The 47,765-nt window shown below is 69.9% G+C and carries 44 protein-coding genes; 27 read left to right on the top strand and 17 right to left on the bottom strand.

All coding sequences use genetic code 11. The annotated features are described in order from the left end of the window. The 8 genes from AAHM41_RS12180 to AAHM41_RS12215 all read left to right on the top strand — a co-directional run. A partial coding sequence (locus AAHM41_RS12180) for a hypothetical protein (protein ID WP_342236807.1) occupies positions 1 to 1,201 on the top strand: 1,201 nt, incomplete at its 5' end. Between the two features lie 116 nt (positions 1,202 to 1,317). After that, positions 1,318 to 2,976, top strand: coding sequence for an NAD+ synthase (locus AAHM41_RS12185; RefSeq protein ID WP_342236808.1), 1,659 nt, complete (start codon positions 1,318 to 1,320; stop codon positions 2,974 to 2,976). A 16-nt stretch (positions 2,977 to 2,992) separates the two neighbouring features. Further along, entirely contained in the window at positions 2,993 to 3,490 is a 498-nt protein-coding gene (locus AAHM41_RS12190; RefSeq protein WP_342236809.1) for a hypothetical protein, read from the top strand. A gap of 127 nt (positions 3,491 to 3,617) precedes the next feature. Next, the gene (locus tag AAHM41_RS12195) at positions 3,618 to 4,025 is read left to right on the top strand and encodes a cupin domain-containing protein (protein ID WP_342236810.1); all 408 of its coding nucleotides are present in this window, start codon (positions 3,618 to 3,620) and stop codon (positions 4,023 to 4,025) included. A 220-nt stretch (positions 4,026 to 4,245) separates the two neighbouring features. After that, positions 4,246 to 5,061 carry a mechanosensitive ion channel family protein gene (locus tag AAHM41_RS12200; protein ID WP_342236811.1) on the top strand — a complete coding sequence of 272 codons (816 nt, stop codon included), beginning with the start codon at positions 4,246 to 4,248 and terminating at the stop codon, positions 5,059 to 5,061. 30 nt (positions 5,062 to 5,091) lie between these two features. After that, the gene (gene argS, locus AAHM41_RS12205) at positions 5,092 to 6,858 is read left to right on the top strand and encodes an arginine--tRNA ligase (RefSeq protein ID WP_342236812.1); all 1,767 of its coding nucleotides are present in this window, start codon (positions 5,092 to 5,094) and stop codon (positions 6,856 to 6,858) included. A 127-nt stretch (positions 6,859 to 6,985) separates the two neighbouring features. Further along, positions 6,986 to 9,211, top strand: a complete 2,226-nt coding sequence (locus AAHM41_RS12210) for a DUF3141 domain-containing protein (RefSeq protein WP_342236813.1) — start codon at positions 6,986 to 6,988, stop codon at positions 9,209 to 9,211. A gap of 10 nt (positions 9,212 to 9,221) precedes the next feature. Then, on the top strand, positions 9,222 to 9,914 hold the full coding sequence (locus tag AAHM41_RS12215) for a hypothetical protein (protein WP_342236814.1): 693 nt from the start codon (positions 9,222 to 9,224) through the stop codon (positions 9,912 to 9,914). A gap of 61 nt (positions 9,915 to 9,975) precedes the next feature. On the opposite strand, the gene AAHM41_RS12220 is transcribed toward AAHM41_RS12215, so the two are convergent. The 3 genes from AAHM41_RS12220 to AAHM41_RS12230 all read right to left on the bottom strand — a co-directional run bounded on the left by AAHM41_RS12220 (position 9,976) and on the right by AAHM41_RS12230 (position 11,979). After that, positions 9,976 to 10,437 (bottom strand): thiamine phosphate synthase, encoded by a 462-nt coding sequence (locus AAHM41_RS12220; RefSeq protein ID WP_342236815.1) that lies wholly within the window; start codon positions 10,435 to 10,437, stop codon positions 9,976 to 9,978. 54 nt (positions 10,438 to 10,491) lie between these two features. Continuing rightward, positions 10,492 to 11,421 (bottom strand): class I fructose-bisphosphate aldolase, encoded by a 930-nt coding sequence (locus AAHM41_RS12225; protein WP_342236816.1) that lies wholly within the window; start codon positions 11,419 to 11,421, stop codon positions 10,492 to 10,494. Positions 11,422 to 11,541: 120 nt separating this feature from the next. Beyond that, positions 11,542 to 11,979, bottom strand: coding sequence for an Lrp/AsnC family transcriptional regulator (locus AAHM41_RS12230; protein ID WP_342236817.1), 438 nt, complete (start codon positions 11,977 to 11,979; stop codon positions 11,542 to 11,544). 126 nt (positions 11,980 to 12,105) lie between these two features. Between AAHM41_RS12230 and rocF the strand changes: the two genes are divergently transcribed. Continuing rightward, positions 12,106 to 13,092, top strand: coding sequence for an arginase (rocF, locus tag AAHM41_RS12235; protein ID WP_342236818.1), 987 nt, complete (start codon positions 12,106 to 12,108; stop codon positions 13,090 to 13,092). Between the two features lie 21 nt (positions 13,093 to 13,113). Beyond that, entirely contained in the window at positions 13,114 to 14,325 is a 1,212-nt protein-coding gene (gene rocD, locus AAHM41_RS12240; RefSeq protein WP_342236819.1) for an ornithine--oxo-acid transaminase, read from the top strand. A gap of 6 nt (positions 14,326 to 14,331) precedes the next feature. Here the strand turns inward: rocD and AAHM41_RS12245 are convergent, their stop codons facing one another. The 4 genes from AAHM41_RS12245 to AAHM41_RS12260 form a co-directional block, all read right to left on the bottom strand. Further along, positions 14,332 to 17,208 carry a hypothetical protein gene (locus tag AAHM41_RS12245; protein WP_342236820.1) on the bottom strand — a complete coding sequence of 959 codons (2,877 nt, stop codon included), beginning with the start codon at positions 17,206 to 17,208 and terminating at the stop codon, positions 14,332 to 14,334. A 234-nt stretch (positions 17,209 to 17,442) separates the two neighbouring features. Further along, the gene (locus AAHM41_RS12250) at positions 17,443 to 17,931 is read right to left on the bottom strand and encodes an OmpA family protein (RefSeq protein ID WP_342236821.1); all 489 of its coding nucleotides are present in this window, start codon (positions 17,929 to 17,931) and stop codon (positions 17,443 to 17,445) included. Next, positions 17,915 to 19,195 (bottom strand): diguanylate cyclase domain-containing protein, encoded by a 1,281-nt coding sequence (locus tag AAHM41_RS12255; protein ID WP_342236822.1) that lies wholly within the window; start codon positions 19,193 to 19,195, stop codon positions 17,915 to 17,917. The genes AAHM41_RS12250 and AAHM41_RS12255 overlap by 17 nt, the downstream gene beginning before the upstream one ends. After that, complete coding sequence (locus AAHM41_RS12260; protein WP_342236823.1) at positions 19,192 to 19,737, bottom strand: YfiR family protein; 546 nt, start codon at positions 19,735 to 19,737, stop codon at positions 19,192 to 19,194. Before AAHM41_RS12260 ends, AAHM41_RS12255 begins: the two co-directional genes overlap by 4 nt. A 257-nt stretch (positions 19,738 to 19,994) precedes the next feature. Between AAHM41_RS12260 and AAHM41_RS12265 the strand changes: the two genes are divergently transcribed. Further along, complete coding sequence (locus tag AAHM41_RS12265) at positions 19,995 to 20,786, top strand: ferritin-like domain-containing protein (protein WP_342236824.1); 792 nt, start codon at positions 19,995 to 19,997, stop codon at positions 20,784 to 20,786. Positions 20,787 to 20,816: 30 nt separating this feature from the next. Here the strand turns inward: AAHM41_RS12265 and AAHM41_RS12270 are convergent, their stop codons facing one another. The 3 genes from AAHM41_RS12270 to AAHM41_RS12280 all read right to left on the bottom strand — a co-directional run bounded on the left by AAHM41_RS12270 (position 20,817) and on the right by AAHM41_RS12280 (position 23,338). Further along, a complete protein-coding gene (locus tag AAHM41_RS12270; protein ID WP_342236825.1) occupies positions 20,817 to 21,884 on the bottom strand; it encodes a hypothetical protein in 1,068 nt (355 codons plus the stop codon). A gap of 135 nt (positions 21,885 to 22,019) precedes the next feature. Then, complete coding sequence (locus tag AAHM41_RS12275) at positions 22,020 to 22,388, bottom strand: cupin domain-containing protein (protein ID WP_342236826.1); 369 nt, start codon at positions 22,386 to 22,388, stop codon at positions 22,020 to 22,022. A gap of 38 nt (positions 22,389 to 22,426) precedes the next feature. Continuing rightward, entirely contained in the window at positions 22,427 to 23,338 is a 912-nt protein-coding gene (locus AAHM41_RS12280; protein WP_342236827.1) for a LysR family transcriptional regulator, read from the bottom strand. A 130-nt stretch (positions 23,339 to 23,468) separates the two neighbouring features. Between AAHM41_RS12280 and AAHM41_RS12285 the strand changes: the two genes are divergently transcribed. Next, a complete protein-coding gene (locus AAHM41_RS12285; RefSeq protein WP_342236828.1) occupies positions 23,469 to 24,245 on the top strand; it encodes a dioxygenase family protein in 777 nt (258 codons plus the stop codon). A gap of 166 nt (positions 24,246 to 24,411) precedes the next feature. On the opposite strand, the gene AAHM41_RS12290 is transcribed toward AAHM41_RS12285, so the two are convergent. After that, entirely contained in the window at positions 24,412 to 25,116 is a 705-nt protein-coding gene (locus tag AAHM41_RS12290; protein WP_342236829.1) for a glutathione S-transferase family protein, read from the bottom strand. A gap of 96 nt (positions 25,117 to 25,212) precedes the next feature. Between AAHM41_RS12290 and AAHM41_RS12295 the strand changes: the two genes are divergently transcribed. Continuing rightward, positions 25,213 to 26,130 carry a LysR family transcriptional regulator gene (locus tag AAHM41_RS12295; RefSeq protein WP_342236830.1) on the top strand — a complete coding sequence of 306 codons (918 nt, stop codon included), beginning with the start codon at positions 25,213 to 25,215 and terminating at the stop codon, positions 26,128 to 26,130. Between the two features lie 79 nt (positions 26,131 to 26,209). Continuing rightward, entirely contained in the window at positions 26,210 to 26,464 is a 255-nt protein-coding gene (locus tag AAHM41_RS12300; protein WP_342236831.1) for a hypothetical protein, read from the top strand. 26 nt (positions 26,465 to 26,490) lie between these two features. Here AAHM41_RS12300 and AAHM41_RS12305 read toward each other — a convergent pair whose 3' ends face one another. Next, a complete protein-coding gene (locus tag AAHM41_RS12305; protein WP_342236832.1) occupies positions 26,491 to 26,955 on the bottom strand; it encodes a peroxiredoxin in 465 nt (154 codons plus the stop codon). A gap of 33 nt (positions 26,956 to 26,988) precedes the next feature. Next, positions 26,989 to 30,021, bottom strand: a complete 3,033-nt coding sequence (locus AAHM41_RS12310) for a bifunctional [glutamine synthetase] adenylyltransferase/[glutamine synthetase]-adenylyl-L-tyrosine phosphorylase (RefSeq protein WP_446719445.1) — start codon at positions 30,019 to 30,021, stop codon at positions 26,989 to 26,991. A 44-nt stretch (positions 30,022 to 30,065) separates the two neighbouring features. On the opposite strand from AAHM41_RS12310, the gene AAHM41_RS12315 reads away from it, so the two are divergent. Next, positions 30,066 to 33,275: a YhdP family protein gene (locus tag AAHM41_RS12315; RefSeq protein WP_342236834.1), complete on the top strand. Its 3,210-nt coding sequence runs from the start codon at positions 30,066 to 30,068 to the stop codon at positions 33,273 to 33,275. A gap of 4 nt (positions 33,276 to 33,279) precedes the next feature. On the opposite strand, the gene ggt is transcribed toward AAHM41_RS12315, so the two are convergent. Both ggt and tyrS read right to left on the bottom strand, forming a co-directional pair. Then, positions 33,280 to 35,049 (bottom strand): gamma-glutamyltransferase, encoded by a 1,770-nt coding sequence (gene ggt, locus AAHM41_RS12320; RefSeq protein ID WP_342236835.1) that lies wholly within the window; start codon positions 35,047 to 35,049, stop codon positions 33,280 to 33,282. Positions 35,050 to 35,169: 120 nt separating this feature from the next. Next, complete coding sequence (tyrS, locus tag AAHM41_RS12325; protein WP_342236836.1) at positions 35,170 to 36,414, bottom strand: tyrosine--tRNA ligase; 1,245 nt, start codon at positions 36,412 to 36,414, stop codon at positions 35,170 to 35,172. 138 nt (positions 36,415 to 36,552) lie between these two features. Between tyrS and AAHM41_RS12330 the strand changes: the two genes are divergently transcribed. Beyond that, positions 36,553 to 36,858 (top strand): type II toxin-antitoxin system Phd/YefM family antitoxin, encoded by a 306-nt coding sequence (locus AAHM41_RS12330; protein ID WP_342236837.1) that lies wholly within the window; start codon positions 36,553 to 36,555, stop codon positions 36,856 to 36,858. Beyond that, on the top strand, positions 36,845 to 37,261 hold the full coding sequence (locus AAHM41_RS12335) for a type II toxin-antitoxin system VapC family toxin (protein WP_342236838.1): 417 nt from the start codon (positions 36,845 to 36,847) through the stop codon (positions 37,259 to 37,261). Before AAHM41_RS12330 ends, AAHM41_RS12335 begins: the two co-directional genes overlap by 14 nt. Positions 37,262 to 37,288: 27 nt before the next feature. On the opposite strand, the gene AAHM41_RS12340 is transcribed toward AAHM41_RS12335, so the two are convergent. Both AAHM41_RS12340 and AAHM41_RS12345 read right to left on the bottom strand, forming a co-directional pair. Further along, positions 37,289 to 38,140: a class I SAM-dependent methyltransferase gene (locus AAHM41_RS12340; protein ID WP_342236839.1), complete on the bottom strand. Its 852-nt coding sequence runs from the start codon at positions 38,138 to 38,140 to the stop codon at positions 37,289 to 37,291. A gap of 35 nt (positions 38,141 to 38,175) precedes the next feature. Continuing rightward, positions 38,176 to 38,838 carry an alpha/beta hydrolase gene (locus AAHM41_RS12345; protein WP_342236840.1) on the bottom strand — a complete coding sequence of 221 codons (663 nt, stop codon included), beginning with the start codon at positions 38,836 to 38,838 and terminating at the stop codon, positions 38,176 to 38,178. 381 nt (positions 38,839 to 39,219) lie between these two features. On the opposite strand from AAHM41_RS12345, the gene AAHM41_RS12350 reads away from it, so the two are divergent. From AAHM41_RS12350 to AAHM41_RS12395, 10 genes are all read left to right on the top strand, one after another. Then, complete coding sequence (locus tag AAHM41_RS12350; RefSeq protein WP_342236841.1) at positions 39,220 to 39,687, top strand: Rrf2 family transcriptional regulator; 468 nt, start codon at positions 39,220 to 39,222, stop codon at positions 39,685 to 39,687. Positions 39,688 to 39,695: 8 nt separating this feature from the next. Next, the gene (locus tag AAHM41_RS12355; protein ID WP_342236842.1) at positions 39,696 to 40,793 is read left to right on the top strand and encodes a cysteine desulfurase family protein; all 1,098 of its coding nucleotides are present in this window, start codon (positions 39,696 to 39,698) and stop codon (positions 40,791 to 40,793) included. An 83-nt stretch (positions 40,794 to 40,876) separates the two neighbouring features. Continuing rightward, complete coding sequence (locus AAHM41_RS12360; protein WP_342236843.1) at positions 40,877 to 41,203, top strand: ferredoxin family 2Fe-2S iron-sulfur cluster binding protein; 327 nt, start codon at positions 40,877 to 40,879, stop codon at positions 41,201 to 41,203. 235 nt (positions 41,204 to 41,438) lie between these two features. Then, the gene (sufB, locus tag AAHM41_RS12365; RefSeq protein WP_342236844.1) at positions 41,439 to 42,893 is read left to right on the top strand and encodes a Fe-S cluster assembly protein SufB; all 1,455 of its coding nucleotides are present in this window, start codon (positions 41,439 to 41,441) and stop codon (positions 42,891 to 42,893) included. A 71-nt stretch (positions 42,894 to 42,964) separates the two neighbouring features. Then, complete coding sequence (gene sufC / locus AAHM41_RS12370) at positions 42,965 to 43,714, top strand: Fe-S cluster assembly ATPase SufC (RefSeq protein ID WP_342236845.1); 750 nt, start codon at positions 42,965 to 42,967, stop codon at positions 43,712 to 43,714. Positions 43,715 to 43,724: 10 nt separating this feature from the next. Further along, positions 43,725 to 45,056, top strand: a complete 1,332-nt coding sequence (sufD, locus tag AAHM41_RS12375; protein WP_342236846.1) for a Fe-S cluster assembly protein SufD — start codon at positions 43,725 to 43,727, stop codon at positions 45,054 to 45,056. Then, on the top strand, positions 45,056 to 46,324 hold the full coding sequence (locus AAHM41_RS12380) for a cysteine desulfurase (protein WP_342236847.1): 1,269 nt from the start codon (positions 45,056 to 45,058) through the stop codon (positions 46,322 to 46,324). The genes sufD and AAHM41_RS12380 overlap by 1 nt, the downstream gene beginning before the upstream one ends. A gap of 2 nt (positions 46,325 to 46,326) precedes the next feature. After that, complete coding sequence (locus AAHM41_RS12385) at positions 46,327 to 46,770, top strand: SufE family protein (RefSeq protein ID WP_342236848.1); 444 nt, start codon at positions 46,327 to 46,329, stop codon at positions 46,768 to 46,770. Then, positions 46,767 to 47,195, top strand: coding sequence for an iron-sulfur cluster assembly protein (locus AAHM41_RS12390; RefSeq protein ID WP_342236849.1), 429 nt, complete (start codon positions 46,767 to 46,769; stop codon positions 47,193 to 47,195). Before AAHM41_RS12385 ends, AAHM41_RS12390 begins: the two co-directional genes overlap by 4 nt. A gap of 92 nt (positions 47,196 to 47,287) precedes the next feature. Further along, positions 47,288 to 47,668, top strand: a complete 381-nt coding sequence (locus AAHM41_RS12395) for a HesB/IscA family protein (protein ID WP_342236850.1) — start codon at positions 47,288 to 47,290, stop codon at positions 47,666 to 47,668. Positions 47,669 to 47,765: the final 97 nt, after the last annotated feature.

Genomic DNA, 47,765 nt, shown 5'->3' on the forward strand with positions numbered 1-47,765 from the left:
CCCCCCCCCCCCCCCCCCCCCCCCCCCCCCCCCCCCCCCCGGGGGGGGGCCCCCCCCCCCCCCCCCCCCCCCCAACTCCGGCTACACCCTGGCCACGGATTGGGACGACCTCTCCCCCGGCCAGCGCCTGGAGATGGGCCTCGGCATCGCCCTCTGGGGCGGTCTGACCCTGGCGGTCGGCCGGTCCGGCCGGGCATCGGCGGCCGACCGGCTGCGGGTGGAAGGCACAGACGGCGCCGAAGCGAGCACCGGTCCGGCCGACGGGCCTCAGGTTCCGCTCAACCCGACGCCACCGCTGCCGCAGCGGCCGACCTGGAAGACCAAGGCGGCCGAGGAGTTGAATGTCGGCATCTCCGATCTCCACTTCGTCCAGATCCAGCGCGTGAACCGGAACGGCGAAGGCGTGCTCGCGGACGGCTCGACCGTGTCGCCGCAGGAGCAGGTGATCCGGATGGACAATGACGGGCGTCGGAACGAGCCGATCGTCCTTCCCATGTCCGACGCCGCGGCCGAGAACCGGCGCTTTGCCCAGAGCCTCGCCGACACCGCCCAGGCTCCGGTCTATCTGCAGCGCGAGGCCGGCGGCTGGACGGCGCTCCGGCCCGGCAAGTCGGCGCAGGATTGGTCGGTCGAAGTGGAGGGGCGGATGCTCTACCGGGTCGAGCCGGACGGCACCCGGCACCGGATCGACTCGATCGAGGACCATCTCGGGCCGCGGCTCGGGGCCGGCCTGTCCAAGACCGCCTTCTCCTTCGGCGACAAGGCAATCGTCCTTCTCCGGGACGGGGATCCCGTTCCCGGCTACAAGGAGATCGAGATGCTCAAGCGGCTGGCGGAGGAGGGGCTCCCGGTCGCGCAGCCGCTCGGGCTGGTCCAGGTGGGCGGCCGTCCCGCGCTGCTGTTCGACCGCTATGTCGCCAACAGCAAGGACATGATGAACCGTCCCGGCGGCGACGAGGTCGTCGACACCTCCCGCCTGAACGAGAACAGCCTTTCCAGCCTGCAGCGGATCAAGGCGACGATGCTGGCGCGGAAGATTGACATCAAGGATCTCCAGTTCCTGGTGAAGGAGGATGGCAGCTTCGTCGTCGCCGACCCGCAGGAGATCTATTTCGGCTATGAACCGTCGCGGAAACGCATCGCTGTCATCGACTGGTTCATCGACGCCGCCGAGGCGAAGCTCCGCGGCCAGGGTGGATGAAGCGTCGGCAACAGCCCGCTTGATTTTCTCAAATTGAGAATTAATTTTGAGGCAGCACCTTCAAGCCGGCGTGGACGGCTGCTAGGGTGCCCCGACCGTCATCCGTGGACCCCGTCATGACCGATCGTCTCGTCATCGCCCTCGCCCAACTGAACCCGACGCTCGGCGACGTGCGCGGCAACATCGACAAGCTGCGCCGGGCCCGCGATGAGGCGCGCGCCGCCGGCGCCGATCTCATGCTGGCCAGCGAGCTGGCGGTCAGCGGCTACCCGCCGGAGGACCTGGTGCTGAAGCCGTTCTTCCTCGACGCGGTGGAGGAGGGGGTGCGCGAGCTCGCGGCCGAGACCACCGAGGGCCCGGCGCTGCTGATCGGCACGCCCTGGCGCGACAACGGCCGCCTCCACAACGCCGTGCTGCTGCTCGACGGCGGCAAGGTCGCGGCGTCGCGGTTCAAGCACGACCTGCCGAATTACGGCGTGTTCGACGAGAAGCGGGTCTTTGCCCCCGGCCCGATGCCGGGGCCGATCCCGTTCCGCGGGGTGCGCCTCGGCGTGCCGATCTGCGAGGACATCTGGACCCCCGACGTGGTCGAGTGCCTGCAGGAGACCGGCGCCGAGCTGTTGCTGGTGCCGAACGGCAGCCCCTACGAGGCCGGCAAGGCCGATCAGCGGCTGCAGATCGTCTTGAACCGGGTGACCGAGAGCGGCCTGGCCCTGGCCTATCTCAACCAGGTCGGCGGCCAGGACGAGCTGGTGTTCGACGGCGCCTCCTTCGTCATTGGCCGGAACGGGGCGCTGCGCCGCCAACTGCCCTCCTTCCGCGAGCATGTCGCCATCACCGAATGGGTCCGCGGCGAGGATGGCTGGGACTGCGTCGAGGGCGAGCGCATCGCCCCGCCCGACGGCGTCGAGGCGATCTACGGCGCGATGATGCTCGGCCTCAGGGATTACGTGAACAAGAACGGCTTTCCCGGTGTTCTGATTGGGCTTTCTGGCGGCATCGATTCCGCGATCTCGGCCGCGGTGGCGGTCGACGCACTGGGCGCCGACCGGGTCCATTGCGTGATGCTGCCCTCGCCCTACACCAGCCGCGACAGCCTGGAGGATGCCGAGGCCTGCGCCCAGGCGCTCGGCGTCCGTCTCGACAGCATCTCGATCGAGCCGGCGATGCAGGCCTTCGGCATCATGCTGGCGCCGCTGTTCGAGGGCACGACCCCCGACATCACCGAGGAGAACCTCCAGTCCCGCGCCCGCGGCGTCACCCTGATGGCGCTGTCGAACAAGTTCGGCAAGATGGTGCTGACCACCGGCAACAAATCCGAGATGTCCGTGGGTTACGCCACGCTGTACGGCGACATGTGCGGCGGCTATTCGGTGCTGAAGGACGTCTACAAGACCACGGTCTACGAGCTGTCGCGCTGGCGCAACCAGATCCATCCCGAGGGCGCCATGGGCCCGGTCGGACGGGTGATCCCGGAGCGGATCATCACCAAGGCGCCGACCGCCGAGCTGAAGCCGAACCAGACCGACCAGGACAGCCTGCCGCCCTATGACACGCTGGACGACATCTTGAACTGCCTGGTGGAGGAGGAGCGCAGCGTCGACGAGATCGTCGCCCGCGGCCACGACCGGGCCACGGTGGCGCGGGTCTGGCGCCTGCTCGACCGCGCCGAATACAAGCGCCGCCAGGCTCCGCCGGGCGTGAAGCTGACCCGCCGCAACTTCGGCCGCGACCGCCGCTACCCGATCACCAACTCGACGCTGCGGCTGATCTGAGGGATGGAGGTCGGCCATGAGGGATGCCGCTGCGTCTCCGTCGGACCAAGCTCATGCATTGCTCGACCATCCGGAGACCTATCCCGGCCTGGTGCAGCACCGGGACGCCCGCCGGCTGCTGCGTTTGTGGCGCTACCCGTCCTTCGAGCCGTATTGCTCCTGGGTGGTGATCGAGGCCCGCTCGGGCCTGTTTCTCCGCCGCGTGGTCTGGGATCAGCGCCGACAGGACCTAGAGCCCGCCACTTACGGCAGCGAGACGGTCTTGCGACAGGCCGAGATTGCAGAGGTGCTGGCCGAACTGGCTGCGATCAGGCTCGCGCCGTTTCCGACGATGAGGATCCTGGGGCTCGACGGCACCGGCTGCGGCGTCGAGCAGGGCGAAGGCTTCGGGTCCGCCAGGCTCGAATGGTGGGATCTCCGCCATCCTGAAGATTGGGCTCCGCTTCACCGATGGCACGAGCGGACGGCCGCCCGCTTCGACACGCTGCTGCCGGCCCGATCCATGGCAGGGTGAGTCCCGGCTGCTGCAAAAAGCATCGGCCTCGTCACATCGTCCCGTGCCGTCTCGTCTTGGGGATGAGGCGCTGCCCAACCGGCCGTCCGGGCCGGGTGCCGGCGCTGTCGATCCGAACGGCACGATCATGAAGCGCTTTCTCGCCGCACTGGCCGTCGCGATCCTCTGCGCCGGCGCGGCCTCGGCCGACGACAACGCGGCCAAGGTGACCCTGGTCTACGAGCAGGCCCTGCCGAACGTCCCCGGCAAGAGCATCCGCGGCGGGCTGGTGGAGTACGCGCCCGGCGGCTCCTCGCCCGCGCACACCCATCCCAGTTACGCCTTCATCTATGCCACCGTGCTGCAGGGGGCGATCCGCAGCCAGGTCAATGACGGGCCGGTGGTCACCTACAAGGCCGGGGAGAACTTCTCCGAGATGCCGGGCGACCGCCACGCCGTCAGTGCCAATGCCAGCACGACCGAGCCCGCCAAGCTGCTCGCCGTCTTCATCGTCGACACAAACGAGACGGTGCTGACCACCCCCATCCACAAGTGACCTGGGCGCCGCGGGCCGGCAGCGCCAAGCCCACGGCGCGGGCCGCGTGCCCGCTCCATACCTTCAGCCTCGCCAAACCCCCACCGTCATCGCGAGCCCCGCAGGGCGTGACGATCCGGCCTGCCGCCGACGGTTCGGGATCGATCCCCGCCGCGGCGTGTTAGCGAAGTGACGCCGCCCGCCGCAGGCGGTCTTCGCCGACACCGCATCCGGACCGCCGATGATCAATTTCGACAATCTGTGGGCGCTGTTCGCCTTCTACGGCCTCAACGCGCTCTACGCCTTCGTGCTGCTGGGCCTGGGCTGGTGGCTGGCGCGCTTCATCGAGCGCTGGCTGCTGCGCCTCGCCGGCCGCAGCCGCCATGTCGACCCGACCATCGCCGATTTCCTGGCGTCGCTGATGCGCTACCTGGTGCTCGCGGTCGTCGTCATCGCCGTGCTGCAGATCTTCGGCATCCAGACCACCAGCCTGGTGGCGGTGCTGGGCGCCGCCTCGCTGGCCATCGGCCTGGCGCTGCAGGGCACCCTGTCCAACCTGGCGGCCGGCGTCATGCTGCTGATCTTCCGGCCGTTCAAGATCGGCGACGCGGTCGAGGTCGCGGGCAAGGCCGGCACCGTCCGGTCGCTGTCGCTGTTCATGACCGAGCTGGTGACCCCGGCCAATGTCCAGGTCCTGCTGCCGAACGGCTCGGTCTGGGGCGCCGCCATCGTCAACAATTCGACCTATCCCGGCCTGGCGAAGATGGAGCTGAGCTTTCCGGCGCCGGCCGGCCCGGCGGGCGAGGACCTGGCCCGCGACATCGTCGCCGCGCTGAAGGCCGATCCGCGCCTGGCGCCGGGGGTGGAGCCAGCGGTCGCCGTGTCGAAGCTGGTCGACCTGTCCAAGCCCGGCGCCGGGGTGGTCGAGCTGACGGTCACGGCCCCCGTGGCCACCGCCGATGTCGGCGCCGTTAAGACGGCACTGATGCAGCGGATCAACCAGAGCATGGGGCGCCTGACCGCCGGCGGCCTTGCCTCGGACGCGCCCGCCTCCTAAAAACCGCGGGCAACCGGAAGATCTGCCCGCATGTCCTCGCTCGCCTCGAAGCTGACCGAAACCGTCGCCGCCGCCTTCGCCGCGGAAGGGCTGCCGCCCGAACTCGGCCTCGTCGCCGTCTCGAACCGGCCGGATCTCGGCCAGTTCCAGTGCAACGGCGCGCTCGCCGCGGCGAAGCAGGCCCGCGCCAACCCGCGCGAGATCGCGCAGCGCATCGCCGACCGGCTGGCGGCGGACCCGGATTTCGACCGCGTGTCGCTGGCCGGCCCCGGCTTCATCAACCTGTCGCTGACCGACGTTGCCATCGCCACCCATGCCGACGCCCAGGCGCAGGACGAGCGGCTCGGCGTGCCGCGGACCGATCCGCCGCGCCGGGTGGTGCTGGACTATGGCGGGCCGAACGTCGCCAAGCCGATGCATGTCGGCCACCTGCGCGCGTCGATCATCGGCGACAGCCTGCGCCGGCTGTTCCTGTTCGCCGGCGACGAGGCGATCGGCGACGTGCATATGGGCGACTGGGGCACGCCGATGGGCATGGTGATCAGCGAGATCGCCCGCCGCCAGCCGCAGCTTCCCTATTTCGACCCGGACTTCACCGGCCCCTATCCGGCGGACAGCCCGGTGACGATGGAGGACCTCGAGGTCCTGTATCCGGCCGCGGCCCAGGCCTCGAAGGCCGATTCGGCGCGGATGGAGGAGAGCCGCCGGGCGACCGCGGAGCTGCAGGCCGGCCGGCCCGGCTACCGCGCGCTGTGGCAGCATTTCTTCGACGTCTCGGTCGCCGGGATGCAGCGCGAATTCGACGCGCTGGGCGTGCATTTCGACCTGTGGAAGGGCGAGGCCGCGGTCCACGACCTGATCGAGCCGATGGTCGAGGATCTCAAGGCCAAGGGACTGTCCGAGGTGGATGACGGCGCCGTCATCGTCCGCGTCGCCGCGGAGGGCGACAAGACCGAGATGCCGCCGCTGATCCTGGTCAAGTCGGACGGCGCGGTGATGTACGGCACCACCGACCTCGCCACCATCGTCGACCGGGTGCGTTCGCTCGACCCGGATCTGATGCTCTATGTCGTCGACCAGCGCCAGGCGCTGCATTTCGAGCAGGTGTTCCGCGCCGCCCGCAAGGCCGGGCTGAACGGCAAGGCGGGGCTGGAGCATCTCGGCTTCGGCACCATGAACGGGCCGGACGGCAAGCCCTTCAAGACCCGCGCCGGCGGCGTGATGAAGCTGTACGACCTGCTCGGCACCGCCACCGAGACCGCGCTGGCGCGGCTGGAGGAGGCGGGGCTGGCCAAGGAGTATCCGGAGGAGGAGCGGCGTGAGATCGCCCGCCGGGTCGGCATCGCCGCGGTGAAATTCGCCGACCTGTCGAACCACCGGATCTCGAACTACGTCTTCGACCTCGACCGCATGCTGCGCTTCGAGGGCAAGACCGGGCCGTACCTGCAATATGCGGCGGTGCGCATCAAGTCGATGCTGCGCCGGGCCGAGGCCGAGGGCATCGCGCCGGGCACCATCCTGCCGGCCGCGAACGAGGCCGACCGGGCGCTGATGCTGCAGCTGGCGCAGCTGCCCGACGCCATCCGCGGCGCCACTGACAAGCGGGCGCCGAACGAACTGTGCGACTTCGCCTACGCCCTGGCCCAGGAGTTCAGCCGCTTCTACAACGCCTGCCATGTGCTGAGCGAGCCGGACCCGGCGCGCCGCGCCTCCTGGCTCGGCCTGGCGGCGCTCACCCTGCGGCAGCTGGAGCGGGTGCTCGATTTGCTCGGAATCGAAATTCCGGACCGTATGTAAACGAACAGAACTGGTATATCATCCGACCAAAGGCGGAACGACGGCACAGGCCTCGCGGTTTAGCATGAGGGCAGAAAGCCCCTGCCGCGGGCAGTCGTCCGCAGCCGAAGGAAGAGGACGGGTGATCATGACGGGTACTGCCGACCAGAGCGCCGCGCTCAGCGCCGCCTGGGCTGAGCCTTGGGCGTCTGCCGTCGAATACTGGGTCGATGCGGCGCAGCGCAGCGTGCTGTTCTGGGATGTGATGCGCCAGCGCGGCAACCAGTATCTCGCCCATGCGGCCGATCCGACGCCGCATGTGCTGTCCTATGAGTTCGAGCTGATCCTCGACGGCCGCACGCTGGAGCGGCCCTGCAACTACATGCTGGTTCGGATCGTGCCGCCCGAGGGCGTGACGGTCGACCCGGACAAGCGCCCCTTCGTCATCGTCGACCCGCGCGCCGGCCACGGCCCGGGCATCGGCGGCATGAAGCCGGAAAGCCAGATCGGCCGTGCCTTGCGCGCCGGCCATCCCTGCTACTTCATCGGCTTCCTGCCGGTGCCGGTGGCCGGCCAGACGCTGGAGGATATCGGCCGGGCGCAGGCCGAGTTCCTGCGCATCGTCGCCGAGCGCCACCCGAAGGCCGAGGGCAAGCCCTGCGTCATGGGCAACTGCCAGGCCGGCTGGGCGCTGGCGATGCTGGCCGCGGTCAAGCCCGGCATCGTCGGGCCGATGATCCTGGCCGGCGCGCCGCTGTCCTACTGGGACGGGCCGCGCGGCAAGAACCCGATGCGCTATCTCGGCGGCCTCGCCGGCGGCGGCTGGCCGGCGGCATTCAGTGCCGACCTCGGCAACGGCCGCTATGACGGCGCCCATCTGGTGCAGAACTTCGAGAGCCTGAACCCGTCCAACACGCTGTGGTCCAAGCAGTACAACCTGTACAGCAAGATCGACACCGAGGTGGCGCGCTATCTCAGCTTCGAGAAGTGGTGGGGCGGCTACGTCCAGCTCAACGCCAACGAGATCGAGACCATCACCGAGGACTTGTTCGTCGGCGACAAGCTGGTGGCCGGGCAGCTCGAGGTCTCCGACGGCCGAAAGATCGACCTGCGCAACATCACCTCGCCGATCGTGGTGTTCTGCTCGCAGGGCGACAACATCACCCCGCCGCAGCAGGCGCTGGGCTGGATCCTCGACCTGTACGACTCGACCGACGACATCGTCGCCAACGGCCAGACCATCATCTACGCCATCCATGACGACATCGGCCATCTCGGCATCTTCGTCTCCGGCCGCGTCGCGGCGAAGGAGCACAACGAGTTCATCCAGAACATCGACCTGATCGACACGCTGGCGCCCGGCCTCTACGAGGCGGTGATCATCGAGAAGCAGGCCGACGACCCGAATGCCGCGCTGATCCGCGGCGACCATGTGGTGCGGTTCGAGGCGCGCAGCATCAACGACCTGCGCGCGCTCGGCATCAACACGGCCGACGAGGACAAGGCCTTCGCCACCGCGGCGCGGGTGTCCGAGATCAACCGCGCGCTCTACACCACCGTGGCGCGGCCCTGGGTGCAGGCGACGGCGAGCGAGCCGGCGGCGGAGCTGGGGCGGCGGCTGAACCCGCTGCGGCTGCAGTATTCGTTGTTCTCGAACCGCAACCCGGCGGTGCTGCCGCTGGCGATGGCGGCCGAGCAGGTGCGCGAGCACCGCCGCCCGGCGGCAGCGGACAACCCGTTCCTGGCATTCCAGGACCTGGTGTCGAGCCAGATCGTCACCGCGCTGGACGGCTGGCGCGACCTGCGCGACCGCTGGATCGAGAGCAGCTTCTACGCGATCTACGGCAACCCGGTGCTGCAGGCGATGCTCGGCATCGGCGACGACACCCTGGCCGACCGCCGGCCGCCGCGCCGGAACGAGCCGGAGGAGGAGCGTGAGGCGCTGCGCGGCAAGGTCGCCGAGGGCGACATCCACGCCGCCGTGCTGCGCGCCATCCTGTACGTGATCTGGCCGATGCGGGCGGTGGACGAGCGCGGTTTCGCCACGCTGCGGCAGTTCTATGCCGACCGGCTGCCGGGGCACTGGACCTCGCTGGCCGAGTTCAAGGCGGCGATGCGCGAGCAGTACCTGATCCTGCGCTGGCTGCCGGAGGAGGCGATGACCGCCCTGCCGGGCCTGCTGCCGGACGATGCCGAGACCCGAGACGGCGCCTTCGCCGTGATCGAATCGGCGGCCTCCGCCGCCGGCCCGGTGACCGGCGAGGTCAAGCTGCGCCTCGACCGGATGCGCGAGGTCTTCGCCGCCGCGGCCCCTGCCAAGTCCGCCCCGGTCCGCCGTGGCCGCACCGGCCGGCCGCTGAAGGTGGTGAAGTAACCCCAAGGCGATGGCCGGCCCGGCGGGCGATCTGGATCGGCGGTTCCGGCGCCAGCGCCGGGTCATCCTGATCGCCGGCCTCTGCCTCTCGGCGGTTTGGGCGACGATGGGCGTCTGGGTGTTCGCGCGCTTCGGCTTCGCCGAGGACGGGCCCCATCTCAACGACATCGGCGACTTCCTGGCCGGGATGTTCGCGCCGCTGGCCTTCATTTGGCTCGTGGTCGGCTATTTCCTGCAGGGGGCGGAGCTGGCGCTGAACACCCGCGCCCTGGCCTTGCAGGTGCAGGAAATGCAGGAATCGGTGCGGCAGCAGAGCCAGCAGGCTGCGGCGATGGTGCGCAGCGAGGCGCATTCGCGCCGCGACGTTGTGATGCGCGTGATCGACTTCCACCTCGACCTGCTGTCGTCCTATGCCTGCGACCTGTGGCGCTTGGCCAGCGACGTCGGGCCGGACACCCCAACCGTCGTCTGGGACCGCTACAGCAAGGGTGACAGGGACGTGTTCTTCGTCAACCTGGCGGGCGTGCTGCGCGGGGTGGAGCGGGAGCGGATCCTGGCCGCGGCGGCCCGGCATCTATCCCGGGGCGAACGCCGATCTGCACCGGCTCAGCGACGAATGCATCCGGATCTACGACGCCTTCGTCGCCGAGTTGGCGCGAGTGGACGAGACCGGCGTGCTGCGCGACATCTACGCCGCCGGTGACATGAGGGAGCTGCGCGAGCTGGTCGGAGCCTATCGGCGGCCGGCCGGGTGAGGGGCCTCGTCAGCCCGGGCCCCGGATCGCCGCGGCGGCCGTCTGCGGGTCGGTCCAGCCCTCGGCCGCCACGCGCCGGAAATCGGCCTCGGGGACGGCGGCGACGCAGGGCACCTCCATCATCTCGGTCCACCAGGACACGATCTCGGCTTCGGCGTCGAAGCCGATGAAATCGGCGCCGGCCTCGCCGGCCTCCATCGCCTCGTGCCGGCTGGTGCCGACCGTGACGCCGACGATCGCCTGGGCGCCGACGGCCTTGCGCGCCGCGGCGTAGCCGCCGGGGCCGACCACGACGCCGTCGCAGCCCGACCGGGCCGCCAGCGCCGCGTCGTCGCGCAGCAGGAAGGCGACGCCGCGCTCCTGGGCGATGCCGCGCAGCCGCTCGATCGCGGCCTTGGCCGCGGCCGGGTCGGCGGGCACCGCCATCTCGACGCAGGCGACGTCGCCGGCGCCGAGGGCGGCCGCGAACACCGCCGGATCGAGCTCCGGCGGGATCGCGATGTAGATGCGGGAGTCGTTCAGGGTCTATTCCTTGCCCTGGAAGATGCGGACCAGGGTGTCCAGCAGCTCGAGCGCCTCGTCCCGCGGCCGGCGGAAGCAGTTGCGGCCGATGATCGAGCCGTTGCCGCCACCATCGCGGATGGCGCGGGCGTCGTCCAGCACCGAGGCGGTGTCCTTGGCCGCGCCGCCCGAGAACACGACGATGCGGCGGCCGGCGAAGCAGGAGCGCATGACCTCGGCGACGCGCTCGGCCTGGGTGCCGATCGCGATCTTGGCGCTGTCGAACTCCTTCTTCGCCTCCTTCTGCTCGATGAAGTCGCTCGGCAGCTTGACCTTGATGACATGGGCGCCGAGCTGGCTGGCCAGATGCGCGGCATAGGCCACCACGTCGATTGCGGTCTCGCCGTCCTTGGTGATGTTTCCGCCGCGCGGATAGGACCACAGCACGGTCGGCAGGCCGACCGCCTTGGCCTCGCGGATCAACTCGGCGATCTCCTCCATCTGCTCCAGCCCCTGGTCCGAGCCGGGATAGATGGTGAAGCCGATGGCGGTGCAGCCCAGCCGCAGCGCGTCCTCGACCGAGCCGAAGATCGCCTGGTCGGCGTCTTCCTTCAGGCGCGACAGGCTGTTGGAGTGGTTCAGCTTCAGGATGGTCGGCACCTGGCCGTACAGCTTGCCAGTCGAGACCTCGAGCTGGCCGAGCGGCGCTGCATAGGCGTTCAGCCCGGCATCGATCGCCAGCTGGTGATGGTAGAACGGGTCGTAGCCACCGGGGTTGACGGCGAAGCTGCGGGCCGGCCCGTGCTCGATCCCCTGGTCAACCGGCAGGATGATCATCTTGCCGGTGCCGCCGAGCCGGCCGTTCATCAGGAGCTGCGCGAGCTTGGCCTTCACCGCCGGGTTTTCGCTGTCATAGTTCGACAGGATCTTCTGCACGCGCGGGCTGATTCTCATCGTCCGTCTTCCTCGAGGCGGTGGATCGGTCGGCTGCAATCCCTAGCCGAGTGGGTCGGCTTGTTCAACGCCGCCGGCGCACAAATGTTTCGTGATAAATGTAGGACGAATCCGCCGGCGTCAGGCGGCTTCGGTCCGTGTGCGGATCGAGGACAGCATCAGGCTGGTCTCGGTCTGCGAGATGCCCTGGACCTGCCGGATCCGGCGCAGCGTCTGGTCGAAGGCCTCCAGCGTCCCGGTCTCGATCTCCGCCAAGATGTCCCAGCGGCCATTGGTCGAATGCAGCGCCCGCACCTCCGGAAAGCCTCGCAGCCGCTGCATCACCCGGTCGGCGGCCTGGCCCTCGACCTCGATCATGGTGATGGCGCGGATCGGGTTCGGCTGGCTGCCGGCCTTGACCACGATGGTGAAGCCCTGGATCACGCCGGTGTCGACCAGCCGGTCGATCCGCGCCCGCACCGTGGCGCGGGAGACGCCGAGCGCCGGCGCCAGGGACGAGACCGGGGTGCGGGCATCGGCCCGCAGCAGCGACAGCAGCTTGTGGTCGAGATCGTCCATTCTGATCAATACACCTTGCCAATTTGCTCGATCCACTGAGCAAAATAGCCAAGATGCCGGCTTTATGTCACCCCCTCGCGGGCGGATAATCGGATCTCACACCCCCGCCGACAGGGATGGCAGGACATGGACGGAACGCAGACCGATCGCGGACAGGATCGCCCCTCGCGCATCGCCCTGGTGGGCGCGCCGGTCGAGGTCGGGGCCGGGCATCGCGGCGCCGTGATGGGCCCGGCCGGGCTGCGCACCGCCGGCCTGCTGCCGAGCCTGCAGGGCCTCGGCTTCGAGGTCGAGGACCAGGGCGACCTGGCCCCGGCCCGGCCGCTGCCCGCCGTCGCCGAGACGCCGCAGATGCGCTTCCTGCCGGAGATCGCGGGCTGGGCCCGGGTGCTCAGCGACCGCGCCTATGACCTGATGGGGCAGGGTGTGCTGCCGATCTTCCTCGGCGGCGACCACAGCCTGTCGATGGGCACGGTCAACGGTGTGCTGCGCCATTGCCGCGAGGCCGGGCGCGAGCTGTTCGTGCTGTGGCTCGACGCCCATGCCGACTTCAACACCCCGGCGACCACGCCCTCCGGCAATATGCACGGCATGTCGGCCGCCCTCCTGTGCGGCGAGCCGGGGCTGGACGACGTGTTCGGGGCCGAGCCGCGCGAGCGGTTGAACCCGCAGAACCTGACCATCCTCGGCGCCCGCTCGATCGACCGCGAGGAGCGGGCGCTGCTGCGCCGCCGTGGCGTCGAGGTGTTCGACATGCGCCTGGTCGACGAATACGGCGTCTCGGTGCTGATGCGCCGGATCCTCGACAAGGTCGCCGCCCTCAACGGCGTGCTGCATGTCAGCCTCGACGTCGACTTCCTCGACCCGTCGATCGCGCCCGGCGTTGGCACCACCGTGCCGGGCGGGGCGACCTACCGCGAGGCGCATCTGATCATGGAAATGCTGTACGACAGCGGCCTGGTCGGGTCGCTCGACGTGGTCGAGCTGAACCCCTTCCTCGACGACCGCGGCAAGAGCGCCCTGCTGCTGGTCGACCTGGTCTCCAGCCTGTTCGGCCGGCAGATCATCGAGCGGGTCGGGGCGGTCGAGCGCGCCGCCTCGGGCGCGCTGTAGGACGGGAACAGGAGCAGGACCATGGCCACATCGGCGACCACTCTCATCGAGACCGAAGCCCGCCTCGGCGCGCACAACTACAAGCCGCTCGACGTCGTGCTGTCGCGCGGCGAGGGCGTCTGGGTCTGGGATGTCGACGGCAACCGCTATCTCGACTGCCTGTCGGCCTATTCCGCGGTCAACCAGGGCCATTGCCACCCGAAGATCCTGGCGGCGATGATCGAGCAGGCGCAGAAGCTGACCCTGACCTCGCGCGCCTTCCGCAACGACCAGCTGGCGCTGTTCTACGACGAGATCGCGGCGCTCACCGGCTCACACAAGGTGCTGCCGATGAACAGCGGCGCTGAAGCGGTGGAGTCCGCGGTCAAGGCGGTCCGGAAGTGGGGCTACGAGGTCAAGGGCGTGCCCGACGGCCAGGCCGAGATCATCGTCTGCGAGAACAACTTCCACGGCCGCACTTTGGGCATCGTCGGCTTCTCGACCGACCCGGATGCGCGCGGCGGTTTCGGGCCCTTCGCGCCCGGCTTCAAGGTCGTGCCCTTCGGCGATGCGGCCGCCTTCGAGGCCGCGATCACCCCGAACACCGTCGCCTTCCTGGTCGAGCCGATCCAGGGCGAGGCCGGGGTGATGATCCCGCCGGCCGGCTATTTCAAGACCGTGCGCGCGCTGTGCACCCGGCACAACGTCACCCTGATCCTGGACGAGATCCAGACCGGGCTCGGCCGCACCGGCAAGCTGCTGGCCGAGGCGCATGAGGGCATCGAGGCCGACGTCACCCTGGTCGGCAAGGCGCTGTCCGGCGGCTTCTACCCGGTCTCGGCGGTGCTCTCGAACTCCGAGGTGCTCGGCGTGCTCAAGCCCGGCCAGCACGGCAGCACCTTCGGCGGCAACCCGCTGGCCTGCGCGGTCGCCCGGGCCGCGCTGAAGGTGCTGGTCGAGGAGGGCATGATCGAGAACGCCGAGCGCCAGGGCGACTATTTCCAGGCGCAGCTGGCCGGGCTGCGCAGCAACCTGATCCGCGAGGTGCGGGGCCGCGGCCTGATGCTGGCGGTCGAGCTGCACCCGGAGGCCGGCGGCGCCCGCCGCTACTGCGAGGCGCTGCAGAAACGCGGCGTGCTGGCCAAGGACACCCATGGCGACACGATCCGCATCGCGCCGCCCTTGGTGATCACCCGCGACCAGGTCGACTGGGCGATGGAGCAGTTCGCCGCGGTGATGACCGGGACGGCCTGAGCAAGGTCAGTCGCGTGGCGTCGCGGACGGCCGGATCCAGTCGAACTGCTGCCAGGGCTGCCGGGTCTCGGAAGGGGCGGGGCTCTTCTCCGCCGGCTTCTTCTCCGGCTCGGCGGCGCTCAGCGGCTTCGGCAGCTTGAAGTCGTACTGTTCGGCGAACAGCACCACATCCTCGATGGTGTGGATCTGGTAGCGCTGGATGTTCGGGCCGTTGCGGGCGTTGGCGTCGTATGTGCCCATCGGGTATTCGCCCTTGTCGTTCGACTCGACCTGCAGGGCGTTGTCGATGAAGAAGTCGCGCTTGCGCACCGGCAGGTCGTAGAGCCAGTCGACCAGCTCCGGCAGCTCGTTCTCCTTGAAGCCCAGCCGCTTGCCCAGCGTCGGCAGCATCGCCAGGAAGGGCCGGCCCTCCTCGTCGCAATTGGCCAGGCTCTCGGGCTTGTCGACGTCGGGATAGGCCGACTTCAGCCAGGCGCCCAGCATCGGCTCGTAGTGGTTCGAGGCCTTGACCCGGGTGTATTGCGACTTGCCGACCACGGCGATCGCAGTCAGCAGCCACAGCGCGCCGCCGGTCTTGGGGCCGACCGATTTCAGGCTGCCGATGATCGCCGGCAGCCAGGACACGGCGTCGAGCGGGCGGCCATGCACCAGGGCCTCGGCGGTCGTCGCCAGGGTCAGCGGCATCAGGCTCTTGTCGAGGATCGGTCCCATGATCGGGGTCGGCTTGCCCAACGCCACCTTCCAGGTCTTCCAGGCGTTGCCGGCGAACCAGTAGCCCCAGGCGTTGTTGATGGTTTTCGGGTCGAGCGTCGGCGCGCCGGTGATCACGTCCAGCGTCTCCTGCGGCCGGATGAACTCGACGCCGCCGATGGCGGAGAAGATCGAGGTCAGCGGCGTCGCCGGCGCGCCCTGCAGCGCCCGGATGAAGTCGTCGCCGTTGCGGACGATGAACATGCCGGTCGGCTGCTTCGGGACCTCGGCGCCGTTCTCGGCGTCGGTGCCGAGCTGCTGGATCAGAGTCAGGGTCAGGTCGGGATCGGCCCGCAGCGCCCGCCGCGCCGCGTCGCCCTTGCCCAGCTTCTCGGCGATCGCCGACGCCGGATCGCCGGCCGGCAGCTTGTCCAGCTTGGCCAGGAGCTGATCGAGCTCCTTGTCGGGCAGGGTCTTGACCTGCTCGCGCTGGTCCTGCTGCACCATGCGGCCCCATTCGACCGCGGCCTTCGGGCTGAGGCGCACCGCCAGGTTGACGTCGCTGCCGTCCTTGTCGGCCTCCTTCACCAGCGTGTCGTAGGCGTCGTCCAGGGTGCCGCCGCCGGGCAGCCCGTCCAGCAGCTCGCGGGGGGCGTTCTCGAGGGCGCTGCGGGTCAGCACCAGTGAGGCGCCGGCCTGGTCCAGCTTGTCGACCAGCGGCTTCTGCTGCTCCAGCAGGCCCTGCAGCCCGGCCAGCTTCTGCTGGTCGTCGCTGCCGGCCGAGGCGACCTGGTTCGGGTACAGCACGTCGGATTTGAAGGTCTTGCCGGTCTCGCCGGCTCGGCTGACCTGCTCCTTCACCCCCTTGCCGGCCTGGTCCAGCAGCGTGCTGGCCGCGTCGGCATGGCCGTTCTTCTCGAGATGATAGGCGACCCGGATGGCCAGCGCCGGCGTGCGGCCGGCGGCGATGCTGTCCTTGAAGGCGCTGCCGAACTCCTGGACGAAGTCCGGCGAGATGGTGGCGCCGTTGCGCCCGGCCTTCTCGGCCATCGCCACCAGCTGGCTGGCGTAGCGGTCGACCACGGCCTCGCCGTCCTTGGTCCGGCCGGCGCGATCGGACAGCGCCGACAGCGTGTCGATCGTCTTGGCGCCGCGCTGGGCGGGCCCGTCCGGATAGTCCTGGATCACCGTGTCCAGCGCCGACCGGACCTTCGGGTTGCCCAGGATCTGCGCCGCCCATTCCGGCGACACGGTGTGGCCGGGCCGGTCGCGGGTGACCTCCTCCGCCTTGGTCAGCTCGGGTGCGATGGCGCTGCTGTATTCCGGCTTGGCGATGTCGCTGCCGACCACCGTCTTCTGGTGCTTCGCTGCCAGGTCGAGGATCGGCTTGGCCGGGTCCTCGGTCAGCAGCTGGGTCTGCGCGTTCTTGATCGCCGTCTCATAGCCGGGATCGGTCTTCGTTCCCTGCTTCGGGCCGCCCTGGATCAGCAGGTCGGCCAGGCCGTCGATCGCCGCCTTGGGGTCGGGGCTGCCTTTGGACAGCGCCGCCAGCTGCGTTTCGGTATCGGCCTGCACCTGGCTCCAGTCGCCGCTGTGTCGCGCCGCGGCGATCGAGGCGCGCAGCGGCTCGAACACCGTGTCGAGATCGGACTGGGCCGACAGCTTGGCGCGGGAGGCGATCTCGGTGAAGCCCGGCTGGCGCTTGCCCAGCCCGGCGACCGGCTGCTCATGCGCATCCAGCGCCGCCTTCAGCTTGGCCTTGTCCCAGGCGACCGGCAGCCCGGCCTCGATGAAGCCGGGCGCCAGCTGCAGCTCCGCTTTCTGGCGCAGCTCGCCCGCCGTCTCCGCGGCGACCCGCGAGCCCTTGTTCTGCGAGGCCTGCTCGACGGTCTCGATCGCGTCGGTGACCTCCTTGAACAGGGCCTTGTCGACCAGGACCAGGGTGTCGCCACGCTCGATCCAACCGGGATTCTTCGCCAGCTTCGGGTTCATCAGCGTCAGCTCGGCCAGGGAGAAGCCGTGGTCGCCTCCGACCTTGAGCGCCGACTCGCCGTTCTGGATGCTGTGGATGATGACGCCGCCGTCGAGGCGCTTGTCGGCCCGATCGACGCTGCGCTGGAAGTCGTCCGTCTTGGTGGTCGCCTGGACCGGCTTGACCTGCGGCCATCTGCGGTTGTCGAGCGGAGTGACCATCCAGACGCCTTTCCAATGATGCCGGCCAGCCTGGCCCATCGAGAAAGAAGAATCCACTCTCCCGCACCTGGAATTACAGATCGATTCGCCGCGTTCGACTGGCACCGGGGCGACATTGAAGCAGACGGACGCGACGCCAGGCTTCCAGGGACTGGAAGAGCGGTGACGAAGCGTTCGCTCTTACTGGGATTTTCGGCGAATGCAATATTTCTGCAACACTATCGCCGGCATGGATTATTGCTGATTCGAAACGATGATCGCGACGCGCCGGTTCTCCCGGCGGCCGGCGGCCGAGCGGTTGTCCTCGACCGGCGCGCTCTTGCCCATGCCGGCGACCTGCAGGTCCTGGGCGGGGATGCCGGCCGCGACCAGGGCTTCGGCCACGGCCTTGGCCCGGCGCTCGGACAACTGCTGGTTGTACTCCGCCGTGCCGTAATCGTCGGTGTGGCCCTCGACCCGCAGCCGGTGGATGCCGACCGACAGCAGGGCCCGTGCCAGCTGGGCGATGGATTCGCGCTGGCCGGGGGCGAGCATCGCCTCGTCGGTGCCGAACAGCAGCTTGCTCGAGATGCCGAACTCCCAGCCGCTGTCGGTCAGCTCGAAGCCCTGCTGTTTCAGCAGCGCGATCTGCGCCGGCGTCAGCCCGGACTGGCAGCCGGCCAGAGCGGTGAGAAGGGCGGCAAGGGCCAGCCCGGTGGCGGTGCGCCTAGTGACGAGATGCAAGATGGGTCCCCAGTTGCTCGAATGGGTCCGGCCCGGCAGCGAGCTGCCGGCCGCCGGGCCGCAGGCGTTTGGCGAGATACATGGCGGCATCGGCCTGGCGCAGCAGCGCCGCGCCGTCCCAGGCATGGTCGGGGAACACGGCGATGCCGATGCTGACCGAAGCGGTGACGGCACCGCCCGACGGCAGCCGGACCGGCTGCCGCAGGCTGGCCAGGATGTCGTCGGCGACCTGCAGCGCATCGGCGATCTCGGCGACCGGGGCCAGCAGCACCGCGAACTCGTCGCCGCCCAGCCGTGCCACCAGATCGGTCTGGCGCAGCCGGTCCCGCACCCGGGCGGCAACGGCGGCCAGCACCGCATCGCCGGCGGCATGGCCGAGATCGTCGTTGGTCCGCTTGAAGTTGTCGCTGTCCAGGAACAGCACCGCCACCCGGCCGCGCAACGCTTCGGCCTCCTGCAGCGCGACGCCCAGCCGGGCCTCGAACACGGCGCGGTTCGGCAGGCCGGTCAGGCTGTCGTGGCTGGCCTGGTGGGCCAGGGATTCGTTCTCGCGCTGCAGCCCGGCCTGCCAGGATTCGAGCTCGCCGAGCAGGGCGTTGAAGTCGCCGGCCAGCTCGTTCAGCTCGGCGATCCCCGCCGGCGGCACGCGCCGGTCGAAGGTCCGCTCGCTGCGGACCCGGTGCGCCACCGTCGCCAGCGTGTGCAGCGGGCCGACGATGCCGGCCACCAGATAGCGCGACAGCAGCAGCGCGCTCAGGGCGCTCAGGGCCAGGCACACCAGCACCACCGCGACGCCGATCGCCAGGAACCGCAGCAGCCTTCCGGCGCTGCCGTGCAGCTCGATCCGCCCGATCTCCGCGCCGTCATGGGTGATCGGCTGCCGCACCGGCGAGGCGAAGACCAAGGCGGCCAGGCGGCGCTCGAGGTCGAGCAGGGACGGCTGGGCCGGGCGTTGCCAATGGGCGAACAGCGCGCCGCGGGCGTTGAAGACATTGGCCTCGGCCACGCCGCCCTCGGCGGCGGCGATCAGGGCCAGCGCCTCCTCGGCGGCGGCGCGGTCCTCGAACACCACTGCGGCCTCCACGGTGTAGCTCATCGAGGCCGCGATCAGCTGCAGGTTGCTGCCGGCATAGGCGCGCAGGGCGGCGAAGCCGGCCACGGTCAGGGTCAGGCCTGCCAGCGTCACCGCCAGCAGGGCGACGCCGAGCTGCGCCCGCCGCAGCACGCGCCGCAGCGGCGGCCGCGGGTCATCCCGCCGGCTCACGACGGCGTCTCCCTGCGCCGGCCGAGCTGCAGCACCTTCGGATTCACCCGGACGCCGCTGCGGGCCACGGAATCGAGGTTGATCTGGAACGAGACCTCGGCGCCCCGGACCTGCAGGCAGAACATGCTGCCGACCGTGCAACTGTCGTCCTGCTCGGTGATGCTGAGCACGGCGTGGCCGGCCAGGTGCGCGAAGATCTGCCGCCGCTCGGCGTCGCCGAGCCGGCCGAGATAGACGATGTCGCAATCCGCGCCGGGCGACCCGCCCGGCCCCAGCCGGACCGCCCGGACCGGCCGGCCGGAGGCCTGCGTGGCGCCGGCCAGCAGATCGTCGGCGTATTCCGCCGGGCCGATGACGCAGAGGCGGAGCTGCGGCGGCTCGACCGGCCAGCGGGTGTAGCTGATGATCCCCATCACGACCTGCCGGACCGTCGCCGGGCTGTCCTGATCCTGCGCCCGGCCGGGGCCGGCCAGGGCCAGCAGCACCGCGCCTGCCGTCGCGGCGCGGCCAAGGAGCGGCAGCCATCGGCACCATCCGGACATGCCGGCGCGTGCGCTCAGGTCAGGCCCGCGGCATGGGAGCGGGGCAGATGCGGAGCTGCATCGGGCCAACAGGATCTCAGGACAATCTCGGGCTTCGACAATGACGATGCGTCCGCGATCCTCTCGCGAGGCCGTCAGACAGCCGCGAGGATAACATCATTGCGCAGCGGGAGCATCCCGAGACCCTCCCAATCCTGAGACGATCGGCCTGGACAACCCGCATTCCAGGGCGGCGCCGTCCTGGTGTAAGAGGAGCCATGGACGCCCTGACCGACCTCGCCGTCGCCGTGCTGGAGACGGCGGACCCGCTCAGCAAGATCGAGCTGAGCCACCAGGCCGCCGCGGCCTGGCGGCAGCGCGCGATCCCGGTGCTGGGCACGCGACCCCCATCGCTGCGCCCGGCCCGGCCGGCGGTGCCGGAGCTGCGGCGCCCGGGCGACATGCCGAAGCGGCGGCTGGGCGGGGAGGCGGGGCGGATCGCCCTGCTGCACGCTTTGGCCCATATCGAGCTGAACGCGATCGACCTGAGCTGGGACCTGATCGCGCGCTTCGCCACGGCGGAGACGCCGGAGAGCTTCTTCGACGACTGGGTCAAGGTCGCCGACGAGGAGGCGACGCATCACGGCCTGCTGTCGGTGCGGCTGAACCAGCTCGGCTCCGCCTACGGCGCCCTGCCGGCGCATGACGGGCTGTGGCAGGCGGCGGAGGAGACGGCGGAGGATCTGCTCGGCCGGCTCTCGGTGGTGCCGCTGGTGCTGGAGGCGCGCGGCCTCGACGTGACACCGGAGACGGTGGAGCGGCTGGAGCGTGCCGGCGACGCCGACAGCGCCCGCATCCTGCATCGCATCTATACCGACGAGATCGGCCATGTCGCCGCCGGCCGGCGCTGGTTCGAATGGGAATGCGGCCGCCAGGGCAGGGCGCCGATCCCGACCTATCACGAGCTGGTGCGGCGCTATTTCCGGGCTCGGCTGAAGCGGCCCTTCAACGTGCCGGCCCGCGACCTCGCCGGCTTCGCCGCCGCCTTTTACGAGCCGCTGGCGGAGTAGGGGCGGGCCCACCCGCCCGCCCCATGATCGTCACTGGCGATGCCACAGCGCCTGGTCGGCGCCGCGGAAGAAGCAGTCGAAGGCGTCCGCTCTCCAGGCGACACAGGCGGGCTGGTCCAGGGCGGTGCCGCCCAGTCGGGCCCAGCCGCTCCATTGCCGGCCGTCCCATGACTGGTGCCACAGGGCCCGGTCGGTGTGGCGGGCGACGCAGTCGATGCTGTCCGGCTTCAGGGAGATGCAGGAGGGCGGGTCCAGCAGGGCGCCGCCCCGGCTCTCCCAGCCGCCCCATTGGCGGCCGTCCCACCAGCGGTGCCACATCGCCTGGTCGGTGCCGCGGGCGAAGCAGTCGAGGCGGTTCGGCCCCCAGGCGATGCAGGCAGGCTGCTCCAGGATCGTGCCGCCTAGGCCTTCCCAGCCGCCCCACTGCCGGCCGTCCCACCAGCGATGGTACATTGCCCGGTCGGTGCCGCGGGCGAAGCAGTCGAGGCGGTTCGGGCCCCAGGCGACGCATTCCGGCTCTTCCAGGATGATGCCGCCCAGGTTTTCCCAGCCACCCCAATTCGAGCCGTCCCACCAGCGGTGATACATCGCCCGGTCGCCGCCGCGGGCGAAGCAGTCGATGCGGTTCAGACCCCAGGAGACGCAGTCGGGCTGCTCCAGGATCGTGCCGCCCAGGCTTTCCCAGCCGCCCCAGCGGCGGCCGTCCCAGACCTGATGCCACATCGCCTGGTCGGTGCCGCGGGCGAAGCAGTCGATGCGGCCCGGCCCCCAGGAAACGCAGTCGGGCTGCTGCGTGATGGCGCCGCCCCGGCTCTCCCAGTCGGACCATTGGCGGCCGTCCCACCAGCGCTGATGCATCGCCTGGTCGGTGCTGCGGGCGAGGCAGTCGATGCGGTCCTCGCCCCAGGACACGCAGGAGGGGTGTTCCAGCATGGTGCCGCCGAGGCTCTCCCAATTGCCCCATTCCACCGCCCAGGCCCGGGCGGGGAGGAGCAGGAACAGCAGCGCGATCAGGATGCCCAGGACAGGAAGTCGATGGCTGCCGTCCGATCTGAGCCGACAATCAAAAGCCAAGCCGCTGCAATGCGCTCCGACCATCAAATGCCTCCAAAATATCAACGCCTCTACCGTCCGGCAGAAAATAATCGTCAGAAACTAGCGTCTAAAAATGTCGTTATTGTGTGCTGGACCGTGCCGGAGGGCACGCCGAGCTCTTGGCCGAGGCGGATTCTGTCAGCCCTTCCGCTCGTAGATCACGTACAGCTTGCGCGCCGGAGTCAGGTTCCGCCAGGTGCCTTCGAAGCCGGCGGGGATGACGAAGCTGGCCCCGGCCTCGAAGCGGCGGGCGGCTCCGGCGCCGTCGGCCAGCTCCACCGTGCCGGACAGCAGATGGCAGAACTCTTCCTCGGTGTAGCCGACGCGCCAGGCGCCGATCGCGCCTTCCCAGATCCCGGCCGAGAACTGGCCCGTCGGGTCGCTGTAGAAGTTGCGCACCGTCTGCAGCGGATCGCCGTCCAGCACCTTGGCCGGGTCCGGCCGCCAGGTCGCATTCTCGGACCGGGCGGCGGCGAAGTCGACGATGTCGGCGGCGGTCTTGCTCATGGAGGCCTCGCTGGCGGGATGCGGCGAGACTGCCGGCTTCAACCGCGGCTGTCGAGGCTCCAGGACGGGCGGGCGAAGCGCTCGGCCATGAAGTCGACGAAGCTGCGGACCTTGGCCGACAGGGTGCGGGCCGGCGGGTAGACGGCGTGGATGCCGATCTCCGGCAGCCGCCACTCCGGCAGGATCTCGACCATCCGGCCGGCGGCGAGGTCGGGGGCGGCGATGAAATCCGGCTGCCGGGCGATGCCGTAGCCCTCGCGGATCGCCGCCTGGATGGCGTCGCCATTGTTGATCTGCAGCCGGGCGCCGATGCGGATTCGCGCCTCGCCCTCCGGCCCGGTCAGCACCCATTCGCCCCGGTCGCCGCCATAGGCATAGGCGATGCAGCGGTGCCGGGCGAGATCGGAGGGATGGGTCGGAGTGCCGTGGGCCGCGAGATAGGACGGGGCGGCGCAGAGCAGGATGCGGCAGGGGGCGAGGCGGCGGGCGATCAGCGAGGAATCGGCCAGCCGGCCGATACGGATCGCCAGGTCGTACCCATCCTCCAGCAGGTCGACGACCCGGTCGTTCAGGGTCAGGTCGACCGAGACCTCGGGATAGCGCTCGAGATAGGCGGCCAGGGCCGGGGCGACATGCAGCACGCCGAAGCTCATCGGCGCGTTGACCCGCAGCAGGCCGCGCGGCCGGGCGTGCAGGGCGGTCGCCTCCTCCTCGGCCTCGATGACGTCGGCGGTGATGCGCTGGGCCCGGCGATAGAAGGCGGCGCCGGCCTCGGTCAGGCTGAGCCGGCGGGTGGTGCGGTTCAGCAGGCGGGTGCCGAGCCGGGTCTCGAGGTCGAGGATCGCCCGGCTGGCCAGTGCCCGCGACAGGCCGAGCTGCTCCGCCCCCGCGGCGAAGCTGCCGGCATCGACGATCCGCACGAACAGGTCCAGCGTGGTCAGGCGATCCATGATTGTCAAAAATGGATCAACAATCTTTTGATGTCACGCTGGATTATCAAAATCGTCGGGAGGCGCAATATGAGGGTTGCGGAGGTCGCGGCCGGCCGTCCCGTGCCGCATGCCCGCCTGGAGATCAATCATGTCCACGATGCCCGCGCTCTTCGTCTCCCACGGCTCGCCGATGCTGGCGCTGTCGGACGAGCCGGCGGGACGGTTCTTCGACGCGCTCGGGCCATCGCTGCCTCGGCCTGACGCGATCCTGCTGGCCTCTGCCCATTTCGAGACCGAGGTGCCGACGCTTGGCGCGGTGCAGCAGCCGGAGACGATCCACGATTTCCACGGCTTCCCCGAGCCGCTGTACCAGCTCCGCTATCCGGCCACCGGGGCGCCCGGCCTGGCGCGCCTCGCCGCCGAGCGGATCGCCGCGGCCGGCCTGCCGGTCAAGATCGACGACAAGCGCGGCCTGGACCACGGCGCCTGGGTGCCGCTGCGCCGGATGTATCCGGCTGCCGACATCCCGGTCGCGACCCTGTCGATCCAGCCGCACCGCGACCCGGCGCACCACTATGCCGTTGGCCAGGCGCTGCGCGGGCTGCGCGACGAGGGGGTGATGATTCTGGCCTCGGGGTCGCTGACCCACAATCTGCGCGCGCTGGACTGGCGCGGCGGCCCGGACGCCCCGGTCTCCGGCTGGGCCCGGGCGTTCATAGACTGGGTGGCGGCGGCGGTGGATGAGGGCCGCACCGAGGATCTGCTGAACTACCGCCGCCTGGCGCCCGAGGCGGTGAAGAACCATCCGGCGGACGAGCATTTCCTGCCGTTCTTCGTCGCCCTCGGGGCCGGCGACCTGCCCGGCCGCCGGCTCCATGCCAGCGTCACCATGGGCGCGCTGGCGATGGACGCCTATTCCTTCTGAGGCGGAGGACGCTGGCGGCGGTCAGAGCCTGTCCGAGAGTGCGCTGGAGCGAGTCGGCTGGTGGTGGTTTCGAGAACCGGCGCGCAGCGGACGTTTGGGTCCGTGAGTACCGGAAGCGCAGAAACCGCCATCAGACGGCCGCTCCAGTAGCGTTATCGGGCGGGCTCTAGGCTGCCAGCTTCACCCGGCCCATCGCCTCCTCTAGGCTGATCTCACCCCGGAAGCCGCCGGCGCTGCGGGCAGCCTCGCCGTGTTCGACGGCATGGGCGAACTGCACCGCCGGGTCGGCCTCCAGCCGCTCGAACAGGCGCTGCAGGCCCGGGTAGTCGTGGCGGTCGACCACGTCGTGATACTTGGTCCAACGGGCGATGCCGATGAAGTAGGCGTCGGCCAGCGTCCGGTCGCCCAGCAGCCAGTCCTGGCTGCCCAGCATCGCCTCCAGATCGGCATGCGCCTTCGCCACCTTGGCCGCGCCATAGGCCCTGAGCGCGTCGCGCTCCACACCTTCGGCGCCATGCTCCAGCGCGTACCACAGCGGGCTGAAGGCGTTGAAGAAGGCGGTGTTGAGGAAGCCCAGCGCCTGGTTCAGCCGGTCGAAGTCGGGCGTGCCCTGGGCGAAGGACAGTCCCTTGCCGATCCCGCGGACGCCGAGATGGTTCAGGATCGCCAGGCTCTCGCTGATCACCCGTCCGTCCGCGGTCAGCAGCGTCGGCGTCTCGCCGACCGGGTTGAGGCGGCGATAGGCCTCGCCCTGCACCACCTCCGGCATCTCGATGCGGCTCAGCCGATACGGCTCGCCGAGCCATTCCAGCGCCACGATCGAGCCGAAGGAGCAGCCCGAGGGCACGCCATAGAAGAGGATCGGTTCCATGATGGGATTCCCTGTGTTTGGTCACAGGAATATGCCCATGTGGACTTTAAGGCTGTAGCCGTGCTCCTGTGAACTCAAAGTCTACATGCATGGACGATGGATGTGCTCAACCTCAACGACCTGATCCTGTTCGTGCGGGCCGTGGACAGCGGCGGCTTCGCCGCGGCCGGGCGGCGGCTGGGGCTGCCGAAATCGACCATCAGCAAGCGCGTCGCCGAGCTGGAGGCGGCGCTCGGCGCCCGCCTGATCCACCGCACGTCGCGCAGCTTCGTGCTGACCGAGCTGGGGCGCGATTTCTACGACCATGCCCAGGCGGCGATGATCGAGGCGGAGGCGGCCGAGGGCGTGGTCCGCCGCCGCTTGGCCGAGCCGAGCGGGACGGTCCGGATCACCGCCTCGGTGCCGACCGCGCAATCCCGGCTCTCCGGCCTGCTGCCGGCTCTGGCCCGGGCCTATCCCAAGATCCGGCTGCAGCTGCACGTCACCGACCGCTTCGTCGACCTGGTGCAGGAGGGTTTCGACATCGCGGTGCGCAGCCACTTCGCGCCGCTGCCGGATTCCGAGCTGGTGCAGCGGCGGATGGCGGTCGAGCGCATCACCCTGGTGGCGGCACCGGACTATCTTGCACGCCGCGGCGTGCCGCGGGAGCCTGCGGATCTCAAGGACCATGACGGGCTGCTGACCGGCCCCTCGGCTACGGTCTGGCGGCTGCGCCACCGCGACGGCCGCGAGGCGCAGGTCGCGCCGGCGTCCAGCTTCGTCGCCGATGAATCGATCGTGCTGCTGAAGGCGGCAGTCGCGGGGCTGGGCGTCGTCTGCGCGCCCGAGACCATGTCCGCCGAGGCCCGCGCTGCCGGCGCGCTGGTACCGGTCCTGCCGGACTGGGAGGCCGGCACCGTGTGGACGACGCTGCTGACGCCGTCCCGGCGCGGCCAACTGCCCGCCGTCCGCGCCGTCATCGACTTCCTGGCGAGGGAGCCGCCTAGCCAAGCCCATCGAGGGGAATCCGCGTGACCACCTCTTCCACAAATTGCGAAACGACCACATTTCTGGTGTAGGCTGACCAACAGCAACCGGCAGGTTCTGGCCACACATGACCGACGAAACCACCAACCTGGTGCTGGAGCACCTGAAGCGGATCCAGGCCGAGCAGACCGCATCGAGGGAGCGCGATCAGGAGATCGTGTCGCGGCTCGCGCAGATCGAGATCGGCTTGGCCCGCCTTGCCCGCGATCAGGCGTCGAACTATGCCGAGACAGTCGAAGATCGGCACGTCGTCGACAAGATCAAATCCCGCCTCGACCGCATCGAGCGGCGGCTCGACCTAGTGGAACATCCGCCGCAGTAGCAGCGGTCACCCCGTCGGCGCCGCGGCTAGCCCTTCTGCGCCGCAGCCAGCACCGCCTCGACATGGCCGGGCACCCGCACGCCGCGCCACAGGCCGCGGACGATGCCCTGCTCGTCGACCAGCACCGTCGACCGGTCGATGCCCATGTACTTCCGGCCGTACATCGACTTCTCGACCCAGGCGCCGTAGCGCTCGACCGTGTCGTCGTCCTTGGCCGAGGCCAGGGTGAAGGTCAGGCCGTATTTCGCCGCGAACTTGTTCAGCGCCGGCACCGGGTCCTTGGAGATGCCGATGATCGCGGCGTCGACGCCCTCGAACTCCGGCAGCGCATCGTTGAAGCCGCAGGCCTCCTTGGTGCAGCCGGAGGTGTCGGCCTTCGGATAGAAGTAGACGATCACCTTCCGGCCGCGCAGGGCCGAAAGCGACACCGTCCCGCCGCCCGCCTTGGGCAGGGTGAAGTCCGGGGCGGGCTTGCCGATCTCGACGCTCATGGGGATCACTCCAGACGGGTTCGCTGCGTTTGACTAGGATGCCGCAGGTTTGGAGGCAAGATCGTCCGTCGGCGGCGGCCCGATCAGCCGGTCGAAGACGGCCATGACCTCGGCCGCCTGGCGCTGCATCCCGGCCGCGGCGGCGTCGAGATCCTCCAGCGGGTCGGCGGCGGCATCCTCGGCCACGGCGCGCAGCAGGCCGCGGATCATGGCGTCGGAGGCCTCGGCCGGATCGAACTTGTCTTCCACGGCGAAGCGCAGGAAGGCCTGCACCCGCTGCCAGGTCGCCAGCGCCCGCAGCAGCGTCTCCGCCTCGGCCCCGGGCAGGACGCCGGCAGCCTCGGCGCGACGCAGCACCTCGGCGGTGGCCTGGTGCAGGATCTCCGGATGGTCGGCGGCGTGCCGCAGCTGCAGGTACTGGGCGATGAACTCGACATCGACCAGCCCGCCGCGGAAATGCTTGATGTTCCAGACGTCGCCGGTGTCGCGCTGGCGCGCCATCCGGCCGCGCATCTCGGCGATGTCGCGGCGCAGCTTGTCCGGGTCGCGGGGCAGCCCCAGCAGTGCCTGGATCTCGGCCTCGATCCGCCCGCGCAGCGGGCCGTCGGCATGGATCACCCGGGCCCGGGTCAGGGCCATGTGCTCCCAGGTCCAGGCGTCGCCGCGCTGATAGGCGCTGAAGGCCTCCAGGCTGGTCGCCAGCGGCCCGGCATTGCCGGAGGGGCGGAGCCGCATGTCGACCTCGAACAGCGCGCCCTGCGCCGTCGGCGCGGTGATCGCCGAGACCAGGCGCTGGATCAGCCGGGTATAGTAGACCATGGGCCCGATCGGCTTCTCGCCGTCCGACATCTGATCGGCGCCGGCATCGTGAATCATGATCAGGTCGAGGTCGGAGCGGATCGTCATCTCGCGGCCGCCGAGCTTGCCCATGGCGAGGAGGGCGAGCCCGCCTTCCGGGAAGCGGCCGTGCCGCCGCGCGAACTCCGCCTCCACCCGCGGCACCAGGGCCTGCAGCGCCACCTCGGTGACGTCGGACAGGAAGGCGGCGCAGGTCGGCGTCTCGGACAGGCGGCGCAGGATGTGCACCGCGGCGCGGAAGCGCTGGTCGTTGGTCCAGCGCCGCAGCACGTCCAGCATGTCCTCGAAGTCGCGCGCCGTGGCCAGCTCCGCCGCCAGCCGCTCCTGCAGCCGCTCCCGCCCCGGCAGGTTGCTGAAGAAGCCCGGCGCCAGCACCGCCTCCAGCTGCCCGGCATGGGCCGTCAGATAATCCGCGATCCGGCCGCCGAAACCGAGTATATCGATAAGGAGATCAAGGAGATCGGGGTTGACGTTAAACAAGGAGAAGAGCTGGACGCCGGCCGGCAGCCGGGCCAGGAACCCATCCAGCCGCTGCAGCGTGGCATCGGGATCGGCGGTGCCGCCGACGATCGCCAGCAGCCGCGGCACCAGCCCGGTGATCAGGCCGCGCGCCCGCTCGCTGCGCAGGGCCCGGTAGCGGCCATGCAGCCAGCCACGCACCACCGCGATCGCCTCCGGCGGCCGGGCGAAGCCCAGGCGCTGCAGCGTCTCGACCGTGCCGGGATGGTCGTCGACGCCGGCGAAGACCAGGGTGACGGCGCCCTCCGGCGGCCGGTCCTCCTGGAACAGCTCGGCATAGCGGCTCTCGACCAGCCGCAGCGTATCGGTCAGCGTGGTGCGGAACGAGGCCGGGTCCGGGAAGCCGAGGAAGCGGCCCAGGGCGTCGACCTCGCGCGGGTCCTCCGGCAGCGCATGGGTCTGGTGGTCCTCCAGCATCTGGATGCGGTGCTCGACCCGGCGCAGGAAGCGGTAGCATTCGGCCAGGCTGGCGGCGGTGCCGCGGTCGACCCGGCCGGCCTCGGCCAGCGTCTCCAGCCCGGCGACGGTGCCGCGCAGGCGCAGCTTCGGCTCGCGGCCGCCGAAGATCAGCTGCTGCATCTGCACGAAGAACTCGATCTCGCGGATGCCGCCGCGGCCGAGCTTCAGGTCGTGGCCCTCGATGGCGACCGCGCCATGGCCGTGATGGTGGTGGATCTGCCGCTTGATCGCGTGGATGTCCTGGATCGCCGCGAAGTCGAGGTTGCGGCGCCAGATGAAGGGCGTCAGGAAGTCGAGGAAGGCGTCGCCGGCGGCGCGGTCGCCCGCCACCGGCCGGGCCTTGATCATCGCCGCGCGCTCCCAGCTCTGCGCCAGGCTGGTATAGTAGCTTTCGGCCGCCGCCAGCGACACCGCCGGCGGCGTCGCGCCGGGGTCGGGGCGCAGCCGCAGATCGGTGCGGAAGACATAGCCGTCGACCGTCCGCTCCTCCATGACCCGCACCAGGTCGCGGGCCATCCGGGTGAAGGTCTGGCCCAGATCGTCCGGCCGGTCGGTCGGCACCTTGTCGGCGTCGTAGAGGATGATCAGGTCGACATCGCTGGAATAGTTCAGCTCGCGCGCGCCCAGCTTGCCCATGCCCAGCACGATCAGCCCGGACGCGTCCGGCGCCGCCACGGCCTCGGGGCGCAGCAGCCCGCGCGCCGCGGCGCGGGCCAGGAGATGGGCGACAGCCAGGTCGAGGGTGGCCTCGGCGAGGTCGGACAGGGCGCCGGTCACCCGCTCCAGCGGCCACAGCCCGCCGATATCGGCCAGCGCGATCAACAGGGCGATGCGCCGCTTGGCCAGCCGGAACGCCTGCATCAGCCGGGTGGTGTCGGTCTCGGCGGCGGTGTCGGCGCGCAGGGCCGCCAGCTCGGCGGCGACCGCTGCGTCCGGTCCGTCGGCGAGGAAGCGCCGGACCGTCGCCGGGGTCTTCAGCGCCAGCTCGGTCAGGTAGGGGCTGCCGCCGAACACGGCCTCCAGCAGTGCGCGCCCCTGCGGCTCGGCGGGCAGCGCCACGGCAAAATCGCGAAGCTCGGGATCGGATTGCTCGGTCGCGCGTTCAAGCCACCGTTCGACTCCGCGCCGGGCACGGTCGGGATCGCCCGCGCGGGGCCAGACGGCATCAGCCAATACGGCTTCGAAACGTGGCATCGCGCTGTCCATGTGCCTAAGGTGCGGGCGCAGCATCGGTTTCCCGCGGGGATGGGTCAAGCGAGGGTGAAACGTTCGGGATGAGGGCGCTGAAGATCCTGGCCGAGATCGTCGGGCTGGCGGTCGCCGGCTTCGCCCTCGCCGCCGTCACGCTGGCATGGCGGCTGTCCACCGGGCCGCTGGAGATCGATTTCCTGACCCCCTATGTCGAGCAGGCCCTCGCCGACCGCAACGTCACGGTCGAGATCGGCGCGCTGTCCCTGCGCTGGGAAGGGTTCAACCGGCCGGCGGTGCTGGCCGCCCGCGACGTGCGGGTGCGGCAGCGGGACGGGACGCTGATCGCGTTCACCCCGGAGGGGACAGCCGATGTCAGCATGCCGAAGCTGCTGCGCGGGGTGGTGGCGCCGCTGCGGATCGACCTGATCCGGCCGCATCTGCGGGTGACCCGGACGGAGGCCGGCGAGTTCAGCTTCGGCCTCGGCGAAGGCGAGGCCGGCGAGGGCGGGGTGTCGACGCCGGCCGAAGGGGCGCCGACCCGCGACGTGGTCAAGGACCTGCTGGTTGCGCTCGATGCCCGGCTCGGCAGTGAGGACAGCGCGATCGCCTCGCTGACCCGGCTGACGCTGGTCGACGGCAGCGTCCGCATCGACGACCGCATGCTGGGGCGCAGCTGGATCGCGCCCAGGGCCTCGGCCGACCTCCGCCGCACCGCGACCGGTGTCGACGGCCAGGCAGCGCTCTCCGTGATCTCCGGCGACCGGACGGCCCAGTTCGGCGGCGAGATCCGCTATCGGCGGGCCAGCCGCAGCGGCAGCGCGACGGTCACCTTCGCCAATGTCATCCCGGCGGCGCTGACCCGGATCTCGCCGGTGCTGGCGCCGCTGGAGGCGATCGAGAGCCCGGTGTCCGGCCGGCTCGAGGTCGATTTCGATTCCCGCTTCCAGCCGACGACCGGCCGGTTCTCGCTGACCAGCGTCGAGACCCGGCTCAAGCTGCCGCCCCTGTGGACCGCGCCGCTCAGCGTCGCCCGAACCAGCCTGTCGGGCTCGGTCGACCTGCCGAAGCGGCGGCTGACGCTCGACGATTTCAGCATCGATCTCGGCGGGCCGAAGATCTCGCTGTCCGGCCAGGTCGACGCGGTCGGCGACACGATCGAGGCGATCACGGCCGGGGCCGTCACCGACCTGCCGGTCGACCTGCTGGAAAGCTTGTGGCCGCCGGGCGTGCCCAGCGGACTGCGCAACTGGATCACCGCCAACCTGCATGACGGCGTGCTCGACCACACGGAATTCAGCCTGCACGCCCGGGCGCCGCTGTCCAACCCCGAGGCGGTGACGCTGGTCGCGGCCGACGGCACGATGCAGGCGCGCGGCATGACGGTGACCTATTTCGAGGGGCTGCCCCCGATCACCGGCTTCAACGCCGCGGCCAGCTTCAACCAGTCGACCATGCGCATCGCCACCGCCGGCGGGCATCTGCAGGACATCGCGCTGCAGCCCTCCGACATCACCATCACCGGCCTCGACCTGCACGACCAGGTGATCGACATCGACGCCCGGGTCGAGGGGCCGGTGAAGACGATCATGTCGGTGCTCGACCTGCCACGGCTCGGCTACGCCAAGCGGGTCGGGCTGGCGCCGGACCGCATGTCCGGCCGGGCGACGGCCCGGATGCACTTCGGCTTCTCGCTTCTCGCCGACCTGCCGTTCGAGGCGGTCCGCATGGGGGTGGAGGGCGCGCTCGACAATGTCGGCATCAGCGGTGTCAAGCCGGGCTACGACCTGGCCGGCGCCGACGCCAGGCTGGCGCTCGACAAGTCGGGGATGACGCTGGCGGGCAAGGCCCAGCTCAACACCGTGCCGATCGCCTTCTCCTGGCGCGAGGCGTTCGACGATTCGGCGGTGCAGACCAGGGTCTCGGCCCAGGCCACCCTGACCCCGGCGGCACGGGAGGCGCTGAAGATCCCGGCGATCGGGCCGGTCGAGGGCACCATCGGCGCCGATCTCGACCTCGCCAAGCGGTCCGGCGGTTCGGCGACGCTCGACGCCAAGCTCGACCTCACCGACGCCCGCATCGCAATCGACCCGATCGGCTGGATCAAGCCCGTGGGCGGCAGGGCGAATGCCGCGGTCAGCCTGGCTCTGGCCGGCGACCGCATCGCCAAGGTCTCGCAGTTCAGCGTCTCGGGCGGCGACGTCACCGCCTCGGGGAGTGCCGATTTCACCCGCGACGGGTCGCTGGCGCAGCTCAGCATCGCCTCGTTCCGCCAGGGCGCGAACGACGTCAAGGGCCAGGTCGAGGTGCTCGGGCCGGACAGCTACCGCCTGGCGCTCACCGGCTCGCGTCTCGACGTGTCCGGCATCCTGGAGCAGCGGCGCGCGGCCCAGGGCAAGGCTGCCGGCGGAGCGGAGCCCGGCCCGACCGCCGATCCGGCCCCCGGGCCGCGGATCGACGCCACCTTCGATGTCGGCGAGCTCTCCCTCGGCGACAACCGATCGCTGCGGGCGGTGCATGGCCGGGCGATCGGCCGCACCACCAACCTGCAGGACGTGACCCTGGCGGCGCAGTTGCCGGGCGGGCGGCCGATCGACCTGCGGCTGACGCCGCAGCAGGGCCAGCCGGACCGCCAGATCCTGACCGTGCGCAGCGAGGATGCGGGTGAGACGCTGCGCATCTTCGACATCGCCGACAACATCACCGGCGGCAGCCTCTTGGCCACCGGCACCCGGAACGGCGTCACCGGCGCGATCGAGGGCCAGTTCGACGCCCGCAACTTCGTGCTGCACGAGGCGCCGGGCATGGCGCGGCTGCTGGCAGCCACCTCGCCCTCCGGCCTGCAGGACCTGTTCGGCACCAGCGGGCTGACCTTCAACCGGCTGGACGCCGACTTCACCTATGCCGCGACGCAGCGGCGGGTCACGCTGAAGCAGGGGCGGGGGGCCGGCGGCGACCTCGGCCTGGCCTTCGACGGCCTGATCGACCTCCGGGCCGAGACCATCGATCTCGCCGGCACCATCGTGCCGATCTATCACATCAACAGCGTGATCAGTGCGATCCCGCTGATCGGCGACATCCTGACCGGCGGCGAGGGCGGCGGGCTGTTCGCCTTCACCTACACGATCCGCGGCTCCTTCGCCGATCCCTCGGTCTCGGTCAACCCGCTGTCGGTGCTGGCCCCCGGCTTCCTGCGGCGCCTGTTCTTCGAGGAGACGCCCTCCGCATCGGACGGGGCGCCGCGGCAGGCCTCCCCGCCGCAGCCGCCGAAGCCGCCACGCGACCGGCAGCGTTGACCGGCTACTCCCCCACCGCCAGCCCGGCCGGGCGGCGGTTGTCGTTGGCGCCGTAGACGAAGCCGGGCAGCATCTTGCCGCCGAAGGCCCGGTCGTTGCCGGAGGAGGCGGCGCCGGACGCCGCCGCGGCGGCCGAAGGCTGCAGCGCGATCAGCTCGGCGGCGCCCCAGGGCGACTGCACCGTCACCTTGTGGCCCATCTGCTCCAACAGCTTCACCGTGTCGGGCGACAGGGCATAGGGCTCGGCGAAGACCTCGTCCGGTAGCCACTGGTGGTGGATGCGCGGCGCATCCACCGCCTCCTGCGGGTGCATGCCGAAATCGATCATGTTGAGCGCCGCCTGCAGCGTGATGGTGATGATGCGCGCCCCGCCCGGGCTGCCCAGCACCAGCACGATCTCGCCGTCCTTGGTCACCAGCGTCGGCGCCATCGAGGACAGGGGGCGCTTGCCCGGGGCGATCGCATTGGCCTCGCCCTGCACCAGGCCGAACAGGTTCGGCACGCCCGGCTTGGAGGTGAAGTCGTCCATCTCGTCGTTCAGCAGGAAGCCGGTGCCGGGCGCGATCACCCCGGCGCCGAACAGCCCGTTGATGGTGTAGGTTACCGAGACTGCGTTGCCGTCCTTGTCGACCACCGAGTAATGGGTGGTCTCGGTCTTCTCATGCGGCACCATGCCGGGCTGGACCTCCTTCGACGGGGTCGCCTTGTCGGGCAGGATCCTGGTCCGGATCTGCGCCGCGTAGTCCTTGCTCAGCAGCCGGTCCAGCGGGTTGTTCACGAAGGCCGGGTCGCCGAGATAGGTGTTGCGGTCCATATAGGCGTGGCGCATCGCCTCGACCATCAGATGCACCCCGGCGGCGGAATGCCAGCCCAGCGCCTTCAGGTCGTATCCCTCCAGGATGTTCAGGATCTCGCACATCGTCGTGCCGCCGGAGGAGGGCGGCGGCGAGGACACGAAGACGTAGCCGCGATAGCTGCAGGTCACCGGCGCCGTCTCGGTGACAGTGTAGGCGGCAAAGTCCTGCGCGGTCATGATGCCGCCGCCGGCCTTCATCGCCGCCGCGACCTTCTGCGCCACCGCGCCCTCGTAGAAGGCGTCCGGCCCGCCCTTGGCGATCGCCTCCAGCGTGTCGGCCAGGTCCGCCTGCACCAGCCGGTCGCCCGGCTTGAACGCCGAGCCGTCGGGCCGGAAGAAGATCTTCGCCGCCACCGGGTCCTTCTTCAGCAGGGCGGCGCCGGCGTCGAGGATGTCGGTGTCGCCGCGGGTCAGGATGAAGCCTTCGCGCGCCAGCCTGATGGCCGGCGCCATCACCTGTTCGCGCGGCAGGGTGCCGTAGCGCTGCAGCGCGGTGTCGAGGCCCAGCACGCTGCCCGGCACGCCGACGGCGAGATAGCCGTACAGGCTGGCGCCCTTGATCGGGTTACCGGCGGCGTCGAGATACATGGTCTTGGTCGCGGCCGCCGGCGCGGTCTCGCGGAAGTTCAGGAAGGTGTCGCGGTTCTCCTTGGCCAGGTGGATGACCATGAAGCCGCCGCCGCCGATATTGGCGCAGCAGGGGTTGGTGACCGCCTGGGCGTAGCCGGTGGCGACCGCGGCGTCGACGGCGTTGCCGCCGGCCCGCAGGATCTCCGCTCCGGCGTCGGAGGCGAGGTGCTGCGACGACACCACCATGCCGTCCGGCGCCTCGACCGCGGGCGGCGACGCGGCCTGTGCCGCGGCTGCGCCCAGCGCGCAGGCCGCGACCGCCAACCATGCCCATGCATGCCGGATCATCATGCCCCTCCTGTCTGACTGGCCGCGCGGTCTTCACGGCGCGGGCGAGAGGAGGTCATGCTGCCCCGACGGAGGGGCCGCCGCAACGGTAGCGCTTTGCTACCATCGCGGAACCTGCCCTCAGGCCGGCCGCACCAGCACGTGCTTCTTGCGCCCGGCGGACAGCTTGATCACGCCGTCGGCGCCGATGTCGCCATCGCCGATCGGCTGTTCCGGATCGGCGATGGCGGCGTCGTTGACGCGGCCGCCGCCGCCCTGGATCAACCGCCGGGCCTCGCCGTTCGAGGCCGCCAGGCCGGCCCGGGCGAACAGGCGGAAGGCCTGGATGCCGGCCGCCAGCTCGGCCTGCGGCACCTCGATCGAGGGCAGGCCCTCGGCCGACACGCCCTGCTCGAAGGCCTGGCGGGCGGTCTCGGCCGCCGCCTCGGCCTTGTCGCGGCCATGCACCAGCGCCGTGGCTTCCGTCGCCAGGATCTTCTTGGCCTCGTTGATCTCGGCCCCGCCCAGCCCGGCCAGCCGCTCGATCTCGTCCAGCGGCAGCTCGGTGAACAGCTTCAGGAAGCGGCCGACATCGGCGTCCTCGGTGTTCCGCCAGTACTGCCAGTAGTCGTAGACCGGCAGCCGCTCCTCGTTCAGCCAGACGGCGCCGGCCGCGGTCTTGCCCATCTTGGCGCCGGAGGAGGTGGTCAGCAGCGGCGAGGTCAGGCCGTACAGCTCGCGCCCGGCGATGCGGCGCGCCAGGTCGATGCCGTTGACGATGTTGCCCCACTGGTCCGACCCGCCCATCTGCAGCACGCAGTCATGGCGGCGCGCCAGCTCCAGGAAGTCGTAGCCCTGCAGGATCATGTAGTTGAATTCGAGGAAGGTCAGCGGCTGCTCACGGTCCAGCCGCAGCTTGACCGAGTCGAAGGTCAGCATGCGGTTGATGGTGAAGTGCCGCCCGACCTCGCGCAGGAACGGGATATAGGCCAGCCCGTCCAGCCAGTCGGCATTGTTGGCCATGATCGCGCCGCCCTCGAAGTCGAGGAAGCGCGCGAAGACCCGGCGGATCGAGGCGATGTTGGCCGCGATCGTGGCATCGTCGAGCAGCGGACGCGCATCGTCGCGGAAGGACGGGTCGCCGATCTTGGTGGTGCCGCCGCCCATCAGCGCGATCGGCCGGCCGCCGGTCTTCTGCAGCCAGCGCAGCATCATGATCTGCACGAGGTGCCCGACATGCAGGCTGTCCGCCGTAGCGTCGTAGCCGATATAGGCCGTGACCGCTCCCTTGGCCGCCAGGGCGTCCAGGCCCTCGGCATCCGTCACCTGATGGATGAAGCCGCGCGCCTCGAGGGTGCGCAGGAAGTCGGAGCGGAATCCGGTCATGATCGTCGACTGCTTGTCGGAGAGGACTGTCTGTCAGTTGGCTGACGGACAAGGGCTGTAGCACGAGGGCCGCCGATGCCTCAAACCGAACTTCCCGCGGCGGCTCCGGCTGGCAGGCTCTTGCCCTGTGCGACCGAGATGTCCATCTTTGATGTACAGGTTCCCATTGAGGTGGGCGGCATGGGCAAGACCATAGGAGCAGCCGAATTCAAGGCGGCATGCCTGCGGATCATCGATGAGATGAATCGCGATGGCGAACCGGTGATCGTCACTAAGCGGGGTAAGCCCGTGGCCGTATTGTCACCGGTCGAGACCGAAAAGAAGCCCGTATCGATCTGGGGTGCGATGCGCGGCACGGTCTTGCGTTATGACGATCCGTTCGCGCCGGCGGCCGACCCGAACGATTGGGATGCGGTGCGCGAGACCGCCCGTGATACTGATTGACACGCATATTCTTGTCTGGACGGTGCAGGCGGATGCTTCGCGCATCGGCAAGCTGGCTCGCGAGCTGATGGATGCGGCTGCGACGAGCCATGCACTGCACGTCTCCGTCATCACTCTGTGGGAAATCGCCTTGCTCGTGCAGCATGGCCGGTTGGCGCTCGGCCGCGACGTCTGGGAGTGGACGGAGCAGACGCTGGCGCTGCCGGGTATAAACTTGATGCCGCTTGAGCCGGCGATAGCGGTCAACAGCGTGCGCCTGCCGGGAGAAATTCACCGCGACCCAGCCGACCGCTTCCTCATCGCCACGGCACGCCATCTGGGCGTGCCTCTGATGACGATCGACGAGAAGATCCTGGCCTACGGGGCGGCAGGCCACGTGCAGACGATCGACGCGAGCCGGTGATCTGCTCCGACGGAAGCCTCGCCGGCATCACGCCGTGGCGGTGACTATCCAGGTGGCGGCGTTCAGCAGCACGCCGTCGGCGGTCTGGTGCGGCGCCAGCGCCTCGCGCACCGCGGCGGCGACCACCTCCCGCTTGTCCTCGTGCTCGCGCAGCAGGGCGCCGACCGGGCCGCTGCGCAGCACCAAAGCGAGGGTCTGGTCCAGGTCGCCGACGCCGGCCTTGGTGTCGAAGGCTGTGACCCCGATGCCGGAGAACCCGGCGCGGCCGAGGATGCCGCGGATCCGGTCGGGATCGGCGAAGGCGAAGGCGCCCGGCGTGCCGGGGACCGGGGGCGGCGGCGCCGGCAGGTGGCGGAGTGCCGCGGTCAGCGATACGGTCGCCCAGCCATTCTCGGCCATGGTCCGCCAGCACACGAAGGCCAGTCGGCCGCCCGGCTTCAACGCGCCATGCAGGTTGGCGAAGGCGGCGACCGGATCGTCGAAGAACATCACGCCGAAGCGCGAGAACAGCCCGTCGAAGCCGCCCGGCTCGATCCGGGCGGTCTGGGCATCGGCCTCGACGAAGCGGACATTGTCCAGGCCGGCCTCGGCCGCCCGGCGCCTGGCCAGGCCGAGCATCGGGGCGGAGATGTCGAGGCCGAGCACCTGCCCGTCGGGCCCGACCCGCCGCGCCAGCTCCAGCGTGCTGCCGCCGCTGCCGCAGCCGATGTCGAGCAGCCGCTCGCCCGGCGCGGGCTCCAGCACCTCGACCACCTGCCGGCTGAACGGTGCGGTCATGCGGTCGAGCTGTGCCTGCATCTCGACCCAGACCGTTCCGCCGGCCTCGTTCCAATAGGCGATCTGGTCGGCGTTCGGCGTCTCGGCTTCGTTCGTCGCCATGCTCGATCCCCTCTGCCCGGCCCGGGGCCGGCGGTTCAGTCCGCGGCCTGCGGCGGCGCCAGCTTCACCGATTTGGTCAGATAGTCGTCGATATGGGCCAGCAACTGCTCGTTGTGCAGCGTGAAGAAGTGGTTCGCCCCCGGGATCACCCGGTAGTCGATCTTGATGTCCTTCTGCTGCGACAGCTTGTTGACCAGCTTCTGCACCGCGTCATGCGGCACCAGGTCGTCCTTGTCGCCCTGGACGATCAGGCCGGAGGAGGGGCAGGGCGCCAGGAAGGTGAAGTCGTATTTGTTCGCCGGCGGCGCGATCGAGATGAAGCCGTCGATCTCCGGCCGGCGCATCAAGAGCTGCATGCCGATCCAGGCGCCGAAGGAGAAGCCGCCGACCCAGCAGGCCTCGGCATTCGGGTTCAACGCCTGCATCCAGTCCAGCGCCGAGGCGGCGTCGGACAGTTCGCCCTCGCCGCGGTCGTGGATGCCCTGGCTACGGCCGACGCCGCGGAAGTTGAAGCGCAGCACGGTGAACTCGTGCTTCTTGAACGCCTGATACAGCGTGTGCACGATCTTGTTGAACATCGTCCCGCCGCCCAGCGGGTCCGGATGCAGCAACAGGGCGATCGGCGCGTTGGTGCGCTTGCTCGGGGTATAGCGGCCTTCGAGGCGTCCCTCGGATCCGTTGAAGATGACGTCCGGCATCGGCCGTTAAGCTCCTCGAGATGGCGACGTGGCGGACCGGATCACCGGCTCGGCGTCTTGCGGTGCCGCCTGGCGGCGCGGTGGGGCGGCTTTCTTGACCATTGCACTCGGATATCTATATCTAAGCGGTCACTCACCCTGCCACGACGCGGACCGTGCCGGCCACTGCCGTCAACACGATCCACGGGAAATGTTCGTATAGCATCGGGACGGCCTTCGTGTTCAAGCGTCTTGATCGAGGCATACCGGGCGGGTCGGGGCTGAGAAACGCGGATTGCGCTGCAGGCCGGGCTGTCTGAGACGATGGGCATCCGGTCCGCGGCGCGGGCACAGTCGCAATTTCGGTCCGGCGGGCAGGTCGGGCCGTTGGGGGCGCAGAAGATGCGTTTGAGCACCAAGGGACGCTACGCCGTCATGGCGATGGTCGACCTGGCGCGGCACGGGGCCGACGGCCCGGTGGCGCTCGCCGACATCGCGCTCCGCCAGGAAATCTCCTTGCCATATCTCGAGCAGCTGTTCGCCAAGCTCCGCCGCGGCGGTCTGGTCCGCAGCGTGCGCGGACCCGGCGGCGGCTATCTCATGGCCCGGCCCTGCGGCACGGTGCGGATCTCCGACATCATCTTCGCGGTGGACGAGCCGATCCAGGCCACCCGCTGCGAGAAGCACAGCCCGCTCGGCTGCCACAGCGACAAGAGCCGCTGCCTGACCCACGATTTGTGGGAGGAGCTGGGCAATCAGATCCACATGTACCTGTCCTCGGTGACGGTCGAGGATGTGGTCAACCGCCGGGTGCTCGGCTCCAGCCATCTGTTCCCCTCCCCGCAGGGCGTGACCGTCGCCGCCGAGTGAGGCGCGCCGTGACCTCCGTCTATCTCGACCACAACGCCACCACGCCGCTGCGGCCGGAGGCGCGCGAGGCCATGCTCGCGGCGCTGGAGTCGGTCGGCAACCCGTCCTCGGTGCACCGCTTCGGCCGCGAGGCTCGGCGGCTGGTCGAGGCAGGCAGGGCGCAGGTGGCCGCCTTGGCCGGGGTGGCCCCGGCCCAGATCGTCTTCGCCGGCGGCGCCACCGAGGCCAACGCCCTGGCCCTCACCGGCCTCGGCCGGGGTCGGATCCTGACCTCCGCCATCGAGCATGACAGCGTCCTGGCCTGGGCCACGGACCGGATCCCGGTCGGCGGCGACGGCCGGGTCGATCTCGACGCCCTCGACCGGATGCTGGCGGACGATGCCGGGTCCGCGATCGTCTCGATCATGGCGGTGAACAACGAGACCGGAGTGATCCAGCCGGTGGCGGAGGCCGCAGCGATCGCCCGCCGCCACGGCGCGCTGCTGCATTGCGACGCGGTCCAGGCCGCCGGGCGCATTGTCCTGCCGGTGGTGGGAGCCGAGGTCGACGCTCTCAGCCTCTCCGCCCACAAGCTCGGCGGGCCGCAGGGCATCGGCGCCCTGGTGCTGCGCGACGGGCTGCCGCTGGCGCCGCTGCTGCGCGGTGGGGCGCAGGAGGGACGGCGCCGCGCCGGCACCGAGAACGTCGCCGGCATCGCCGGCTTCGGCGCCGCCGCGGCTTCCGTGGCCGACCGGGCGGAAATGCCGCGGATCGCGGCGCTGCGCGACGACCTCGAGCGACGGCTCATGGCCGAGGGTGCGGTGGTGCTGGGCGCCGGCGCGCCGCGCGTCGCCAACACCAGCTGCGTCGCCATGCCCGGCGTCACCGCCGAGACCCAGGTCGCGGCGCTCGACCTCGCCGGGGTTGCCGTCAGTGCCGGCTCGGCCTGCAGCTCCGGCAAGGTCCGCCGCAGCCATGTGCTGGAGGCGATGGGACTGCCGGGCGACCTGGCCGAGTGCGCGATCCGGATCAGCCTGGGGCCCGGGACCGATGCCGTTGCGATCGACCGCTGCGCCGCCGCCTGGATCGATCTCTCGCGGCGAAGGCGCAGCCGTGCGGTCGCCTGAGAGGAGGCATGAGGTTTCGCCGGTTGCCCCCTGTCCGCGGCTTTCGTAGAACACCACGTCTTCGAGCAGGAGTACGGGCCAGAATGCCCAGGATCATCTTCATCGAGCCGGACGGGAACCGGCGCGAGATCGACGCCCCGGCCGGGCTATCGATCATGGAGATCGCGCACAAATACGACGTCGATCTGGAGGGCGCCTGCGAGGGCTCGCTGGCCTGCTCGACCTGCCATGTGATCGTCGAGCCGGACTGGTACGAACGGCTGCTGCCGGCGCGGGAGGACGAGGAGGACATGCTCGACCTCGCCTGGGGCCTGACCAAGACCTCGCGCCTCGGCTGCCAGATCATCATGAATGACGAGCTCGACGGGCTGACGGTCCGGCTGCCGGGCGGCAGCAACAACATGATGTGATACAAGGACCTTTCCGGCATGAGCGGTCCGCATGCCGGGGTCCAGCGGAGCGCGGCTGAGAACGACTCTCGCGGTCGGGTTTTCGCTGGCATTCGCCGCCGAAACGCCTATCTATTGGCGAGGGAAGGGCGGCAACACTGGCCTCCCAAGGGGCAACCTTTGGGGCCTTCCACATCGGAGTACCCGACTAGCCCACTCGGTTAATCGGTTCTGGCACAGGGTTGAGGAGCGAGGCATGGCGGCAGTCCAGGAGACGGTCCGGCAGGTCGAAGAGATCACGAACAGCCGCTACAAGCATGGCTTCTTCTCGGACATCGAGATGGAGACCGCGCCGAAAGGGCTGAGCGAGGAGACCGTCCGCTTCATCTCCGCCAAGAAGAACGAGCCCGAATGGCTGCTGGAGTGGCGGCTGCGCGCCTTCCGGCTGTGGCAGACCATGGAGGAGCCGCACTGGGCTCGGATCAGCCACCCGCCGATCGACTACCAGAGCGCCTATTACTACGCCGCGCCGAAAAAGAAGCCCAAGCTCGGCAGCCTGGACGAGGTCGATCCCGACATCCTGGCCGTCTATGAGAAGCTCGGCATTCCACTGCGCGAGCAGGAGAAGCTGGCCGGCGTCGCCGTCGACGCCGTGTTCGACAGCGTCTCGGTGGCCACCACCTTCAAGGACCAGCTCGAGAAGGTCGGGGTGATCTTCTGCTCGATCTCCGAGGCGGTGCAGAAATACCCCGAGCTGGTGCGTCAGTATCTCGGCTCGGTGGTGCCCTATTCCGACAACTACTTCGCCACGCTGAACTCGGCCGTCTTCACCGACGGGTCGTTCGTCTACATCCCCAAGGGCGTGCGCTGCCCGATGGAGCTGTCGACCTATTTCCGCATCAATGCGGAGAATACGGGCCAGTTCGAGCGTACCCTGATCATCGCCGACGAGGGCAGCTACGTCTCCTATCTGGAGGGCTGCACCGCGCCGCAGCGCGACGAGAACCAGCTGCACGCCGCGGTGGTCGAGCTGGTCACGCTCGACGACGCCGAGATCAAGTACTCTACCGTCCAGAACTGGTATCCGGGCGACGAGGACGGCAAGGGCGGCATCTACAATTTCGTCACCAAGCGCGCCGCCTGCCGCGGCCGCAACTCCAAGGTCAGCTGGACCCAGGTCGAGACCGGCTCCGCCATCACCTGGAAATACCCGAGCTGCATCCTGCAGGGCGACAATTCGGTCGGCGAGTTCTACTCGGTTGCGATCACCAACAACCGCCAGCAGGCCGACACCGGCACCAAGATGATCCATATCGGGAAGAACACGACCTCCCGGATCATCTCCAAGGGCATCTCGGCCGGGAAGTCGGACAACACCTATCGCGGCCTGGTGCGGATCCTGCCGGGCGCCGAGGGCGCGCGCAACTTCACCCAGTGCGACAGCCTGCTGATCGGCGACCAGTGCGGCGCCCACACCGTGCCCTATATCGAGAGCCGCAACCCGACGGCGCAGGTGGAGCACGAGGCGACCACCAGCAAGGTCAGCGACGACGTGCTGTTCTACTGCCGCCAGCGCGGCATCGGCACGGAAGAGGCGCTGGGCCTGATCGTCAACGGCTTCTGCCGCGAGGTGCTGCAGGCGCTGCCGATGGAGTTCGCGGTCGAGGCGCAGAAGCTGGTCGGCATCAGCTTGGAAGGCTCGGTCGGTTAAGGGCACGCCGCATCCGTGCGGCTTTGCGAATTTCGAGGACAGGCCGCGGTGAAGCGGCGAGGGAACGCGGAATGCTGGAGATCAAGGACCTGCACGTCGCCGTCGACGGCAAGGAGATTCTGAAGGGTGTCTCGCTCGCCCTGAGCAAGGGCGAGATCCACGCCATCATGGGGCCGAACGGCTCCGGCAAGTCGACGCTGAGCTACGTTATCGCCGGCCGCGACGGCTACGAGGTCACCGGCGGGTCGATCACCTTCAACGGCGAGGACCTGCTGGCGATGGAGCCGGAGGAGCGGTCGCGCGCCGGCCTGTTCCTGGCCTTCCAGTACCCGCTCGAGGTCGCCGGCGTCGGCACCGTCACCTTCCTGCGCACCGCCTACAACGCCCACCGCAAGCATCGCGGCGAGGCCGAGCTCGATCCGATGCAGTTCACCAAGCTGCTGCGCGAGAAGGCCAAGGGCCTCGGCATCGACACCGACATGCTGAAGCGTTCGGTCAATGTCGGCTTCTCCGGCGGCGAGAAGAAGCGCAACGAGGCGTTGCAGATGGCACTCCTGGAACCCGCCCTCGCGGTGCTGGACGAGACCGACAGCGGCCTCGACATCGACGCGCTGAAGGTGGTGGCGGAGAGCGTGAACAAGCTGCGCTCGCCCGACCGCGCCTTCCTGGTGATCACCCATTACCAGCGCCTGCTCAGCCACATCGTCCCCGACCACGTCCACATCCTGGCCGATGGCCGGATCGTCCGGTCCGGCGGCAAGGATCTGGCGCTGGAGCTCGAGGAAAAAGGCTACGCCGGCGTGATCCCGGCGGCCGCGTGAGGCAGCAGAGATGAGCGAACGGATCGCCCCCTCGCCGATCGTCGCCGTCCAGCGCGAGCGTTTCGCCGCCAGCCGCTCGGCGCTGCCCGGCGTCGGCCACAGCGCCGTCGCCCGCCGCCGCGAGGCGGGGATGGCCCGGTTCGAGAGCCTCGGCCTGCCGACCCGCAAGCAGGAGGCCTGGAAATACACCGACCTGCGGCGGCTGGAGAAGCTGGGCCTGAATGGCGCCACGGCGCCGGCCGAGGCCGTGTTGCCGGAGGCGTTGCGCGGCTTCGTGCCGGCGCAGGGCCCGTCCATGGTCTTCGTCAACGGCCGGCTGCGGCCGGAGCTGTCGAAGCTCGACAACCTGCCGCAGGGGCTACGCCTGGACGGCTATGCCGCGGCGCTGGAGGCCGGCGACGCCGAGGTCGAATCCCGCTTCGCCGCGCCCGCCGACGCGGCCTCGCTGGTCGAGCTGAACACCGCTCTGGTCGAGGACGGCGCCGTGCTGCGCATCGCCCCCGGCGCGGCGATCGAGGCGCCGGTCCGCCTGGTCTTCCTGACCGTGCCAGGCGCCGTGGCGGTGGCCAGCCATCCCCGGATCCTGGTCCTGGCCGGCGCCAACAGCCAGGCAACGGTGATCGAGGCCTATCACGGCACCGACGACACCGGCTATTTCACCAATGCGGTGGTCGATGCCGAGATCGGCGACGGCGCCCGGCTGCGCCACTACCGGCGGCAGAGCGAGGGGCTGAATGCGGTGCATCTGCTGAACGGCAGCGCCACCATCGGCCGCGACGCCACCTATGATAGCTTCACCCTCAGCCTCGGCGCCGACCTGGCGCGGACCGAGGTGACCGCGACCTTCGCCGGCCGCGGCGGCAACGGCCATGTCACCGGCGCCTATCTGGCCGACGGTAGCCGCCACATCGACACCACCACGCTGATCGACCACGCCGTGCCGGACTGCCGGTCGCGCGAGGTGTTCAAGGGCGTGCTGGACGGCAAGGGCAGGGGCGTCTTCCAGGGCAAGATCATCGTCCGCCGCGACGCCCAGCGCACCGACGGCTACCAGCTGAACCGGGCGCTGATGTTGTCGCGCACCGCCGAGATCGACAGCAAGCCCGAGCTCGAGATCTACGCTGACGACGTCAAGTGCAGCCACGGCGCCACGGTCGGCGAGATCGACGCCGAGGCGCTGTTCTACCTGCGCGCCCGCGGCATCGACGAGCGCGTCGCCCGGGCCATGCTGGTCGAGGCCTTCCTGCGCGAGGCGCTGGAAGAGGTCGCCGACGAGGCGGTGCGCGCGGAGTTCGAGGCCGCGGTCGAGCACTGGCTCGCCGCGCGGCATCAGGAGGGATGATGGACACGCACCCCGTGGACACAAGGCTCCATGCGAGCGGCATCAACGCCTATGACGTGAACGCCGTGCGGGCGGATTTCCCGATCCTGTCCCGCACCGTCTACGGCAAGCCGCTGGTCTATCTCGACAACGCCGCCTCGGCCCAGAAGCCGCGCTCGGTGATCGACGCCGAGAGCCGTGTCTACGAGGAGGAATACGCCAACGTCCATCGCGGCCTGCACTATCTCAGCGGCGCCGCGACCGACGCCTTCGAGGCGACGCGCGAGGCGGTGAAGCGCTTCATCAACGCCGCCTCGATCAAGGAGATCATCTACACCCGCGGCACCACCGAGGCGATCAACCTGGTGGCCCAGAGCTATGGCCGCACCTTCCTGAAGGAAGGTGACGAGATCATCGTCTCGGTGCTGGAGCACCATTCCAACATCGTGCCCTGGCAACTGCTGGCGCAGGAGAAGGGGCTGGTCCTCAAGGTCGCCCCGATCGACGACGACGGCAACTTCCTGCTCGACGAGTTCGAGAAGCTGCTGTCGCCGCGGACGAAGCTGGTCTCGATCACCTATATGTCGAACGCACTCGGCACCATCGTCCCGGTCAAGGCGGTGATCGACCGGGCCCATGCGGTCGGCGCCAAGGTGCTGCTGGACGCCGCCCAGGCGATCACCCACATGCCGGTCGACGTGCAGGCGCTGGGCTGCGACTTCCTGGCCTTCTCCGGCCACAAGCTGTACGGCCCGACCGGCATCGGTATCCTCTACGGCCGCGAGGCGCTGCTGGAGGCGATGCCGCCCTGGCAGGGCGGTGGCGAGATGATCCGCACCGTCAGCTTCTCCGGCACCACCTTCGCCGAGCTGCCGGCCAAGTTCGAGGCCGGCACCCCGGCCATCGCCCAGACCATCGCGCTGAAGGCGGCGATCGACTACGTCACCGCGCTCGGTCTCGACACCATCGCGGCGCATGAGCGCGAGCTGCTGGACTACGGCGTCGAGCGGCTGTCGCATGTGCCGGGCCTGACCATCGTCGGCCGGGCGCGCGAGCGCGCTTCGATCATCTCCTTCGCCATGGACTGCGCCCATCCGCACGACATCGGCACGGTGATCGACCAGGCCGGCGTTGCCGTGCGGGCCGGCCACCACTGCGCCCAGCCGCTGATGGAGCGGCTGCAGCTGCCGGCGACGGCCCGCGCCTCCTTCGCCCTGTACAACACCAAGGCCGAGATCGACGTGATGGCCGAGGCGCTGGGCAAGGTGGTCAAGCTGTTCGGGAAATGACCATGCAGGCCAGGCTGTCCCAGGAAGAGCTGGAGGAGAACTTCGCCCTCCTCGACGATTGGGAGGAGCGCTACGCCTACATCATCAGCCTGGGCGACGCGCTGCCGCCCTTCCCGGAGGCCGAGCGGGTCGAGGCCAACAAGGTGCATGGCTGCCAGAGCCAGGTCTGGCTGATCGCCCGGCCCGAGGACCAGGCGCCGGACCACATCGTGTTCCAGGGCGACAGCGATGCCCGCATCGTCAAGGGGCTGATCGCCATCGTCACCGGCGTGTTCTCCGGCCGTCGGCCGGAGGAGGTGGCGGCGATGGACCTGCGCGGCCTGTTCACCCGGCTCGGCCTCGACACCCACCTGACCAGCGGCCGCCGCAACGGACTGGCCTCGATGGTCGAACGGATCAAGGAGATCGCGCGGCGCCACTTGGCCGCGCGGGAGGCGACATCATGAGCTCATTGCCAGACGACGGCCTCGGCCTGCACGATTTCATGCGCGCCGGCACGCTCGACATGCCGGAGCCGGACTGGATCCATGTCCGCACGCCGCTGTCCAAGGTGACTTACCCACTCGACGTCGAGGCCACACGCTCGGCGGTGATGGACAACCTGACCCTGGTGTTCGACCCCGAATTGCCGGTCAACATCGTCGAACTCGGGCTGATCTACCGGGTCGAAGTGTCGCCGGAAGGCCAGGTCGAGATCGACATGACCCTGACCGCGCCGAACTGCCCGGTCGCCGGCACGATGCCCATCATGGTGGAGCGGGGCGCGCTGTCGGTCCCGGGCGTGACCGGGGCCAAGGTCAACCTGACCTGGGACCCGCCCTGGTCGATCGAGCGCGCCAGCGAGGACGCCCGGCTGGCACTCGGAATGTGAGAGGAGGGGGCAGGCCAGCCCTGCCGCCGCAGACCGTTGAAGTCTTTTCCCGATCGGCCCATCTTGTGGGTCGAGGACAAGAGGTGAACAGGATGCGCGCCCTACCGCCGCCGATTTCCCTGACCGACCGCGCCGCCGACCGCGTGCGCGAGCTGATCGCGAAGTCGCCGAAGCCGATCCTCGGCCTGCGGGTCGGGGTCAAGGCGCGCGGCTGCTCCGGCCTCAGCTACTTCATGGAATACGCCGAGGAGCGGAAGAAGTTCGAGGATGTGGTCGAGAGCAAGGGCGTCACCGTCCTGATCGACCCGTCGGCGATCATGTTCCTGCTCGGCACCGAGATGGACTGGGTCCAGGAAGAGTTCGGCGCCCGCTTCGTGTTCAACAACCCGAACGAGGTCGATCGCTGCGGCTGCGGCGAGAGCTTCCGGGTGGCCCAGCCCGAGGGCAAGGAACCGGCCCCCGTCGGCGCGTAACGCGGCCCGGCCGTCGCCATGGCGCATCCGGCCGGCGACGCGCCGGACCTGACCCCCCGAACCCTCCGCCGCCTGCTGTCGGGGGGGGGGGGGGGGG

This window comes from Inquilinus sp. OTU3971 (assembly GCF_038440215.1).

What these genes read in the sequence shown, in the direction of transcription:
- sufC (WP_342236845.1), top strand. Translation starts at nt 42,965, where the DNA reads ATGCTGGAGATCAAGGACCTGCACGTCGCCGTCGACGGCAAGGAGATT.
- AAHM41_RS12260 (WP_342236823.1), bottom strand. Translation starts at nt 19,737, where the DNA reads ATGTCCGGATGGTGCCGATGGCTGCCGCTCCTTGGCCGCGCCGCGACG.
- AAHM41_RS12330 (WP_342236837.1), top strand. Translation starts at nt 36,553, where the DNA reads ATGTCCATCTTTGATGTACAGGTTCCCATTGAGGTGGGCGGCATGGGC.
- AAHM41_RS12270 (WP_342236825.1), bottom strand. Translation starts at nt 21,884, where the DNA reads ATGGTCGGAGCGCATTGCAGCGGCTTGGCTTTTGATTGTCGGCTCAGA.
- AAHM41_RS12230 (WP_342236817.1), bottom strand. Translation starts at nt 11,979, where the DNA reads ATGGACGATCTCGACCACAAGCTGCTGTCGCTGCTGCGGGCCGATGCC.
- AAHM41_RS12225 (WP_342236816.1), bottom strand. Translation starts at nt 11,421, where the DNA reads ATGAGAATCAGCCCGCGCGTGCAGAAGATCCTGTCGAACTATGACAGC.
- AAHM41_RS12215 (WP_342236814.1), top strand. Translation starts at nt 9,222, where the DNA reads ATGGCCGGCCCGGCGGGCGATCTGGATCGGCGGTTCCGGCGCCAGCGC.
- sufD (WP_342236846.1), top strand. Translation starts at nt 43,725, where the DNA reads ATGAGCGAACGGATCGCCCCCTCGCCGATCGTCGCCGTCCAGCGCGAG.
- AAHM41_RS12210 (WP_342236813.1), top strand. Translation starts at nt 6,986, where the DNA reads ATGACGGGTACTGCCGACCAGAGCGCCGCGCTCAGCGCCGCCTGGGCT.
- AAHM41_RS12290 (WP_342236829.1), bottom strand. Translation starts at nt 25,116, where the DNA reads ATGGAACCGATCCTCTTCTATGGCGTGCCCTCGGGCTGCTCCTTCGGC.
- AAHM41_RS12275 (WP_342236826.1), bottom strand. Translation starts at nt 22,388, where the DNA reads ATGAGCAAGACCGCCGCCGACATCGTCGACTTCGCCGCCGCCCGGTCC.
- AAHM41_RS12245 (WP_342236820.1), bottom strand. Translation starts at nt 17,208, where the DNA reads ATGGTCACTCCGCTCGACAACCGCAGATGGCCGCAGGTCAAGCCGGTC.
- AAHM41_RS12345 (WP_342236840.1), bottom strand. Translation starts at nt 38,838, where the DNA reads ATGCCGGACGTCATCTTCAACGGATCCGAGGGACGCCTCGAAGGCCGC.
- AAHM41_RS12305 (WP_342236832.1), bottom strand. Translation starts at nt 26,955, where the DNA reads ATGAGCGTCGAGATCGGCAAGCCCGCCCCGGACTTCACCCTGCCCAAG.
- AAHM41_RS12190 (WP_342236809.1), top strand. Translation starts at nt 2,993, where the DNA reads ATGAGGGATGCCGCTGCGTCTCCGTCGGACCAAGCTCATGCATTGCTC.
- AAHM41_RS12185 (WP_342236808.1), top strand. Translation starts at nt 1,318, where the DNA reads ATGACCGATCGTCTCGTCATCGCCCTCGCCCAACTGAACCCGACGCTC.
- AAHM41_RS12310 (WP_446719445.1), bottom strand. Translation starts at nt 30,021, where the DNA reads ATGCTGCGCCCGCACCTTAGGCACATGGACAGCGCGATGCCACGTTTC.
- AAHM41_RS12315 (WP_342236834.1), top strand. Translation starts at nt 30,066, where the DNA reads ATGAGGGCGCTGAAGATCCTGGCCGAGATCGTCGGGCTGGCGGTCGCC.
- AAHM41_RS12300 (WP_342236831.1), top strand. Translation starts at nt 26,210, where the DNA reads ATGACCGACGAAACCACCAACCTGGTGCTGGAGCACCTGAAGCGGATC.
- AAHM41_RS12295 (WP_342236830.1), top strand. Translation starts at nt 25,213, where the DNA reads ATGGATGTGCTCAACCTCAACGACCTGATCCTGTTCGTGCGGGCCGTG.
- AAHM41_RS12350 (WP_342236841.1), top strand. Translation starts at nt 39,220, where the DNA reads ATGCGTTTGAGCACCAAGGGACGCTACGCCGTCATGGCGATGGTCGAC.
- rocD (WP_342236819.1), top strand. Translation starts at nt 13,114, where the DNA reads ATGGCCACATCGGCGACCACTCTCATCGAGACCGAAGCCCGCCTCGGC.
- AAHM41_RS12395 (WP_342236850.1), top strand. Translation starts at nt 47,288, where the DNA reads ATGCGCGCCCTACCGCCGCCGATTTCCCTGACCGACCGCGCCGCCGAC.
- AAHM41_RS12360 (WP_342236843.1), top strand. Translation starts at nt 40,877, where the DNA reads ATGCCCAGGATCATCTTCATCGAGCCGGACGGGAACCGGCGCGAGATC.
- AAHM41_RS12385 (WP_342236848.1), top strand. Translation starts at nt 46,327, where the DNA reads ATGCAGGCCAGGCTGTCCCAGGAAGAGCTGGAGGAGAACTTCGCCCTC.
- AAHM41_RS12340 (WP_342236839.1), bottom strand. Translation starts at nt 38,140, where the DNA reads ATGGCGACGAACGAAGCCGAGACGCCGAACGCCGACCAGATCGCCTAT.
- AAHM41_RS12265 (WP_342236824.1), top strand. Translation starts at nt 19,995, where the DNA reads ATGGACGCCCTGACCGACCTCGCCGTCGCCGTGCTGGAGACGGCGGAC.
- AAHM41_RS12380 (WP_342236847.1), top strand. Translation starts at nt 45,056, where the DNA reads ATGGACACGCACCCCGTGGACACAAGGCTCCATGCGAGCGGCATCAAC.
- argS (WP_342236812.1), top strand. Translation starts at nt 5,092, where the DNA reads ATGTCCTCGCTCGCCTCGAAGCTGACCGAAACCGTCGCCGCCGCCTTC.
- AAHM41_RS12390 (WP_342236849.1), top strand. Translation starts at nt 46,767, where the DNA reads ATGAGCTCATTGCCAGACGACGGCCTCGGCCTGCACGATTTCATGCGC.
- AAHM41_RS12195 (WP_342236810.1), top strand. Translation starts at nt 3,618, where the DNA reads ATGAAGCGCTTTCTCGCCGCACTGGCCGTCGCGATCCTCTGCGCCGGC.
- tyrS (WP_342236836.1), bottom strand. Translation starts at nt 36,414, where the DNA reads ATGACCGGATTCCGCTCCGACTTCCTGCGCACCCTCGAGGCGCGCGGC.
- AAHM41_RS12285 (WP_342236828.1), top strand. Translation starts at nt 23,469, where the DNA reads ATGTCCACGATGCCCGCGCTCTTCGTCTCCCACGGCTCGCCGATGCTG.
- ggt (WP_342236835.1), bottom strand. Translation starts at nt 35,049, where the DNA reads ATGATCCGGCATGCATGGGCATGGTTGGCGGTCGCGGCCTGCGCGCTG.
- rocF (WP_342236818.1), top strand. Translation starts at nt 12,106, where the DNA reads ATGGACGGAACGCAGACCGATCGCGGACAGGATCGCCCCTCGCGCATC.
- AAHM41_RS12280 (WP_342236827.1), bottom strand. Translation starts at nt 23,338, where the DNA reads ATGGATCGCCTGACCACGCTGGACCTGTTCGTGCGGATCGTCGATGCC.
- sufB (WP_342236844.1), top strand. Translation starts at nt 41,439, where the DNA reads ATGGCGGCAGTCCAGGAGACGGTCCGGCAGGTCGAAGAGATCACGAAC.
- AAHM41_RS12200 (WP_342236811.1), top strand. Translation starts at nt 4,246, where the DNA reads ATGATCAATTTCGACAATCTGTGGGCGCTGTTCGCCTTCTACGGCCTC.